The 49,667-nt window shown below is 71.2% G+C and carries 46 protein-coding genes (1 of these 46 cut by a window edge); 17 read left to right on the forward strand and 29 right to left on the reverse strand.

Annotated elements, in window-relative coordinates; all coding sequences use genetic code 11:
- From ACFUN8_RS00735 to ACFUN8_RS00760, 6 genes are all read right to left on the reverse strand, one after another.
- Positions 1-894, reverse strand: the 5' end (the start) of a protein-coding gene (locus tag ACFUN8_RS00735) for an IucA/IucC family protein (protein ID WP_383629664.1). The gene continues 912 nt to the left of window position 1, outside the view; 894 of the gene's 1,806 nt are visible here — the first part of the coding sequence; the start codon lies at positions 892-894; its stop codon lies beyond the left edge, outside the window.
- Positions 895-940: 46 nt separating this feature from the next.
- Positions 941-2,398: a lysine N(6)-hydroxylase/L-ornithine N(5)-oxygenase family protein gene (locus ACFUN8_RS00740; protein ID WP_383629666.1), complete on the reverse strand. Its 1,458-nt coding sequence runs from the start codon at positions 2,396-2,398 to the stop codon at positions 941-943.
- Complete coding sequence (locus ACFUN8_RS00745) at positions 2,395-4,182, reverse strand: IucA/IucC family protein (RefSeq protein WP_383629668.1); 1,788 nt, start codon at positions 4,180-4,182, stop codon at positions 2,395-2,397. Before ACFUN8_RS00745 ends, ACFUN8_RS00740 begins: the two co-directional genes overlap by 4 nt.
- A 212-nt stretch (positions 4,183-4,394) precedes the next feature.
- Entirely contained in the window at positions 4,395-5,999 is a 1,605-nt protein-coding gene (locus tag ACFUN8_RS00750) for a pyridoxal phosphate-dependent decarboxylase family protein (RefSeq protein WP_383629670.1), read from the reverse strand.
- Complete coding sequence (locus ACFUN8_RS00755) at positions 5,996-7,420, reverse strand: diaminobutyrate--2-oxoglutarate transaminase (protein ID WP_383629672.1); 1,425 nt, start codon at positions 7,418-7,420, stop codon at positions 5,996-5,998. Before ACFUN8_RS00755 ends, ACFUN8_RS00750 begins: the two co-directional genes overlap by 4 nt.
- Positions 7,421-7,541: 121 nt before the next feature.
- Positions 7,542-8,786: an alanine racemase gene (locus tag ACFUN8_RS00760; RefSeq protein WP_383629674.1), complete on the reverse strand. Its 1,245-nt coding sequence runs from the start codon at positions 8,784-8,786 to the stop codon at positions 7,542-7,544.
- A gap of 513 nt (positions 8,787-9,299) precedes the next feature.
- On the opposite strand from ACFUN8_RS00760, the gene ACFUN8_RS00765 reads away from it, so the two are divergent.
- Positions 9,300-11,807, forward strand: coding sequence for a hypothetical protein (locus tag ACFUN8_RS00765; protein ID WP_383629676.1), 2,508 nt, complete (start codon positions 9,300-9,302; stop codon positions 11,805-11,807).
- Between the two features lie 120 nt (positions 11,808-11,927).
- On the opposite strand, the gene ACFUN8_RS00770 is transcribed toward ACFUN8_RS00765, so the two are convergent.
- Entirely contained in the window at positions 11,928-12,317 is a 390-nt protein-coding gene (locus tag ACFUN8_RS00770) for a MerR family transcriptional regulator (protein ID WP_383629677.1), read from the reverse strand.
- 82 nt (positions 12,318-12,399) lie between these two features.
- On the opposite strand from ACFUN8_RS00770, the gene ACFUN8_RS00775 reads away from it, so the two are divergent.
- A complete protein-coding gene (locus tag ACFUN8_RS00775) occupies positions 12,400-13,314 on the forward strand; it encodes an NAD(P)-dependent oxidoreductase (RefSeq protein ID WP_383629679.1) in 915 nt (304 codons plus the stop codon).
- Positions 13,311-13,733, forward strand: coding sequence for a PPOX class F420-dependent oxidoreductase (locus ACFUN8_RS00780; protein ID WP_382572018.1), 423 nt, complete (start codon positions 13,311-13,313; stop codon positions 13,731-13,733). The genes ACFUN8_RS00775 and ACFUN8_RS00780 overlap by 4 nt, the downstream gene beginning before the upstream one ends.
- A 22-nt stretch (positions 13,734-13,755) precedes the next feature.
- On the opposite strand, the gene ACFUN8_RS00785 is transcribed toward ACFUN8_RS00780, so the two are convergent.
- Positions 13,756-14,148 (reverse strand): peptidase inhibitor family I36 protein, encoded by a 393-nt coding sequence (locus tag ACFUN8_RS00785; RefSeq protein ID WP_383629682.1) that lies wholly within the window; start codon positions 14,146-14,148, stop codon positions 13,756-13,758.
- 186 nt (positions 14,149-14,334) lie between these two features.
- A complete protein-coding gene (locus ACFUN8_RS00790; protein ID WP_383629684.1) occupies positions 14,335-14,577 on the reverse strand; it encodes a hypothetical protein in 243 nt (80 codons plus the stop codon).
- Positions 14,578-14,643: 66 nt separating this feature from the next.
- Here ACFUN8_RS00790 and ACFUN8_RS00795 point away from each other — a divergent pair, with 66 nt between their 5' ends.
- A complete protein-coding gene (locus ACFUN8_RS00795; RefSeq protein WP_383629686.1) occupies positions 14,644-14,943 on the forward strand; it encodes a hypothetical protein in 300 nt (99 codons plus the stop codon).
- A gap of 19 nt (positions 14,944-14,962) precedes the next feature.
- On the opposite strand, the gene ACFUN8_RS00800 is transcribed toward ACFUN8_RS00795, so the two are convergent.
- The gene (locus tag ACFUN8_RS00800) at positions 14,963-15,169 is read right to left on the reverse strand and encodes a hypothetical protein (RefSeq protein WP_383629688.1); all 207 of its coding nucleotides are present in this window, start codon (positions 15,167-15,169) and stop codon (positions 14,963-14,965) included.
- A gap of 305 nt (positions 15,170-15,474) precedes the next feature.
- On the opposite strand from ACFUN8_RS00800, the gene ACFUN8_RS00805 reads away from it, so the two are divergent.
- The 3 genes from ACFUN8_RS00805 to ACFUN8_RS00815 are packed head-to-tail and all read left to right on the forward strand — an operon-like array spanning position 15,475 to position 16,741.
- Positions 15,475-16,302 (forward strand): Scr1 family TA system antitoxin-like transcriptional regulator, encoded by an 828-nt coding sequence (locus ACFUN8_RS00805; RefSeq protein WP_383629690.1) that lies wholly within the window; start codon positions 15,475-15,477, stop codon positions 16,300-16,302.
- Positions 16,299-16,499: a DUF397 domain-containing protein gene (locus ACFUN8_RS00810; protein WP_383629692.1), complete on the forward strand. Its 201-nt coding sequence runs from the start codon at positions 16,299-16,301 to the stop codon at positions 16,497-16,499. Before ACFUN8_RS00805 ends, ACFUN8_RS00810 begins: the two co-directional genes overlap by 4 nt.
- A gap of 23 nt (positions 16,500-16,522) precedes the next feature.
- On the forward strand, positions 16,523-16,741 hold the full coding sequence (locus ACFUN8_RS00815) for a DUF397 domain-containing protein (protein WP_383629694.1): 219 nt from the start codon (positions 16,523-16,525) through the stop codon (positions 16,739-16,741).
- Positions 16,742-16,757: 16 nt separating this feature from the next.
- Here the strand turns inward: ACFUN8_RS00815 and ACFUN8_RS00820 are convergent, their stop codons facing one another.
- Entirely contained in the window at positions 16,758-17,432 is a 675-nt protein-coding gene (locus tag ACFUN8_RS00820; protein ID WP_383629695.1) for a class I SAM-dependent methyltransferase, read from the reverse strand.
- Between the two features lie 167 nt (positions 17,433-17,599).
- Positions 17,600-18,040, reverse strand: a complete 441-nt coding sequence (locus ACFUN8_RS00825; protein ID WP_383629696.1) for a hypothetical protein — start codon at positions 18,038-18,040, stop codon at positions 17,600-17,602.
- Between the two features lie 196 nt (positions 18,041-18,236).
- Here ACFUN8_RS00825 and ACFUN8_RS00830 point away from each other — a divergent pair, with 196 nt between their 5' ends.
- Entirely contained in the window at positions 18,237-19,523 is a 1,287-nt protein-coding gene (locus tag ACFUN8_RS00830; RefSeq protein ID WP_383629697.1) for a transcriptional regulator, read from the forward strand.
- Between the two features lie 83 nt (positions 19,524-19,606).
- On the opposite strand, the gene ACFUN8_RS00835 is transcribed toward ACFUN8_RS00830, so the two are convergent.
- Together ACFUN8_RS00835 and ACFUN8_RS00840 are read right to left on the reverse strand one after the other, a co-directional pair.
- Positions 19,607-20,293 carry a hypothetical protein gene (locus tag ACFUN8_RS00835; protein WP_383629698.1) on the reverse strand — a complete coding sequence of 229 codons (687 nt, stop codon included), beginning with the start codon at positions 20,291-20,293 and terminating at the stop codon, positions 19,607-19,609.
- A gap of 346 nt (positions 20,294-20,639) precedes the next feature.
- Positions 20,640-21,095, reverse strand: coding sequence for a hypothetical protein (locus ACFUN8_RS00840; RefSeq protein ID WP_383629700.1), 456 nt, complete (start codon positions 21,093-21,095; stop codon positions 20,640-20,642).
- Between the two features lie 232 nt (positions 21,096-21,327).
- Between ACFUN8_RS00840 and ACFUN8_RS00845 the strand changes: the two genes are divergently transcribed.
- Both ACFUN8_RS00845 and ACFUN8_RS00850 read left to right on the forward strand, forming a co-directional pair.
- On the forward strand, positions 21,328-22,212 hold the full coding sequence (locus tag ACFUN8_RS00845; protein ID WP_383629702.1) for a helix-turn-helix domain-containing protein: 885 nt from the start codon (positions 21,328-21,330) through the stop codon (positions 22,210-22,212).
- Positions 22,209-23,009 carry an SAM-dependent methyltransferase gene (locus tag ACFUN8_RS00850; RefSeq protein ID WP_383629704.1) on the forward strand — a complete coding sequence of 267 codons (801 nt, stop codon included), beginning with the start codon at positions 22,209-22,211 and terminating at the stop codon, positions 23,007-23,009. The genes ACFUN8_RS00845 and ACFUN8_RS00850 overlap by 4 nt, the downstream gene beginning before the upstream one ends.
- Before the next feature lie 113 nt (positions 23,010-23,122).
- Here the strand turns inward: ACFUN8_RS00850 and ACFUN8_RS00855 are convergent, their stop codons facing one another.
- Positions 23,123-24,670, reverse strand: a complete 1,548-nt coding sequence (locus ACFUN8_RS00855; protein ID WP_383629706.1) for an MFS transporter — start codon at positions 24,668-24,670, stop codon at positions 23,123-23,125.
- Between the two features lie 172 nt (positions 24,671-24,842).
- Here ACFUN8_RS00855 and ACFUN8_RS00860 point away from each other — a divergent pair, with 172 nt between their 5' ends.
- Both ACFUN8_RS00860 and ACFUN8_RS00865 read left to right on the forward strand, forming a co-directional pair.
- Positions 24,843-25,496 (forward strand): TetR/AcrR family transcriptional regulator, encoded by a 654-nt coding sequence (locus ACFUN8_RS00860; RefSeq protein WP_383629766.1) that lies wholly within the window; start codon positions 24,843-24,845, stop codon positions 25,494-25,496.
- A 70-nt stretch (positions 25,497-25,566) separates the two neighbouring features.
- Positions 25,567-26,013 (forward strand): protein-tyrosine phosphatase family protein, encoded by a 447-nt coding sequence (locus ACFUN8_RS00865; RefSeq protein ID WP_383629708.1) that lies wholly within the window; start codon positions 25,567-25,569, stop codon positions 26,011-26,013.
- 83 nt (positions 26,014-26,096) lie between these two features.
- Here the strand turns inward: ACFUN8_RS00865 and ACFUN8_RS00870 are convergent, their stop codons facing one another.
- From ACFUN8_RS00870 to ACFUN8_RS00900, 7 genes are all read right to left on the reverse strand, one after another.
- Positions 26,097-28,601, reverse strand: a complete 2,505-nt coding sequence (locus ACFUN8_RS00870; protein ID WP_383629710.1) for a hypothetical protein — start codon at positions 28,599-28,601, stop codon at positions 26,097-26,099.
- A 78-nt stretch (positions 28,602-28,679) separates the two neighbouring features.
- The gene (locus ACFUN8_RS00875) at positions 28,680-30,551 is read right to left on the reverse strand and encodes an AAA family ATPase (RefSeq protein ID WP_383629712.1); all 1,872 of its coding nucleotides are present in this window, start codon (positions 30,549-30,551) and stop codon (positions 28,680-28,682) included.
- A gap of 200 nt (positions 30,552-30,751) precedes the next feature.
- Positions 30,752-32,170: a hypothetical protein gene (locus ACFUN8_RS00880; RefSeq protein ID WP_383629714.1), complete on the reverse strand. Its 1,419-nt coding sequence runs from the start codon at positions 32,168-32,170 to the stop codon at positions 30,752-30,754.
- Between the two features lie 100 nt (positions 32,171-32,270).
- On the reverse strand, positions 32,271-33,188 hold the full coding sequence (locus ACFUN8_RS00885) for a multiprotein-bridging factor 1 family protein (protein WP_383629716.1): 918 nt from the start codon (positions 33,186-33,188) through the stop codon (positions 32,271-32,273).
- 237 nt (positions 33,189-33,425) lie between these two features.
- Positions 33,426-34,625 (reverse strand): S1 family peptidase, encoded by a 1,200-nt coding sequence (locus ACFUN8_RS00890; protein ID WP_383629718.1) that lies wholly within the window; start codon positions 34,623-34,625, stop codon positions 33,426-33,428.
- A 450-nt stretch (positions 34,626-35,075) separates the two neighbouring features.
- Positions 35,076-36,035 (reverse strand): GNAT family N-acetyltransferase, encoded by a 960-nt coding sequence (locus ACFUN8_RS00895; protein WP_383629720.1) that lies wholly within the window; start codon positions 36,033-36,035, stop codon positions 35,076-35,078.
- Positions 36,036-36,094: 59 nt separating this feature from the next.
- Entirely contained in the window at positions 36,095-37,216 is a 1,122-nt protein-coding gene (locus tag ACFUN8_RS00900; RefSeq protein WP_383629722.1) for a GNAT family N-acetyltransferase, read from the reverse strand.
- Positions 37,217-37,402: 186 nt separating this feature from the next.
- On the opposite strand from ACFUN8_RS00900, the gene ACFUN8_RS00905 reads away from it, so the two are divergent.
- Positions 37,403-37,828, forward strand: coding sequence for a universal stress protein (locus tag ACFUN8_RS00905; RefSeq protein ID WP_383629724.1), 426 nt, complete (start codon positions 37,403-37,405; stop codon positions 37,826-37,828).
- Between the two features lie 19 nt (positions 37,829-37,847).
- Here the strand turns inward: ACFUN8_RS00905 and ACFUN8_RS00910 are convergent, their stop codons facing one another.
- Together ACFUN8_RS00910 and ACFUN8_RS00915 are read right to left on the reverse strand one after the other, a co-directional pair.
- Positions 37,848-38,201 carry a nuclear transport factor 2 family protein gene (locus ACFUN8_RS00910; protein ID WP_383629726.1) on the reverse strand — a complete coding sequence of 118 codons (354 nt, stop codon included), beginning with the start codon at positions 38,199-38,201 and terminating at the stop codon, positions 37,848-37,850.
- A gap of 52 nt (positions 38,202-38,253) precedes the next feature.
- Positions 38,254-39,030 (reverse strand): SDR family oxidoreductase, encoded by a 777-nt coding sequence (locus ACFUN8_RS00915; protein WP_383629728.1) that lies wholly within the window; start codon positions 39,028-39,030, stop codon positions 38,254-38,256.
- Positions 39,031-39,116: 86 nt separating this feature from the next.
- On the opposite strand from ACFUN8_RS00915, the gene ACFUN8_RS00920 reads away from it, so the two are divergent.
- From ACFUN8_RS00920 to ACFUN8_RS00930, 3 genes are all read left to right on the forward strand, one after another.
- Complete coding sequence (locus ACFUN8_RS00920; protein WP_383629730.1) at positions 39,117-39,653, forward strand: winged helix-turn-helix transcriptional regulator; 537 nt, start codon at positions 39,117-39,119, stop codon at positions 39,651-39,653.
- Positions 39,654-39,801: 148 nt separating this feature from the next.
- On the forward strand, positions 39,802-40,119 hold the full coding sequence (locus ACFUN8_RS00925) for an SCP2 sterol-binding domain-containing protein (protein ID WP_383629732.1): 318 nt from the start codon (positions 39,802-39,804) through the stop codon (positions 40,117-40,119).
- 242 nt (positions 40,120-40,361) lie between these two features.
- Positions 40,362-43,688 carry an AAA family ATPase gene (locus ACFUN8_RS00930; protein WP_383629734.1) on the forward strand — a complete coding sequence of 1,109 codons (3,327 nt, stop codon included), beginning with the start codon at positions 40,362-40,364 and terminating at the stop codon, positions 43,686-43,688.
- Here the strand turns inward: ACFUN8_RS00930 and ACFUN8_RS00935 are convergent.
- Positions 43,672-44,640: a 4-hydroxy-tetrahydrodipicolinate synthase family protein gene (locus ACFUN8_RS00935; RefSeq protein WP_383629736.1), complete on the reverse strand. Its 969-nt coding sequence runs from the start codon at positions 44,638-44,640 to the stop codon at positions 43,672-43,674. The genes ACFUN8_RS00930 and ACFUN8_RS00935 overlap by 17 nt on opposite strands.
- Positions 44,641-44,712: 72 nt before the next feature.
- On the opposite strand from ACFUN8_RS00935, the gene ACFUN8_RS00940 reads away from it, so the two are divergent.
- Entirely contained in the window at positions 44,713-45,669 is a 957-nt protein-coding gene (locus ACFUN8_RS00940) for a LysR family transcriptional regulator (protein ID WP_383629738.1), read from the forward strand.
- A gap of 80 nt (positions 45,670-45,749) precedes the next feature.
- Here the strand turns inward: ACFUN8_RS00940 and ACFUN8_RS00945 are convergent, their stop codons facing one another.
- From ACFUN8_RS00945 to ACFUN8_RS00960, 4 genes are all read right to left on the reverse strand, one after another.
- Entirely contained in the window at positions 45,750-46,850 is a 1,101-nt protein-coding gene (locus tag ACFUN8_RS00945) for a MerR family transcriptional regulator (protein WP_383629740.1), read from the reverse strand.
- 114 nt (positions 46,851-46,964) lie between these two features.
- Positions 46,965-47,825, reverse strand: a complete 861-nt coding sequence (locus ACFUN8_RS00950; RefSeq protein WP_383629742.1) for an ABC transporter permease — start codon at positions 47,823-47,825, stop codon at positions 46,965-46,967.
- Positions 47,822-48,850: an ATP-binding cassette domain-containing protein gene (locus ACFUN8_RS00955; protein WP_383629744.1), complete on the reverse strand. Its 1,029-nt coding sequence runs from the start codon at positions 48,848-48,850 to the stop codon at positions 47,822-47,824. Before ACFUN8_RS00955 ends, ACFUN8_RS00950 begins: the two co-directional genes overlap by 4 nt.
- Before the next feature lie 133 nt (positions 48,851-48,983).
- Positions 48,984-49,595 carry an NADPH-dependent FMN reductase gene (locus tag ACFUN8_RS00960; protein ID WP_383629746.1) on the reverse strand — a complete coding sequence of 204 codons (612 nt, stop codon included), beginning with the start codon at positions 49,593-49,595 and terminating at the stop codon, positions 48,984-48,986.
- Positions 49,596-49,667: the final 72 nt, after the last annotated feature.

The raw sequence follows: 49,667 nt of genomic DNA on the forward strand, positions 1-49,667 counted from the left end.
GACAAGGGTGTTGCGGATGAGGAGCGGGACTTTGACGTTGCGGCGGTGCGGGTGGTCGATGTTGGCGAGGGTGCGGATGGACTGGAGCGGGCGGTAGCGGTCGTCGCTCTGTCCGAGCAGCACGATGCGGCCCTCGGCGAGATAGGGCGCGAAGAGGGTGGCGACGGCCTCGTCCCAGTGGAAGGGGTGTACGGGCAGCCAGACGAAGGCGCCGGCGGGCAAACCGGTCTCGGCGCACTCGCGCGCGAGGACGGCGGCGAAACGTTCCCTCGTGACCGTGTCCAGCTCCTCGGCGAGCAGTTGCTCGGCGTCGAGCCCTGCGATGCCGGAGTACGCCGCGAGGTCGCTGTGCACGGCGGCCCACAACAGCCGTACGGCGGAAGCCGATTCGGGGGCGTAGGCGGCGGTGTCGGACGCGGAGAAGCCGAGGCGGCCCTTGTTGAGGAGCATGCAGGGATGCCCGTCCTGGTACGCCTCCAGCTCCAGATGCCCGAGATCGGCCAGCGCGGCGGCGGGCAGCGCCGTGGCGACGGCCGCCGCGTCGGCCCGCCGGGTCGCGGTCAGCTCACGCAGGACCTCGGCGGTGGTGGCACCGTCCCAGCCGAGCACGGGGCGCGCGTCGAGCAGCAGCCGCTCGGGGCCGAGGTCCGGGGTGTGGGGGTGGCGGCGCAGACTGTCGGGCTCGACGCGCCAGGTCCCGAAGGTGCCCCGGGTGGCGCGCAGCGTCCAGTGGACGTCGTCGCCGAGGTCGAGCCGGTAGGCGCCGGGCCCGGTGCCCGACCCGTCCGATACGGGTACGGGTACGAGCAGCTCCTCGTACGCGAACTCCTCCACGGCCTTGACCAGCAGCCGCCGGCCGGCCTGCTCCCAGGCGGCCCGGTTGGGGTGATTCAACGTTGATTCTCCTCGGACACGCGACATGGCTGAATGCTCCAGACTCTCAGGGCCGGACGACCGCCGCCGGGACGGCACCGGAGTCGCCGTCGGACTGGGACCGGGACCCGGACTCCGCACGCGGGACCCCGAATGTCGTCCACGCCGCGTGGTGCGGCACCCGCAGTACCGTGCGGCCCGCCACCGCGTTCAGGATCGTCGCCGCCCGCCAGGCGCCGAGCGTCAGGTCGGGCGCGCCGACGCCGTGCGTGTGCAGCTCGGCGTTCTGGACGTACAGCCCGCCCGAGACCCGGGGGTCGAGCGCGACGCGGTAGTCGCCGTCTATGCGATAGCGGCCCTTGTCGTCCCAGTCCACCAGGGCGCTGTCCAGGAACGCGGGGCGCGACGCCGCGTAGCCGGTCGCCGACACGATCGCGGACGTACGGATCTCGAAGAGCGCGTCCTGCTGGGTGTGACGACACGTCAGCAAAAAGCCGTCCTGGGCGACTTCGGCGGCGACGATGGCAACCCCCGGATGCAGCGCGGCTCTTGGCTCCGCACCGCCGATCGTCCGCTCGTACAACTCGTCGTGCAGTTCGGCCAGCGTCTCCTCGCTGACGCCCTTGTAGAGCTGCCACTGCTCCGCCACGAGCTGTTCCCGCCGCTCCTCGGGGAGGGCGCGGAAGTAGCGGATGTAGTCGGGCGTGAAGTGTTCGAGGCCGATCTTGGAGTACTCCATCGGTGCGAACGCGTTCGTGCGGGCGAGCCAGCGGACATACGGTCCGCCCGCCCCGTCTCCGTCCTGGTGCCGCAGCAGGTCAAGCGCGACCTCCGCGCCGGACTGGCCGGCCCCGATGACGGTCACGTCGTCGCAGGCCGCGAGCCGCGCGCGGTGCGTGCGGTAGTCGGCGCTGTGCAGAACACGGCCCTTGTGCCCGCCGTCCGCGAGCAGCGGACGCAGCGGCTCCGGCACGACCGGGTTCGTCCCCACCCCGAGGACGATCTGCCGGGCGCGCACCCGTGTACGGGTCCCGTCCGCCGCGCGATGGGCGACGACGAACACGTCGTCCGTCTCGTCCCAGCCCAACTGCTCCACCTGCGCGTCGAATTGGCAGGACGGCAGCGCGTCCGAGACCCAGCGGCAGTAGGCGTCGTACTCGCGGCGCGGTATGTGGAAGCGCTCCGAGAAGAAGAAGGGGAACATCCGGTCGTGATGGCGCAGGTAGTTGAGGTACGACCACGGGCTCGTCGGGTCGACCATCGTCACCAGGTCCGCCAGGAAGGGGACTTGGAGGGTGGTGCCCTCCATCAGCAGGCCGGGGTGCCAGGAGAAGGCGGGCTTCGCGTCGAGGAACAGCGTGCGCAGCTCCGGCGCACCGTCCGCGAGCGCGGCGAGCGAGAGGTTGAACGGGCCGATCCCGACGCCGACCAGGTCGTACACGTCGTGCGTGTCGTGCACATCACGCGCGTCGTGCACATCATGCGCGTCGTGCACATCATGCGCGTGGGGGGTGGACTCGGTCACCGGCGGGCCTCCGCGAGGGGGTTGGTCAGGTCGACGTAGACGGACTGGGACTGGACGTCCCCGACAAGCTCGTCGAGCCCGTCCACGCAGGTCAGATAGTTGCCCTTGCACCGCAGCACGGGCGCGTCGAGCAGCAGGTCGAGCAGCCCCTTCGCCCCGGGCTCGGCGGCCCGCAGCCGCTCCAGCCGGGCGCGCAGCACACGCAACAGGTCGCCCTCGTCGGCCAGCCCGCGCGCGCCGAACGCGCCGACGAGGCCGAGGAGGTTGTTGATGCCGAGGTAGTACGCGACGCGCTCGTCCACGAACGCGTCCTCGAAGACGAGATCGAGCCCGTCGGCCGCGCCGGGCAACAGTCGCTCCACGGAAGCCGCGTGGGAGGCGGCGACGTAGTAGCCCTGGCTGTCGCGGTACCAGCCCGCGCGCGGCAGTCCGTGCGCGTCGAGCGCGACGAGGGTGTTCTGGTGGTGCGGTTCCAGCGCGATCCCGTACCAGGCGTGCAGCCTGATGAGCGGCACGGCGAGTACGTCGAGATACGCGGCCAGCCAGCGCGCGGACGCCTCGGCGGTCGAGACGCCGTGGGCGCGGGCGGTACGGGCGACGGCCTCGGCGAGCAGCGCGCGGTACGGGGGCGGCGACCCGTCGCCGGGCCCGGTGCGCTCGGCGACCAGCCCGGCGACGCAGAGACCCTGGGGGCCGCCGCGCCGGAAGGGGTTGTCGCGTACGGCGGTCTCCAACCCGGTCTCCGTGTCGCGGCCCGCCGACACCCACCCGAAGTCGCGCAGTATCCCGAACTCCGGGTGCTCGGCGCGCAGCCTCTCGGCGGGCCCGGCGGCCAGCAGCCGCGCGGCCCGCACACCGAGGCGCATCTCGCTACGGAGGTTGTTGCGGCGGGAGTTGGTGATGCGCATGCCGAGGGAGAGCTTCAGCATGACGTCGGCGTCGGGCCGGTGCACGGTCCGTACGGAAGACGTCGGGTGCCAGTCGGGCCCGGCGGGTCCCAGGGGCCGCAGCAACCCGGCGTCGACGAGCGCGGCGACGGCGGGCCGCGCGAGGACGTCCCTGGCCTGCCACGGATGCGCGGGCACCACGGCCATCCCGTCCGGCACCCGCAGGTCGAGCCCGGCGGTGAGGGGGCGCAGCAACTCGGCGGGAGTACGGCCGTCGGCGCTCTCGCCGACGAGGATGTCCGGGTGCACGGCGAACCAGTGCAGCGGGAGGGACCCGCGCAACTCCGGTGAGTACGAGTCGAGTTCGACGTCCGAGGCTTCCTCGCGGCTCTTGGGCGCGGGATGGAACGGGTGCCCCAGGAGCAGCGCCTGCTCGGCGTCGAGGAAGGGCGTCGGGCCGCGCGTTCCCGGCTCCTCGGCCCGGCGCCGAACGAGGTGGGCCCCGGTCCGCGCGGCGGAGTCGAGCACGCGCGCGACGGCGTCCCCACCGAGATGCGGCAGCGCGCCGCGCCCGAGGGTGGACTCCCGGACGAGCGCGGCGGCGACGAGCGAGACATCGGCGGGCAGGCTGCCGCCACCCCGGTCGGCGGAGGTGACGACGCGGACGGCCCCGAACCGGTGCCACCCGGTGTCGGACCGGTACAGCACCCGCACGCGCAGGGTCAGCGCGCTGCACGGCAGCGACAGGTACAACACCGCGCCGGTGCACGGCACTTCGACGCCGGTCTCCCGGACGTACGCGCGCAGCAGCGTCTCGGTGGCGGCGGAGTCGGCGGCGCGGAGCGGATCGGGATGATCGAGGGGATCAAGCCCCTTCGGCCCCTCCGTTCGCCCCACCGCCGGCGCGCCATCCAACTCCTCGCCCTCACTCAGCCTTCCGGGCTCAACCAGCCCTTCGCCCCTTCCGGGACCGGCGGACCATTTCAGCCCCTCGGCCTCGCTGCTGGGACCAGAGGACCATTTCAGCCCCTCCGGCGTTTGAGGAGCGGGGTCCGGGGCAGCGCCCCGGTCGGAGTCCGCCGCAGCGCCCCGCCCACCGGCCTCCCCGCTCACGCCCCCTCCTCCGCCACACCCGCCGCCACCACCGCGTCCAGCAACCGCTCCACCTCCACCGCCGTCGTGTACGGGTTCAGCAGCGTCAGCTTCAGTCGTACGCGCCCCGGCCCCTCCCCCGGCAGCTCCGTACGGCCCACCACCGCGCCGCCCTCCCTCAGCAACCGCCGCCGCAGCGAAGCGTTCAGCTGATCGACGCGGGCCTCGTCCACCGCCTCGTCCACCGCCTCGTCCTCCGCCCCCTCCGGCACGTACCGGAACAGGAACGCCGTCAGCACCGGATCCCCGCCGTCGGGCCCGCCGCCGCCGTGCAGCTCCAGCCTCGGATGCGCGGCCACCGCCCGTGCCCCCGCCACCGCCAGCTCGTGGCACGCGTCGACCAGCCGCCCCAGACCCTCCCGGCCCAGCGTCCGCAGCGTCACCGCGATCTTGAAGGCGTCCGCGCGGCGCGTCGTACGCAGGGACAGACCCAGCAGGCTCGGATAGCCCGCCTCCTCGTCGTCCGCCGGGTTCAGATAGACCGCGCGGCGGGCGAGCGAGGCGTACGTCTCCGACTTCCGCACCAGGAAGATCCCCGCGGCGGCCGGCTGCCAGCCCAGCTTGTGCCAGTCCAGGGAGACGGAGTCGGCCAGTTCGATGCCGTCCAGCAGGGGTGCCAGCCGGTCGGACAGCAGCGCGCCGCCCCCGTACGCGGCGTCCACGTGCAGCCAGGCCCCGTACTCCGCCGCCAGCTCCGCGCACTTCCGCAGCGGGTCGAACGCCCCGGTGTCGGTCGTACCGGCGGTCGCGACGATCGCGACCGGCAGTTGTCCGCGCTCGACGCAGCGCTCCAGCGCCGCCGTCAACGCGCTTGTCCTCATTCGGAGTTGGGAGTCGACCGCGACCGGGATCACCGAGTCCTCGCCGAGCCCGAGCAGGGCCGCCGCCCGCTGCACCGAGAAGTGCGCCGCGGCGGACGCCAGGATCCGGGGCCGCGCCCCGGCCGCCGACCCCAAACCCGCACCCAGCCCCCTCGGCACACCCGTCATCTCGATCTGCCGGCCCGTCGCGGCGCCCAGCACCCGGTCCCTGGCCAGCATCAGGCCCATCAGGTTGGACTCGGTACCGCCCGAGGTCAGCACACCCGCCGCCGCGGCGGGGTCGTACCCGAGCATGCCCGCCAACTCCTCAAGGAGCAGCGTTTCCAGGGCGGTTGCGGCCGGTGCCTGGTCCCACGAGTCCTGCGAGGGGTTCAGCGCGGACACCGCCAGGTCGGCGGCGACGGCGACGGCCAGCGGCGGGCAGTGCAGATGCGCCGCGCAGGCGGGGTCGGCCGGGTCCGCGCTGCCGTACGCGAGGACCTCGGTGAGCCGGCCGAGCGCCCCGGCACCGCTCGCGGCGCCGAACGCCTCGGCCACGCCCGCCGTGATCCCGCCCGGCGAGGCGGCCGCGACCGGCCCCCCGCGCCGGGCCGCGCCCTCCGCGAGCGCGTCCAACACCTCACGTACCAGGGGCTCCAGAGCCGCCGCGCCGCCCACGCCGCCCGACAACTCCGTGCCCGTCGCCGGTCGCAGTGCCCGCAGTGCTTCCTCGACGGCGGCGCCCAGCGCCTGAGTCGTCACGCCGCCCGCCCCGCGACACGGGAGGAGGACGCCTCGACGATCGCGTCCGTCAGCCTCTCCAGCACCGATTCCGCCTCCTCGTCCGTGATCACCAGCGGCGGCAGCAGCCGCACCGTCGACCCGAACCGCCCGCCCAGCTCCAGGATCAACCCCCGTCGCAGACAACCCTCCTGGACCCGCGCCGCCAGCTCCGGCGCCACCGGCCGGGACCCGCACGAGTCCAACGGCCCCTCCGGGTCGACGATTTCGACGCCGATCATCAGTCCTCGTCCGCGCACGTCGCCGATCAGCGGCAGTTCGGACCGCAGCCCCTCCAGCCGCGCCGACATCCGCGCGCCGACCGTCGCCGCCCGCTCCACGAGACCTTCGCCCGTGACGTACCGGAGCGTCGCCGCGCCCGTCGCCATCGCCAGCGTGTTGCCCCGGAACGTGCCGGTGTGCGCGCCGGGCAGCCACCCGTCGTACTCCTGGTCGTACACGATCACCGCCAACGGCAGCCCGCCGCCGATCGCCTTCGACATCACCATCACGTCGGGCACGACGCCGCTGTGCTCGACCGCCCAGTAGGCACCGGTGCGCCCGACACCGGTCTGCACCTCGTCCACGATCAGCGGGATGTCGCGCTCGCGCGTGATCCGCCGCATCTCGCGCAGCCACCCGTCGGGCGCGGGCACGGCCCCGCCCTCGCCCTGGACCGCTTCGAGGATCATCGCCGCCGGCCGTACGACGCCGCCCGACGGATCGTCCAGCAGCCGTTCGGTGTACGTCGCCGCCAGCTCCGCGCCGCGCTCGCCGCCGACGCCGAACGGGCAGCGGTACGCGTACGGGTACGGCAGCCGCGTCACCTCACCACCCGCCGCGCCCCCGCCCGGCACCGGCTCCTTGACGGCCACGCTGCCGGTCGTCGCCAGCGCGCCCGCCGTCATCCCGTGGTACGCCCCGGTGAACGCGAGCACCCCGCGCCGGCCGGTCGCCGTCTGTGTCAGCTTCAGCGCGGCCTCGACGGCGTCCGTCCCGGCGGGACCGCAGAAGTGCACACGGGCGCGGTCGGCGAACGCCTTCGGAAGCGTCCCGAACAGCGCGTCCGTGAAGTCGTCCTTCTCGGGCGTCGCGAGGTCGAGCACGTGCAGCGGGGCCCCGCTGTCGAGCGTGCGCTGGATGGCCTCGCGCACGACGGGGTGGTTGTGGCCGAGCGCGAGCGTTCCGGCGCCGGAGAGGCAGTCGAGATAGCGCCGGCCGTCGGTGCCCTCGATGGTCATGCCGTGGGCGCGGGCCGGGACGATCGGGAAGGAACGGGCGTACGTACGGGCGGACGACTCCCTGGCCCGCTGCCGCTCCAGGATGGAGTCGGCGGTGGCTTCCGCGGGTCGCCCGGCGGCGGACGGCGCGGCCGCGGGCAACGTGACAGCGGGAACGGTCATGGAACGGCTCCGGATGATGAGGGTGAGGAGGGAGAAGAGGCGTGGGCCCTGAAGACACGCCCCCGGAAAGACACGCCCTGTAGGACACGTCCCGAGGAGACACGCCCTGACGAGGCACGCCCTAGAGCAGCTGCCGCCCGGCGACCGGGTGCCCGAGGAAGGAGTGCATGGCGAACTCCCACCCGTAGGAACCGGCGTTGGGGAAGACGACGAGATCACCCGCGCGCACCCGCTCGACGAGGACGTCCCGAAGCAGGGTGTCCTCTGGTGTGCACAGCTCGCCCACGACGGTGACACGCGTATGTTCCGCGGCGGGCCTCGGACACTCCTCGCCCGCCTCCCACGCGTCGACGGGCAGGACTGCGACGTTGTGCACGATGTCCCACGAGGTGGGCAGCTGGAAGTGGTTGATTCCGCCACGCAGTACGGCGAACCACTCGCCGTACGAGGCTTTGACGTCCGTCACCTCGGCCGCGTACCAGCCGCAGTCCGCGACCAGGAACCGGCCGGGCTCCAGCACGACCTTCACCCCCACGGGTGGCTCGACGAGCGCGATGAGTTCACCGAACCGGGCCATGTCGAAGGGGGTCTCGCCCTCGAAGGCGACGCCTATGCCGCCGCCGATGTCGACGTGCCGCAGCTCGATGCCGGTAGCGGCTGCCGTGGTCACGCTCCACTCGACGCACCAACGAAGGTACGCCGCATGGGTGTCGGCGTCGAGGTTGTTCGACGCGGCGTGGATGTGGAAGCCGACGATGTCGAGGCCGGGGAGTCCGCGGGCGGCGTCGAGCACACCGGGTACGTCGGGCTCGGCGACACCGAACTGCGAGGGCGCGCCGCCCATGTGGAGCGAGCCGCTGATCGGGATGTCGGCCGGATTGACGCGCAGCGCGACGCGCGCGGTGACGCCTTCGGCGACGGCGATACGGCTGATCCGGTGGAGTTCCAGCAGGCTCTCGGCGTTGACGGCCTCGACGCGGGCGCGCACGAGAGCGGTGAGGACGGGCACGGACTTGGCGGGCCCGGCGGCGACGACGGCGGGGGTGCCCGTGAACCCGCCCGTCGCCAGGGCGAGTTCCAGCTCGGTCACGGACGCGACCTCGAAGCCGTCGACGTACGGGGCGAGGGCGCGGACGACGCCGGGGAAGGAGTTGGCCTTCACCGCGTAGTAGACGGCCGCCCAGTCGGGCAGCGCGGCCCGCAACTCCCGGGCCCGCGCGGCGGCGACCTCTCCGTCGTACACGTACGCCGACACGGGCTCGGCGCCGCGCGCCAGCTCCAGCAGTCGGCTGCGGACGGCGGCCGGCAGGACGTCCACGGGGTGGGCGACGAGCGGCGCGGCGGAGGGCGGGAACTGGACGGACACGACGGTTTCAACCTCGGTTGGGGGGTGGGGGATCGACCGGTTTCGGCTGGCGGCCCGCGGTATCAGGGTACGAGCGCCCCCTCCAGATAGACGGATCGGCCAAGAACGTCGACGGATGCCTTACAGTCCGGCCAATTGTTAGGCGAGCCTAACCTAATGCCTCGTCCGGGAGACTCCAAAGTAATCCATACGTGGGGGGAGATTTCCGGGCACCAGGACGGCACCCTTCATTTCCTCCGGAGGCTCCCCGACCACGAGCTGTCCGGACAGCCGATCTTGGGCCCGACGTGGGCCCCTGGACCCTTCGTAATGGGTCTCGCCCGTACATACCGTGGCGAGGTACGCGTCACGGCTGAACCCGGTGAGGGGCCGGACATCTAAAGCAGTTGCTGAAAGGTTTCTCCGTTGTCGGACTCACAGGGCCTGGCGTTCCAGGCCGGCACCCCAGGACACCGATGGGAGTTGCCGCGATCACTGGCCGCAACCCGGGTTCTGTTGTATTTGATGTTCGGGTTGACGCTGTTGGGTGGCGTGGGTGTGCTGGACTCGCTGCTGGGGCTGGGTTCGCGTGTGTCGGTTGCGGTGGCTGTGGCGGCGGTGTACGCGGTGGTGCCGGGTGTGGTGGCGGTGGTGCTGGCGGGGCGGTTGTGGACCGGGGGGAGGGTGGTGTGGTTCGCGTTGGTCGCTCTGCAGGTGTGGTTGCTGGTGGGTGGCGTCGTGAACTTGTACGGGGGTTCGGCACGGGGTGTCAGCCAGTTGCTGCTGCCGGGTGTGCTGCTGGGGTTGGTGGGTGTGGGGGCGAGCCGGTCGTGGTTCGCGCTGCCGGCGGAGGAGCGGGTGGTGAGGCCGCGGTGGACGTGGGAGCGGTTGCGCCGGGTGGCGGTGCCGTCGGTTCCGCATCTGATCACCTGGCGTCGTAACCGGGGGCAGTCGACGGTCGAGTACGTGGGCATGGTGGGCCTGGTCGCGCTCATCGTCGGGACCCTGTTGTTCAGTGGTGTGGCACCCGCGATTTCCGACGGGCTGCGGACGCAGGTCTGCAACATCCTGGGCGGCGACTGCGAAGCGACGACGGTCGCGGGCGACGGCAACAACGGCGGAGGAGACAACGGCGGCGGTAGCGCCAATGGTGGCGGGGGTTCGAACGGCGGAAGCGGTGCCAACGGCGGCGGTGGGAACAACGGCGGAGGCGACTCCGGCGGCGGTGACAACGGCGGCGGCGCCAACGGCGGGGGCTCCTCGTCAGGCGGCGGGTCCAACGGCGGTGGGAACAACGGCGGCGGCGGCGACTCGGGCGGCGATGACAACGTTGGCGGGGCCAGCGGCGGCGGTTCGAACGGCGGCGGTAGCGGGAACAGCGGCGGGGGCTCCTCCTCAGGCGGCGGGTCCGACGGCGGCGGCAACAACTCCGGCGGTTCGAACGGCGGAGGCTCCAACAACGGCGGTAGCTCCAACTCCGGCGGGTCGGACAGCGGCGGGTCAGACGATGACGATGACGACACCGGCGGCGCCTCCGGCGGCGGCTCCAACAGCGGTGGTTCCAACAGCGGCGGTTCCAACAGCGGCGGTTCGTCCGGTGGTGGCTCCTCCAGCGGCGGCGGGAACAACGGCGGCAACTCCTCCTCCGGCGGCTCCAACAGCGGCGGTTCGGATGACGACGATGACGACAACGGCGTCGTCGCCGGCGGCGGTTCCTCCAGTGGCGGATCCTCCAGCAACGGCGGCAGCTCCAACTCCGGCGGCTCGTCCGGCGGCAAAAGCTCCGGCGGCGGCTCCAGTGGTGGTGGTTCCAACGGCGGCGGGTCCAACGGTGGCGCCGGCTCCATCGGCGGGATGGCCAGTGGCGGGCTCATCGGTGGATTCACCAGTGGCGGACTGATCGGCGGCCTCATCGGCGGCGGCTCCTCCGGCGGTTCGTCCGGCGGTGGCTCATCCTCCGGCGGCGGTTCGAGCAGCGGCGGCTCCTCCGGCGGCAGTTCGTCCACCGGCGGGTCGGAGGACAACGACGACAACGACGATGACGAAGACGACGAGGACGAGGACGAGGAAAACGACTGCCTGGACGGCTCCAACGGCGGCGGCTCAAACGGCGGCAGCTCCGGCGGTGGTGACTCAGGCGGTGGTGACTCCGGCGGCGGTAACAGCGGAGGTGCGGTCTCCGGCGGCATCGGTGGGATCTCCGGCGGCGGTGGCGGGCGCCGCCTGATCTCCTGGGACGAGTCTCGTACGGACGTTGTCGTCCCTCCCACCCTGCGCGCAGCCGGCAGCGGGCGCTACGCACTCGCCTCGGCCGGTGGTGAGGTCGTCTACGCGGCCGGCTCCGGAGCCCCTTCCCCGCTGGGCTTGCTGGACGCGGTGTCCGGGTTCTCCCTCTCCGGCGTCGACACCTTCCAGGACGCGAAAGACAGGCTCCAGAACAAGATCGGACTCACAGACGAGCCGGTCCATCCGCCGCCGGACAAGCCGCAGGACGAACCCGAGGATGAGCCGGAGGACGAGCCCGAGGACGAGCCGGAGCCGGGCCCCGAGACGGAGGGGGACAGCTGCGGGCTCCGGAAGCCCAACCCTCACCCGGAGGTGGCGGCCGACCCCGACGTGAATACGTCGGGCATCCCGGACGAGGTGGTCTGGCGCGACAACGACAAGCCCCTGTACCGCTTCGACAACCGTCCCCCCAAAGAGATCTTCGTGAACGACTTCGAGCCGAAGGACCCGAAGTACTCGAATCTGTACGACTACGTCACGCAGAACACGGACTCGGCGTTCGTCGGGACGACGACGAACGACGAACCTGATCTGCAGTACGAAGCCAAGTACCGGTACGACATCGACGCGCCGGGCGGAATCGACGTCAACGCGACGTTCGGCGACAACAGTCGCTGGTCCAGCGAGAACGAGATCGCCTTCCCCGGCGGGATCGACTCCTCGTACATCAAGGGCGCCTGGACGCTCCAGGACGACGGCAGTTGGGGCGAGTACGTGGAGAACCCGTACTACGTGCCGCCGAACGAGCGGGACTGACAACCGCGGTCGCGCCGTACCGGCTACCGGCCGCTCACCACCGGGTCGTGGGATTCCCACGGCCCGGTGGGCCATTTTCCGGCGCGGCTCCGACGCGGCTCCGACGCGCCCACGGCGTACTCAGGCGTCGCACGCCCCGGACAGGACGTACGGCGATGCCTGCCGCTCGGTGGCTTCGATGAACTCCTGCAGCGTCCGGCGCGAACGCAGCAGCGTGTCGATGTGGTCGTCCAGTCCCCGCTGGCGTGCCCGAAGCATCTCCAAGACGTCGTCGCACGGCATGAGTTCGGGCCCCACGCCGGTCGCGCAGGGCAGCAGGAACGCGATCTGCTCCGTCGAGAGGCCCGCTTCGAGCAGCCTTCTGATCTGTGTCACGGTCACGACGGCATCGCTCCCGTACTCGCGGTAGCCGTTGGCGCCGCGCTCCGGTTCGAGCAGGCCCTGGGCCTCGTAGTACCGCAATTGATGAGCGTTGACGCGCGTCCGCCGGCTCAGCTCCCCGATCAGCATGTCGGCTCCCCCTTGACCTTCATATCGGTATGAACGTTGAGGATTCTGTCACGCGCACCCCAGCCATACCGAGGAGCGAAGAATGAACGCTGCCGCACCCGTGACGGTCGTCGGCCTGGGCCTGATGGGCCGGGCGCTGGCCGAGACGTTTCTCCACGAGGGCCACCCCACAACCGTGTGGAACCGTACGGCGGCCAAGGCCGAACCGCTGGTCGCCAAGGGCGCGAAGCTCGCCGATTCGGTCACCGACGCCGTCGCGGCGAGCCCGCTCGTGGTCGTCTGCGTGTCCGACTACGACGCCGTCCACGCGCTGCTCGACCCGCTGGGCGACGTACTCGACGGCCGCGTCCTGGTGAACCTGACGTCGGGCACGTCCGAGGGAGCCCGCGCGACGGCCAAGTGGGCGGCGGGGCACGGCAGTACGTACCTCGACGGCGCGATACTGGCGGACCCGGACGGCGTCGGCACGGCGGACGCCGTCATCCTCCACAGCGGGCCGCGCGCGGCCTTCGAGGCGCACGAGCCGACCCTCAGGCTTCTCGGCGGGGGCACGACGCACCTCGGCGAGGACCACGGTCTGTCGTCGCTGCACGACGTGGCGGTGCTGGGCCTGATGTGGGGCATCCTGAACAGCTTCCTGCAGGGCGCCGCCGTGCTCGGCGCGGCGGGGGTGGACGCCTCGACGTTCGCGCCGCTCGCGACCCGGAGCATCAAAACGGTGGCGGACTGGGTCGGCGGCTACGCGGAACAGATCGACACGGGCGCGTACCCGGCCGTCGATGCCACGCTGGACACCCATGTGGCGTCGATGGGCCACCTCGTCCACGAGAGTGAAGCCCTCGGCGTGAGCGCAGAGTTCCCGAAGTTCATGAAGTCCTTCGCGGACCGGGCCGTGGCGGCCGGTCATGGCGGCGAGGGTTACGCGACGCTGATCGAGCAGTTCCGCAAGCAGTCCAAGCCCGCCAAGCCCTCGGAAGAACGGGATCAACAGACATGACCTTCAACCCGCGCACGCTGCTCGCGGCGAGCCGCCTCGGCGTCCTCGCCACGATCAAGTCGGACGGCCTGCCGCAGCTGTCCCCCGTGATGCCTTTCTACGACGAGGAGGCCGGCGTCCTCCACGTATCGATGACGGAGGGCCGCGCGAAGACGACGAACCTGCGCCGGGACCCCCGGGCCGCCCTGGAGGTCACCAGCCCGGACGGCTGGTCCTGGGCGACGGCCGAGGGCCCGGTCACCCTCACGGGCCCCGGCACCGACCCCCACGGCCCGGAGGTCGAGGCCCTGGTCGACTACTACCGCCGCGCCTCCGGGGAACACCCGGACTGGGACGAGTACCGCGCGGTGATGGTGTCGGACCGCCGCGTCCTGATGACGATGACGGTGGACCACGTGTACGGCGCGAAGATCGCCTGACGGCGGGGCACCGGCGGGGTGATCAGCAGCCCCCCACCCACAGCGAGCTGATGTTGTCCTCCCGGTTGTACTGGACCGTGTCACCCCGCCAGTTCCCCACCGCCCACGTGGCGCCGTCGCGGTTGATGTTCAGCCACGTGCAGAAGGTATTGCCGGTCCTGTTCCACACGGAGGAGATCTTGTCGTTCAGCCGAAAGTCACGAAGGTCGTCGGACCCCAGCTGGAAGCGCGCCATGTCCCCCCACCCGCCTCTGTCCTCCCAGGCACAGAACCAGCCGACGGGACAGTCCTGATACGCGGTGATCGTCGCGGCCGTTTCGGGACTCGCGGGGGACGCCTGCGCACTGGGCGTGGATGCCATGGCCACGACCGCGGCGAGTGAGAGCGCGGCAGAGAGTCCGGTGAACCGTCGCATGATGGATGCCTTTCCTTCGATTCCCGCAATGCCGGGATGTCCGGACATTGCTTCGATCTACGTTGTCTCCTCGAATTCGCAGTTGCCAATGCGGTGGCGTCGGCGCGATGGTGTGCTCACGGGGGCGCACGGAGGTGCGCCGCCGAGGGTACGACGCGAAGATCGCCCGACTGCGGGGCCGGCGCTTCAGCTAGGCCCGGCCGGGGCCCCGAAGATCCGACGACGGGCGTCGTCGTGCGGGATACCGGGGCCGGTCTCCCCGCGTTCCTTGCTCGCCAGATACTCCGCGGTGACCCGCTGATATTCGAGCTCTTCCAGCTCGGCCGGAGCCTGGCGGGCGAGTGATCCGAGCTTGTTGCGCGCCTCGGTGAGGGGATGGGCCGGCGGCCAACAGTCCGGGCACAGCGAGTGCCCGCGCCTCTCAGCCACAACCGCCTCCGAGCCCGTGTCCTCTTGGGCTGCCGCTCGTTGCGGATGGCCGGAGGTGATTACCGTATGAAGGGTGATCGGCAGCCGAAGTCGGATGTCGAAGCGGCGACGCGTGAGTGGTCGTTCGTCATGTACCCCGAACACGAGCCGACGCAGGAGCAGTCCGACCGTTTCGACCGTGCGGACGCCCTCGCCGGCGGTCAGGTCGGCTGGGAGCAGGATCAACAAGGCACGCGTTTCCCCTGCGTAGTGCGGGCTCCCCAGCTGGAAGCGGCCGTGGCCTGGGCCGTTGAGCGGCTGGGTGAACTGGGGTTGCCGATCGCGCGGGTCGAGACGACCGAAGGCGGGGAGACCCCTCTCCGGTAGCGGTCGGCGCGACCCGGCACTACGCACCACCCGAACGCTCCTCCGGCGGACGGTAGTCCGGGCACAGCGAGTGCCCGCACTCGCACGGCGGCCAGCGGTGGACGGCGTCCCCGGGGAGCAGCGGCTCCTCGGAACGGCGCCCGTCCGTACGGACCACCAGGACGCCGTCCGTGCCGAACCGCTCCGTCAGCCGCGCCAGTTGCCTGCGGGCGTTGCTCTGCGTCATTCCGTACCTCGCCTCAATCGGTGGAGCACGCGCTCCAACAGCTCCCGGGTGACGGGGTCATAGACGCGCGGCACACCCTCGGGCACGAGCCGCCAGAAGCCTCCGGCATGGATGGCGGCTTCAAGTTCCGCCGTGCCGGGGTGTGTTGGGGCGGGCCGCTCGGGTCCCTGTTCGCACATGGAGGGGTGCGCCTTCCGTCATCGCGTCATTACCGTCTGTGCATCAAGAATCGGCCGTCGCGCGTACGCTGAACAGGGAGGCCGGTTGGACAGCCGTGGCTGTCCCAAGACCGTTCGGGGATACGTATGACCGTCGAAAACGAGACCGTCGAGCACGCCGATCCGACGCTGTCGCCTCTCGCCCACTTCGGCTGTGAGGTACGGCTGGAACGCGAACGTCTCGGCATGTCGCGCAGCGAGTTGGGCAAGGAGGCGCACTGCGGCTACTCGCTCGTCGCGAAGATCGAAGCGGGCGATCGCGTTCCGGCGCTGTCGTTCGCGGAGACGTGCGACCGGGTGTTCCCGTACTCCAACGGCCGTTTCGAACGGCTGTGGCCGCTGGCGTTGCGCTGGGCGTTCCCGCCGTGGTTTCGGCGGTACGTCGAGCTCGAATGGACCGCGACCAAGCTGCAGATGTTCCACCCGCTGCTACTCCCCGGGATCGTCCAGACCGAGGAGTACGCACGGGCCGTACTCCAGGCCGGGCGTCCGACCAACCTCGACGACCTCGTCACGGCACGGATGGAGCGCCAGCGCATCCTTGAGCGGGAGAGGCCAACACGGCTTTGGCTTGTGCTGAACGAGGGGGTCCTGCGGAACACGGTGGGCGACGCAGCCGTCATGTCGAAGCAGCTCAGGCGCCTTCATGAGCTGGCTCAGTGCCCCCCGCACGTCGTGCAGATCGTGCCGACCCAAGGGAACAACCACCTGGCGGCCAGCCCCTTCGGCCTGCTGTCCTTCAAAGAGGGCTCGGACATCGTTCACGTCGACGGGTTTCCACGCGGCTACCTTCTGGCCGACATCGACGACGTGACCCTGGCGAACGATGCCTATGATCTGCTCAAGTCAATGGCCGCACCGCCGGATGAGTCGGCAGACATGATCGACTCCATCTCAAAGGACTGCTACTCATGATCGAGCCCACGCACATCCCGGAAGAGAACTGGCGGAGTTCGAGTTACAGCCAGAGCAACGGCGGCGAGTGCGTCCAGATGGCCGTCGGGATACCCGGTGTCGTCCCTGTCCGCGACAGCAAGCAGCCGTTGGGACCCGTCCTCGCCATCTCCCCCACCGCCTGGGCCGGCTTCGTCGCGTACGCCGCCGAGCACTAGCCACTGACGGAGGGACCGCTCCCATGAACGCGCCAGAACGCATCCCCAACCGTGCATGGCGCAAGTCCAGCTACAGCGGCACCGGTGGCAACAACTGCCTTGAATGGGCCCCCGCCCACATCCCCACCACCGGCACCGTCCCGGTCCGCGACTCCAAGGACCCCGCCGGCCCCGTCCTCACCCTCACCCCCACCGCCTGGACGGACTTCGTCGCGTACGCCGCCGGCGAAGGCACCCAGTAGGACCGGACCCCGCCCGTCATACAGGGCCCCGCGCGGTCACGAGCAGTGTGCCGAGCCTGTCGGGCACGGGGGCGGGTAGCACGTCGGCGGTGACGCCGGTGAAACCGTGCCTCTTCAGGAGGTCCGCCCACATCTGGGGCGCGTACTGCCAGCGGAGTACGGTCAGTTCACCGCCGCGGCCCTCCAGCCACGGGCCGCCCATGGGTTGCGGCCCGTACGCGCCGGGGGCCGGCTCCGCCTGGCTGAAGGCGAAAACACCACCAGGCGCGAGCCTCTTGGCGACCAGGGGAAACAGACGTTCCGGATCGGTGAACCACACCGCGCCCCAGACGGAGTAGACGGCGTCGTACGTGGCGGTGTTCGTCGCGAGGTGTTCGGTCGCGTCGGCGTGGACGAAGGTCAGGCGGGGCTCGTCCCTCCACCAGGTACTCGCGCGGGCCACCTGCACGGGTGAGAGGTCCACACCGGTGACCTCGACGCCTTGACGAGCGAGGCAGACCGCCTCTTTGCCCTCCGCCGGTCCCAGATCCAGTGCGGTCGCCGGTCGGCCGAGCCGTTCATGGTCCGGGCCGTGGCCGGGATACTGCGTCCACTCGAAACGTCCGACCACGGGCCGCGGCTGTTCCCCGGCCTCCCGGTGTGGCATGTACGTGTCCCAGTACTCGGCGGGAGTCTGTGGCGCACGGGGCATGGAGCACCTCGGAGTGGTCGGTGAGGCTCATCGAGCTGGTCACCGTACCTGCGCCGTCCTGCCGTCCGCGGGGGAATGAGCCACCGCTGTCCGCGATCGAACTCGTGAGAACCCGTGAGAACCCGAAGGCGCTCACGGCACCTTCGGGCACGATCTCCTGTGGCCGCTCAGTGGCAGTTCGCCCCCGGACGGCACGGGCCGCACTTGCCGTAGTCGGCTTCCCACAGCTTCCAGTCGACGCCGAAGCCGTTGTCGGCCAGGATCTGCGCGGTCCGCTCGACGGATCCGTCGTACTTGAAGTCGATCTCAGGAATGTGTTCCAGGAACCGTCCGCCGAAGTTCCGGTGGCAGAACTCCCGGTAGTTGCGGGTGTCGAGGATGAAGACATGGACGGCGATGTCGACGGTGCGCCCGCAGCACATCTCCAGACCCTGGCCCCACTTCTCCATGGCCGTGATCAGGTAGGAGACGGCGGCGTGGAAGAGCCGTGTCGCCATTACCTCGTCGAACGGGTAGTCCCTCATGAGGAGCTGGATCTCGCGGTCCCAGACCTCCGGTTTCACATAGTCGCGGGGATCACGGAGCGTGGTCCTGACGGCAGTTGCCATGCTGGCCTCCGATGCGCCCGAACTCCGCCCGGTGGCCGAGTTCGCCCTCTCACAACACCGCCAACCGGCCCGCCGCGGTGATCAGTTGGCGTCTCGCGGAAGCCGTTTGCAGAACGTGCACGCGCCGTGTACGACTCGCACCGGACCGGTTACGTTGAGCAGGCAGCCCTGCCGGAAAATGGCGAGTGGAGGCCCGGTGCGTGCCGATCAGTTGTGGAACTCGGGCGCGGTTCGCACGCTTGTGGCCGCTCAAGATCCGGGAGGTCTGATACGGCTGGGTCGCCTGGGTCACGGGTGGCATCAGGCCGAACTGGGCAACCGCATTGGGTGTTCCGCGTCGACCGTTTCACGGCTGGAGCAGCAGGGGCGACGCGCCGATCTGGATCTCGTCCGGCACGCCGCCCGGGAGGTGGGCATGCCGATGTATGTCCTAGCCGCGTCTCTCGGTCTTGTGGTGTCTCCGGCCACTAGAGTTGCGCCGGATTGGCCACGTTGTCCCGAGGAGGACCCGATGCGCCGCCGCTCACTGCTCGCCGCCGGCCTTGCCGGTCCCGCCGCGCTTCTCGGCGGCCTGGACGACGCTTTCGCCAGCATGCCCGATCCCACCGGTTCGTCGGCACCGTTGGACGGCCGTCTGGAAGTGGCCAGGGCGCACTTCGATGCCGGTCGCCACGACAAGCTTCTGGCGGCCCTCCCCGGGCTTCTCGCTGACGCCCATCACGTTGCGCGGACCCGCGAACCTCTGCCCCTCGCCCGCCTGTCGGCGACCTACAGCCTGGCCAGTCAAGTACTCACGAAGATCGGTCGGTACGAGCAGTCCCGGCTGAGCGCGGACCGGGCGACCGTGTACGCCGACTGGTCCGGGTCGCCACTTGTCGCCGCAGCGGCGGCCCGCGAATTGAGCATCGTGCTCCGCCACCAGGACCAGCCCGTGTCGGCTCAGCGGCATATCCTCGATGCCGTCTCGAAGGTCGAAGAGACGGGCCTACGGACCGACGCCCAGGCCGCCGCGTACGCACAGATGCTGTGCACGACCTCGTACACCGCCGCTCGTGCCGGCGACAGGGACCAGGCAACGGCCATGATCCATGCCGCCACCCTGGCGGCACGCGCCCTGCCCCGGGAGGCCCCTACCGGCCGTCTCTTCCCCATCACCCCGGCCGCCGTCGACCTCTACGCCGTCGGAGTCCATTGGGCTCTGGGCGACGCGGGAGCGGCACTCGAAGCAGGTCGCCGGCTGCGGACCGAGCAGTTCCCCACAGCCGAGCGCAAGGGCCGCATGCACACGGACCTCGCCCGTGCGTGGTGGCAGTGGGCGAAGCCCGAGCAGACAGCAGTTGAGTTGCTGGCCGCCGTTCGCGTCTCTCCGGCGGAGGTCCGTGACCGCCCGGCGATCCGGAACATCGTCACCGATCTCCGTACGCGCCACGCTCAGGTTCCCGGAGTACGAGCACTGGTCGCGGCCGTCGGCGTCACTACCTGACAGGGCCGTACATCCGCACCTGACGGCGCCCCCAAAGAGTGTGCCGCGCCTCCGGGGCTGAGGGGTCCCCCGAGGCGCGGCGGTCAGCGGCCCTGGTACGACGGTCCGTCCGTGCGTATCGGGCCGAGTACGGGGATCGCGCCCAGGACCTCGATCGGGATCACCGCTCCGGTGTCCGTGGCCTCCGGGCGGGTCAGGTGGATCGCCAGGTTCGCGATCTGCTGGGCGCGGTGGGCGCGGCCCTGGCGGGGGAGGTCCTGGGGGGTTCCGTAGGTGATGACGTTGACCGTGACGTCCGAGCCGCGGCACTCGTGGACCAGGTGCCACGCCAGGCTCATCAGGTCGGCGTGCGGGGCGCCGCCCGCCAGGGCGGAGCCGCGGCCCAGGCCCTTCGTGGAGGCGATCAGGACGATCCGGCCGTGGCCGGCCTCGCGCATGCCGGGGAGTGTGCGGCCGATGATCGCGTTCGCGCGGGCCCGGGTGCCGGCCGCCGCCGCGAGGGAGGACTCCTCGCCGTGGCGGTCGTGCCGGTCGGCGTCCACGACCAGGACGTCCACGACTCCGTGGCCGGTTTCGAACTCCGAGACGGCGGCGTCCAGTTGAAGGCCGTCGCTCACGTCGCACCGTACGTTGTACAGCTCGTCGGGAGGCGTCCCGCGCTCGTAGAGGAACCCGACCCAGTCGTCCTGACGGGCGTACGCGGCGGCCACGCTCTCGGCGCTCCCGCTCGCCCCGCTGACAACCAGCACCGAACGGCTCACGTCTGCCACTCCCCCACTGTGCGTGACCTCGCGGTCGCGCAAAGAAACCTGCGGCTCGGCGCTCGTCGGCCGGTACCAGGCGGTCCATCTGCGGGCGCGCGCGGGCCGCGGCAGGCGATGACCGGCGGCGGCACTCGCCGTATGAGCGCCCGCCGCGTGGGCTCCCCCGTGACGCGCGCCGGCGTGGGCCGGAGTGGTGGTGTCGTGCGCGGGCTCATCGGATGCGGCACCCCTCAATGCGTCCACTGCAGCCTCTCCAAGACGTCCAGGACGGGCTGGTCGGAGCCCATCGGGCCGTACCCACCGGACAGCGATACGAGCGTCGGTACGCGTTTCAACCGGATCAATCGGACGCTCACGGCTGCGCGCTGAGGCAGGGCGCCTCGGCCGGGAGGGTGGCCGAGGCCGCCCAACTGCCTTGCTGCGCGACGATGTTGACCGGGGCTCCGCACCGCTTCGTCAGGACCTCGGCCAGCCTCACGCAGTCGTCGCCGACGACATCAGCACCGGCCTGGTCCACCGGACCGCCCTGCGACGGCACCGTCGCCACTTCGCCGGGCTCGGGCATCGTGTCCAGGATCGTGACGCTGACTCTTATGGCGACGCCGTCCTCCGGTCCGGACCGCTTCGTCACTCCGAGGTAGTAGCCGCTGACTCCGACGACACTCATGGCGTGCCCGGCCAGCTGAGCCGCGACCTCTTCGCAGGCCACGATCTTCGCCTCGGGCCAGCCGAGGCCGACCAGTTCCTTGCGGACGATGCGGCGCGCGACCTGGATCTGCTCCGGAACGGCCGGTAGTGAAACGTGCATGGCATCGGTTCTCCGTAGCCCCCCGCCTCTCACGCTCGATCAGCGTGCCGGCGGGGTCGGTTCCCGACCCTGGCGCGGCGGTCTGGGGGGTGCCGCGTAGGGGAACTCCGTGTTCCATCGTAGCCACGACCCGGACACTCTGCAACGTGACAGAGTTCCGATCGGCGGTATCGTGGTGCGCGCTGAAGGAGAGGAAAAGACCCTCCCCACCCGCGGACGCGAGGAGGGCCCGGTGAGTCAGCCACGATCCGGCCCTACGGTCGCTTTGCGGTGTTTCGGAGCAGATCTGCGCCGTCGGCGCGAAGGCGCCGGCATGACGCTCCAAGGCGTCGCGGAGGCGATCAAGAAGGACCGGGCGACCCCGGCTCGCTGGGAGAACGCGGAGACGGTGCCGAATCCGCGCATGGTCGCCGTGCTGCTCGACCTCTACGGCACGCCCATCGCCGAGCGCGCCGAGGTCCTTCACGCGCTGGACGAGGCGAAGAAGCCGGGGTGGTGGCACCCCTGGCGCGAGGTCGCAGAGGTCGGCGTCATCGATCTGGAATCCGCGGCGACCGGCATCCGCTCGTACGCGCCGGGAGTGCTGCCCGATCTGCTCCAGACCACGGAGTACGCGGAAGCCCTGATGAGTCTTCGGAACCCGTACGAGGACCCCGCCGTACGGCGCCTTCGGCTGGAACTGCTGGAGGCCCGCAAGGAGCACACCATCCGAGGCGGACCCGGCGGCGCGAACAACGAGGACCGGGCCGGTCTGTGGGTGCTGCTGGAGCAGGCCACCCTGCGGCGCAGAGTGGGCGGATCCGGGGTGATGGCCCGTCAACTGGACTATCTTGAAGCCCATATCGCCGATGTCGGTTCGTCGGTGGCCATCCAGGTCATTCCGCCCGGCGTACCGCACCCGCTGGCCATCAGCCTCTGCGGCCATCTCGAAATTCTCCGCTTCAAGGAGTTCGGGATGGGTGAGAGGCTGATTCAGATCGGTCTCCACCCGGCCATGACGCTCATCACCGACGACTCCGACGCAGTGGAGAACTACCGAATGGCGGTGGATGTGACCAGTGGATACGCGCCACCTCGTTTCACCCCTCTGCCCCTGACGAGTAAGGACTTCGGATGAGCGACTCCGTACGCCCCGGAACCAATGTCATGCCCACCCTCCCCAACTCCGCGCGGATCTGGAACTACGCCCAGGGCGGCCAGGACAACTACCAGGTGGACCGGGATCTCTGCGATGTCATGCTGAACGCCTTCCCGGAGATCAAGACCGCGGCCATGGAGTCGCGCGCCTTCCAGGAGCGGGTGGCGGACTACGTCGTCCGCGAGGGCGGGGTCCGCCAACTCCTCGATCTCGGCACGGGCATTCCCACCGCGAGCGCCACCCACGGCATGGCGCAGAAGGCGGCCGCGGAGTCGCGCGTCGTCTACGTCGACAACGACCCCGTCGTCCTCAACCACGCCAGTTCACTGCGGAGTTCACCCGAAGGCAAGATCCACTATCTCCAGCAGGACTTCCGACTGGTGGACAAGGTCCTCGAAGGCGCGTCGAAGACGCTGAACCTGGACGAGCCCGTCGCCCTCCTGGTGCTCTCCACCCTCGGACACTTCCCGCCCGCCGAGGCGGCCGACCTCGTCGAGCAGTACACGAGCCGCCTCGCCTCCGGCTCGTACCTGGCGGTGTGCGACACGATCGAGACGCCCGGCGTGCTCAAGATGCAGGAGCACTACCTGGCGGCCGACCCCGAAGGGGCCTATCTCGCCCGTACGCCCGACCAGATCGCCGCCTGCGCCCGCGGACTCGACCTGCTCCCGCCGGGCCTGCGCCCGCTGCCGGAACTTCTCGTACCGGCCGGGAAGCCGGTCCCGGACGGGGCGGCCGACTGCGTCCAGTGGGGGTTCGTGGCGGTCAAGCCGTAGGGCGATCAAGCTGTAGGGCAGGCGATCAGGCCGTGGGGCGTACCGGTCGCACGGAGCGGGCGGACAGACTGTCCGCCCGCCCGCCCCCTCCGTACCGCCGTACGACCCGACGGTCAGCCGGCCGCCGCCACCTCCGTCGTGCGGCGCGGGCGCAGCAGGACCGTCGCCACCACGGCGGCCAGGAGCATGATGCCCATCGCCACCAGCAGGCCGACGCCGAAGCCGTCGACGGTGCCCGCCGTCACGGCGTCCGGACCGGAGCCGTGGGTACGCAGATACGCCGCCGTGGCCGTCGTCGCGACCGTGTTGAACAGCGCCGTGCCCACCGCACCGCCCACCTGCTGCCCGGCGTTGAACGCGGCGGACGCCGTCCCCATGTCCGCGTAGCTCACCTCCGCCGTCGCCAGACTCGTCGCGGCCGTGAGGACGACGCCGAGGCCCAGGCCGATCAAGAGCTGCGCCGGGGTCAGATACAGGGCCAGTACGTGCTCACTGTCCGCCTCCAGGAAGGAGAGGATCAGCAGCCCGGCGGCCATGGCGAGCAGGCCGGGGACCATCAGGGCCCGGATGCTCACACGGGACAGCAGGCGGCCCGCGATCAGCATCGAGCCGATCAGGGACCCGACGACCAGCACCATGATGGTGAGACCGGCCTCGACGGGCGAGTAGCCGAGGACGGTCTGCGCGTAGTAGCTCAGGAACAGGAAGCAGCCGAAGAGCGCGGCCAGCATCAACGCGGAGACGAGGAACGCCGCGCCGCGCGCCCGGTGCCTCAACACCCGCACCGGCAGCAGGGGTTGGCGTACGCGCGCCTCGACCGAGCCGAACATGACGAGCAGCGCCACGCTCGCGAAGAGCAGCACGAGCACCAACGGGTCGTCCCAGCCGCGTGATTCGGCCTGGCTCAGGCCGTAGACGAGCGCGGTGAGGCCGCTGACGCTGAGCAGTACCCCGGGGATGTCGAGCCCACGGATGTCGAACCCGGCACCGGACCCTCTACGGTTGCCCGTTCCTTCGTCACGGCGTACGTACGGCAGGCCGAGCAGCGCGACCGCCGCGATGGGCACGTTGACCCACAGGCACCACCGCCAGTCCAGGAACTCCGTGAGCACCCCGCCGGCCAGCAGCCCGACCCCCGAACCGGCCGCCCCCATCGCGCCGTACACCCCGAACGCCTTCCCCCGCTCCTTCGGATCGGTGAACGTCAGCGTCAGCAGCGACAGTGCCGCCGGGGCCATGGCCGCCGCGAAGACGCCTTGCAGCGCGCGGGCGCCGAACAGCACGCCGGTGCCGTTCGCGGCGCCGCCCAGCGCGGACGCGGCGGCGAAGCCGATGAGACTGATCAGGAACGTACGGCGGTGGCCGACGAGCCCGCTGATCCGGCCGCCGAGCAGGAGCAGGCCGCCGAACGGCAGGACGTAGGCGATGATCGCCCACTGCCGGTCACCGTCCGACATGCCCAACTCGCTCTGCATCGAGGGCAGCGCGATGTTCACGATCGTGCCGTCCAGAACGATCATGAGCTGGGCGAGGGCGATCACCATGAGCGGCCACCAGCGCCTCGGATCCGGCGCCCCACCCGCCGTCTCCGCCCCGGTCTCTGCCGCCGTCTCTTCCGCCCTCTCTCCCTCGGGCCCCTGTTTCTGATCTTGCTGGCGCATGCGTCTGCCACCCCTCTAGTACGACGTACCAGTACCAGTACGTTGTTCCGGTCGAGCGCCATACTAGGCTCTCGGCGACACCGGTGAAGCGGAGGTACGGGCCATCAAGGGCAAGCAGAGCGGCCAGAAACGCCAGGTCACAGGCCGTGCGGGCGGCGCGAAAAGTGTCTGGCTGCGGGAGTCGCGGGCCGCGCGCGAGCAGCCCCCGCTGACCCGCACGCGCATCGTGGAAGAGGCGGTGGCCCTGCTGGACGAGGAGGGCATCGACGGTCTGACCATGCGCCGGCTGGCCGAGCGGATCGGCTCCGGTGTCACCACGCTGTACTGGCACGTCGACACCAAGGACGACGTCGTCGACCTCGCGCTCGACGCGATCCTCGGCGAACTGCCGCCCGCGCGCCCGGCCGATACCGGTGACACCGAGTGGCGCGCCGCCATCGTCGCGCTGCTGGTCGACTGGCGTACGACGATGCTCCGCCACCCCTGGTCGGCGGCGCTGCTCCAGCGCCCGACCCTGGGCCCGAATCTGCTCGCCCGGATGGAGTTCCTGCAGGCCACCCTCGTACGGCCCGGCTTCAGCGGCACGCATCTGCACGCCGCCACGTGGACGCTCTACGACTACCTGATGGGCGCGACGGTCGCGCGGGCCAGCTTCCAGATGTCCGCCGAGGACCGCGAGACGGCTCAGCAGCGGCTACGGGACCGGAGCGACGAGTACCCGACGCTCAGCGCGAACGAGTACATGCTGGAGGACGACTGGGACGGCACGTTCCTGACGGGCCTGGGGTATGTGCTGGACGGGATCGCGGCGGCCGAGAAGCGCTGAGGCGGCGAGCCACGGCCGGGCGGCGTTGGTCGTTCGCGATCCGCGAAACAGGCACGGCCACCTCGTGCCCATGCCTAGTCTCGGCTCTGTGATCACTACTTGGGAACCCACCGCGGCGGGCGTGCTGCGACTGCCCTCCGGCCGGCTCATACGTGGCCGGGGACTCCGGCACCCCCTCCCGGCCGGTCCGACGCCGGCTTTCGCGCTCTATCTGCTGCGCAAGGAGCCGCCGTCGGTCGAGTGGGAGTCCCGCTGGGTCCGCTGGCCCGACTTCCGGCTGCCGGCCGACCGGGCCGGGGCCACGGAATCGCTTCGTGAGGCGCTGGCCCGGGCCGGGGACGAACGCGTCGAGGTCGCCTGCGGCGGCGGACGCGGACGTACGGGTACGGCGCTGGCCTGTCTCGCCGTCCTCGACGGAGTGCCGAACACCGAGGCCGTCGCCTATGTGCGCGAGCACTATTCGCGGCACGCGGTCGAGACTCCGTGGCAGAAGCGCTACGTGTCGCGCTTCGCGTAAGCACGCGCACTTCACTTCGGGTCGGGCCGGCCTCGGGTCGGTTTCGGCTCGGGTCGGCCCAAGTCAGCTCGGCTCGGGTCGGGTCAGCTCACCACCGCGCCCGACGCCAGCAGCAGATCCGGCAGCGTGCCCTCGAAGTCCGGGATCAGGCGCAGTGCCAGTGCCCAGCCCTCCGGGTTGTCCGCCAGGTGTTCGGCGGCGAGCGCGGCGACCGCGCGGCGGGTTTCCCGTATCTCCTCGGTGGCGGGCGAGTCCCCCGGCGCCAGCGCCCTGGTCAGGAAAGCGACCGTCGCCTGCGCCGGGAAGCCGGTCCGCACCACCTCGGGCAACGTGACCTGGCCGAGGTGGTGCGCCCTCTCCAGCCAGCGGCAGCCGCCGTTGTCCACCCGCAGCGGAAGCTTCTTGAGCATCTCCGACGCGGTGGGCGGCTTCGCCCCACGGCGGGGCCGGTACTCCGGGTGCGACAGACGCAGACCGGCGTCGGCCGACTCCGCCGTGAGCGCGGGCGGGCAGCCGTCCAGTTCGGCCAGGCGGACGAGGAGCCGGTCGTGCAGGGGCTTCACACCGTGGCCCGCTTCCAGTTCCGCCCAGGGGACGGGTCCCGGGCCGATCTCCTCCTCGAAGAGGTCGAGGGCCTTCTGCAAGTCGTCCCTCTCGATGCCCGCCCCCTTGTCGCACAGGAAGTCCGCCCGCCCCGCCGGTCCCGCGGCGGCCTCGAACGCGGCCCGCAACAGGGCCGGTCCGTCCGGCTCGACCTCGGCCTCGGTGTCGGTGTCGGTGTCGGTGTCCGCGTCCGCGTCCAGCGCCGTACGCCCCGCCGCCAAGGTCTTCGGTGACAGCGGGTGCTTGGACTGCTTGCGGCCCGGGAAGTCGGTCTCGTCCAGCAACTCCCTCACCGCCTCCGGGCCGTGGCGCTCCCAGAGCCGTACCAGCATGAGGATTTCCAGCGCGGGCGTGTGGATCTTCGCCCGGGGCGTGCCCAGCAGGATCCGGCACAGCAGCGGGTCGCCCGAGTCGGCGCAGGCCAGCAGCCAGGGTCGCCGCGCGCTCTCCCGCACGCCGTCCGTCAGGGACTCCGTCAGCGGAAGCCGGTCGGCGGCCGGGGTGTCGGCGGAGGCGCCGTCCTGCCAGCGGCGGCCGGAGAGGATATGGCGGCGCTGGGCGGTGGTGAGGTCGGTGTTGAGGAAGAGCGCGGCGTTGACCTCGGGGTCGTTGTACGGGATCAGCTCCTCGATCACCTCCGGCGCGGTCTGCCAGTCCGACGCGATACCGGCGAGGACGGACGGGCCGCGCGACTGGACGATGTGTGCCCGCAGTTCGGGGCTCGGCCGGTGCCACAGCAGCAACTGCTGGATGGCACGCCCGTCCATGTGCTCACCGAGCCCGCATCGCGTCGGGTGATCGGCCGCGTCGTAGAGGCGCAGCCACGCCGCCCGGCCGCCCGACTGCGGACGGCTCGGGAATTCCGGCCCCACCGGCTTCGGCCAGGTCTTGCCACGGTGCTTCGGTGTCTCGGCGAGCGCGGCGTCGACGAGTTCGGAGACGGTGCCGGCGAAGCGCGGTAGCAGCGCGTACACCGCACGCCAGGGCGCGAAGTCCGAGCCCAGCCGCGCCACTTGGGCGGCGAGGGCGGCTCGTACTCCCGCGTGGTTGTCCGGCAGCGCGCACAGGACCTTGCGGGCCGGGCCGACCTCCCGCAGGACCCGGTCGACCGGGAACGCGCCGGAGGAGACACCGGGACGCAGGAGGCGGGCGAATGCCTCCCCGTCGGCGGACTCGTGCGCGGCGGTGGTCAGCATCGACGGGCCCGCGCCGTCTCCGGTTTTCTCGAACGCGCTCAGGGTCAGTTCCTCCGGGCAGCCCGGGTGCGCCCACAGAATGCGGAGCCGTCCCACGTAGAACGGGTCGGCACGGTGTTCCGCGGCCAGTTCGTCCCAGTCCAGTGCGTCTGGATCCGCCGGCAGGTCTATGTCGCCGAAGAAGGACGTGTCCCGGAGGTCCCCGATCAGTGCCTTCGTCGTCCCGGGCTTGCGTCGCCACGTCGGGTGGGTCTTCGGCGGGGTGTTGTTCACCGGGCGGGCGTTGACCGGCAGACGGGTGGAGACGCGCTTCGCCCGGTCGTCGAGGACGCCGCGCGCGTGCGCGGCCAGTTCGGGGAAGGGGGCCCGCAGTGCAGGTTCGAGAAGTTCCGGCTTGATGGACGACATCAGCTTCGCCGTGAGGCCGTCCGCCGCCCGCCAGCCGGGGTCGTCGGCCGTGGCCGCCGCGCCCTCCCAGACCGCCGCCCGCTGGGCGGGCGTGCGCTCCCACTCACGGGCGCCGTACAGACTCGTCGCCAGCCCGGGATCCCCCAACGCGGCCAGCCGGTCGAACACATGACCACGATGCACGGCCGACGAGACGAGCGCGGCGCGCAACTCGGGATCCCGCGAGGCGAGCACCTCTTCCAAAAGGAGCCGGGGCAGCGGGGCGGAGCTGCGGAGCAGTCCGACGGTCTCCTCCCGGATCCGGGGGATCAACGCGCGGGTGAGCGCCAGGTCGGCCAGGGCGTAGGCGGCGGATACGACGTGGTGATCGGCGAGACGCATCGTGGTGACTCGGACTTCCTCGAAGTGGCTTTCGGAGAGCGGAGGTTGGGGCCAAGGACGGGGCGGCCGGAGTACGGCTCAGGACGACACGGCAAGCTCCTTCATCCGGGCCAGCGCACCGACCCAGTAGGTCTGCCGGGCCGCCGTCTGCCCGACGAGATACGTGGCCCGCAGCTTCGGCGGCAGGTGCCGCAGCACACGCGCCACCACCTCACCGTGCTTCTTGAGCTGCGACAGTTCGGCGTTGGCCAGCACCCGGTGCACCACGTCCGTGTCGTTCGTCCCCTCGGACGAGGTCTCCGACGCGACGGCGAGGCGCTTCTCCCAGAGGTCGATGTCCCGCACCAACTCCTTGAAGCCGAAGGTGACTTCCTGCCCGATGCCGTCCAGCCTGGCTTCGAGCGCGGTCAGCGGCACCGGTGCGAACTCGCCCTCGCCGAGATAGATCAGGCCGGACATCAGCGGCTGACCGGCCCGATGCAGCTTGATCAGCCGCTCCAGCGTGCGCTTGGTGATCCAGTCGCGGGCCTCGTCGTCGATGTCGTTCTTCCACCATTCGAGGACGGTCTCGGCCACCTCGCCGTACGCGGCGATGAGCCATTCGTTCGCCGGGATGTCCTCGGGCCGCACCTCGTAACTGACCGTGAAGCGGCTCGCCTGCGCCACGTTGTTCCGGCTGACCTGGAGCTTCCTGCCCAGGTGGTACGGCGGGTTCTGCAGCGCGATCTGGGCGCGCAGCCCCTCCACCGGCCGCCCGGCCAGCGACCACTCCTGGGTGATCTCCATCAGCTTGGCGAACGCGGCCTTGTCCTTGGGCCGGTTGTACTCGTCCCAGACGATCACCTTCTCCCCCGGCCCCGAGAGCGCCCGGGTCAGCAGTGTGTCCAGCCGCCCGTCGGGGGTGGGCACCGGCACGCACAGGTCCTCGACGTTGGTCACCGGGAGCGAGAAGTACACCGGCTCCGCGCCGAGTTCCTCCCGTACGACGCTCTTGGTGATCTCCGTCTTTCCGCAGCCGGGCGGCCCTTGCAGCAGCACCGCCCAGTTCTCCCGCAGGGCGGTGCGCAGGATGCGGCGTACGGGGTCGGCCACGGTCCGCGGGTTGGCCGCGCCCACGGCGGCCGCGAGCGCGTCCAGGATCTCCGCCGTACGGTCGGTGCCCTCCGTGCCGTCCTTCCGCAGGTCCCGCAGCCGCATCCGCACCCCGCCGACCAGCGGCAGTCCCCAGCTCAGCGGCAGGCCGGCGCGGGCGCAGTCCAGAACGTGTTCCACGGTGCGCGGGGAGAGCAGGGCACGCAGCCGGGGTGTCAGGGCGGCCCAGATCCGGAAGACCTCACCGAGGTCCAGCTCGGCGTACCGCCCGGCGAGGGTGTGCCGCCAGGCCGTGTCGTTCGCGGTGAGGCGCAGGGTGACCATGCGGTCGAGCACGGCGAGGTCGCCGCGGGCGGAGCCGGTCTCGGTCAGCGACTCGTTGTCGGAGAGGAAGACCCCGACGCAGCCCAGGGCGCGCAGGTCGTGTTCGCCGAGGGTCCAGTTGCAGGCGATCTGCATGAGCTGGGACTGGATCATCGCGCCGGCCTGCAACGAGTCGTCGATGAGCAGCACGAAGGGCTCACCGGGGGCGAGTTGGCTCATGATCAGCTGAGTGAGAACCAGCTCGCCCGTCCTGTCGTCCCGCACGGGCGCGTTCATCAGGAGGTCGTCGGGCGTGAGGTTGGCGGCCGGGACGAGGACGACGCGTGTGCCGGGGTGGGCCGACGGTATATGGCTGAGGAAGGTGGACGTCTTGCCGATGCCGTGCTCGCCGAAGACCTGGCCGGTCTGCCCCATGGCGATCATGGCGTCGATGAACTCGGCCAGTCGCCCGCCCGGTTGACGGCCGGCCGGCCGCTTCGGGTAGGTGGCCGTGACGGGCCAGGGGATGTCGTGGGCGGGGTCGGTCTTGGTCACGGTGATGGGATCCAGTCCTCGTGCGTGCGAGCGTCGGGATGCGCGATGCGTGCGGGGTGGCCGGGCGCGCGCAGGCGCGCGCCGACGTACAAAGTCGTCCAGGAGCCAAGGAGCCCAGGAGCCCAGGTCCAGAGGCGAGGGGGCCGGGGGCCGGGGGCCGGGGACGTGCGGAGACGTCCCGAGGTGACGGACCCGTGCGGTCAGCCGTCGCCGGTCGTGACGCGGTGGCAGGCCATCGGCGGGCTGTGGCGGTCCGGCCACTCGTCCCCGCCGTCGGTGATCAGCCATATCCAGTTCTCGGGGCGGGCCGGGGTCACCTGCGGCGCGTAACCGTCGGTGACCATGATCACCGCGTCCGGCTCCACCTCGCACCGCTTCCCGCCGACTTCCCGGCGCCCCTCCACGTACTCGACGACCTTGCCGAAGTCCGTCCCGCCGCCACCCGTCACGCGCTCCCCCGGGACGAACGGCATGACCTCGCCGTCGAAGCTCAGCCAGTGCGTCTCGACACCGTCGGTGCGGCCGATGAGGGTGAGCAGCCAGTCGATCACCCGCTGGGACATGGAGCCCGAGGTGTCGATGGCGACGACCACGACTTTCGCACGCTCCTTGCCGCGGCGGGACAGCATCGGATCGTGCCCGAGCGCGAGGAGCACCGCGCCGTGCTTCCTGGGGTAGATGAGCCGTTCGCCGTCGCGGAGTTTGGAGGCGAGCGTGTCGGTCAGCCAGCGCTTCCACCACTCCACCCGGCGGGTGGGCTCGGTCCGGCCGCGCAGCGCGCCGAGCCCGAGGCGGCCCCACATCCTGGCGATCCGGTCGCTGCCGCCCTCGGAACGGTCCGCGAGATGCAGGATCTCCTCGCGCGCCGGCCCCTCGCCGCGCAGGGCGGCCCGCAGCACGTCCGCGAGGACGCCCTCCACGACCTGGCTCACGGTCTCGTCGTCCAGGGGGACACCGCCTAGGCGCAGATGCGGACAGGCGGCGGCGCCGAAGCCCGCGGGCACGGGCGGGTCGCTCATGCGCTTCAGCTCGCCGTAGACGGTCATGTCGGTCTCGACGAAGTGCCCGTACGACAGCGGCTCCAGGTCCTGGGCGCGCAGATCCTCCTCGTACCGGGCGTGGATCAGATGCGGATCGATCCCGACCGGCTCCCGTACGTCCCCCTTCAGAAGGGTGGGCAGCTCGGCGCGCAGCCGCCGCATCACGACATGGTTGATGGAGACCTCGGCGGCCAGCGTGAACACGTTGTCCTCACGCAGCTCCGCGTCCACATACAGATGCCGGTGGACGAGATGGCGAGCCTCGTGGAAGAGCACGAACCGCACGCCGTCCGCACCGATCGCCACAAAGAACTCCGGGTTGTACAGAAGGACACAGCTGCCGTCGCCGGTGGCGACCACCGCCGCCGTCTCCACGGCCAGGGTGGGGATCTGCCGGTGGCACTTCGTGTACAGCCAGGAGGCGATCGCGCTCTCCCGCACCCCGAAGTCGAGCATCGCGGCTTCCTTCAGAAGCCGGCCCTTCTCGGTGACGACGGGGTCGGGCGGATCGTCCAACAGCCGTCGCCAGTCACGCAGTTCGACGGCCTGCGTGAGCCTGGTCGCGGACGTTTCGGTCATGGAAAAACCCTAGCGGCGAGGTCTGACATCCCGCCGGGCGCCGCGTGAGCCTGTGGATAACCTCGCTGCCGGGACCGGGAGCGGGACCGGGCCCAGACCGTCAGGCGGGCCACTCCCACGACATGCCGTGTATCCCCGCCGGGCACTTCGGCGGCAGCATGTGCGCCGAGTTCGAGACGTCCAGCGCGATCTGCCGGCTGCTGGTCTTCTCCGCGCCGATGCGTTCACGGTAGTAGCGATGACAGCTCACCGGCTGCGCGCCCGGGTCGAAGTAGACGTGCAGCAGGTACTCCCGCAGGCTCACCCGCGTACGGCGCTCGTGGTACGTCGAGACCTCGCGGCACGGCGAGAGCGAGATGGTGTAGTCGATCACCACGGTCTCGTTCTTGGCCAGTTCACCGCCGAACAGGATCTCCGTCACGATGCTCCGCCGCTCCGGCAGGAACTGCACGCTGCCGAGCTTCCCGCACCGTACGGCGACATCGACCGACGCGGTCGCCGGGTCGTCGATGACATGCACGGCGGTCATCCGGCTCGCGCCGTCGCGGGTGGCGCGCAGCACCTGGTTCACGGACAGCTGCCGTATGCAGCGCTCCGCGTCGAGGTGGACGGTCTCGTGGATGACCAGGGAGGTGACGTCCTCGTTGAAGCGCGCGAAGTCCGCGCCGAGTGCCTGTTCCACGTCCGAGTTCTCGCCGAAGACGCGGTGCGAGGCGGACAGGTCGAGCAGTTCCGACGTCGTACGACCGCGCGGCCGGCCCGGGCGCAGGAGTGAGCGGAGGGCGCCTTCGGGCAGGGCGAGGATCTCCTCCAGCGCGTCCACGGCCCGCAGGGACTGCGCGCGTTCCGGCTGGCTGCGCCCGCGCTGCCAGTAACTGAGGGTGGCGAGGCTGACGCCGATGCCCTGCGCCTCAAGCCGGTCGCGTACGCGCTCCAGGGACAGCCCGCGGCGGCGGAGGGCGTCACGGAAGACCTCGGCGAACGTCACTTCCACGTCTCCGGCGATGCTCGCGTCCATTGGCCCCGCTCCCGCCGTGTTTCCGCGCCCGTACTTCTACGCCCGTGCTTCTGCCCGTGCTTCTGCGCTCACGTCTCTGCGCCTGTGTCTCTCCGCCCGATGGTATGCGGACGACGAAAGCCGCCCACCGGGAAGGGTGGGCGGCTCCGCCGCGTCTCCGGGGGCATCGGAGAGCGGGAAATTGGCTCAGCTGGTCCGGGGAATCAGTTGATCCTGGGGATCAGTCCGTGTTGAGGCTCAGTTGGTGTTGAGGGTCAGCTTGTAGTGCGAGAGCGCGTCGCTGAGCGGCTGGAAGTACGAGGAGCCGGCGGTGTTCACGCCGGTGCAGTTCTGGCCTATCGGACCGCCGGAGGTCATGCCCTGGGCCTGGTTGCCGGAGATGTACGCGCCACCGCTGTCGCCGCCCTCGGTGCAGACGGTGGAGCTGCCGAGACCCGTGACGACCGTGTCGGGGCCGCCGTTGGCGTCCGTGTACGTGACGGTGACGTTGTACGAGCGCACGGTCCCGCAGGTCCAGCCGGTGGTCTGACCGGACTTGCACATCGCCGCGCCTGTCGCCGCCCGCGTACCGCCGCGGACCGCGACGTTCCCGGCCTGGCCGTACGTGGTGACCTGGGTGCCTATGGAGTCCTCGGCGTCGACCGCCGCTATGCCCATGTCCACGCTGCGCGTGCCGACGGCGAAGCGCGAGTTCGTGCCCTTGGCGAACTTGACGTTGTTGTACGCGAGGTCCGGCAGGTCCTCGATGCAGTGCCCGGCCGTCACCAGGTACTGCTTGCCGGCGGCGTCACGCGCGCCGAAACCGACCGAGCAGATATAGCCGTTGAACGTCATCCGGCTGCCCGGAGGCACCACGGCCTGGGTCTCCAGCCGCTCCTGGCCACGCACGACCCGGACGGCGTCGCCGTGCTTGCCCGCGGCCTTGATGAACGAACGGGCGGCGGTGCCGCTGTCGCTGCTCACCTCCACCGTGACGGTGTCGGACGCGAGGTCGACCGACCACGACGAGACGCCCACGGGCACCTGCTTGGCGGCCTTCGCGTCCAGCTCGCTCTTGATCCGGTCCAGCGCGGACTTGCCGTGTTCGGGGACGCGGGCGGTGAGGCCGGCGTCCTCCACCTGGGCGGCGGATCTCGCGTCCGTCGCGTTCACCGTGAGCGTGCCGGCCTTGGTGAAGAAGGCGCCGTCCGTCTTGATGCCCTGCTTGGCCACGGCGGCCAACTCGCGCTGCTGCGCGGCTTCGTGGTCGAGTCGTTCGACGGCCGCCTGCTCGCTGCCACCGAGCGTCTTGGCGAGTGCCGCGACCATCTCGGGCTGGTACCGGGGCGCCTGGCCCGTGGCGCCGGACGGGTCGGCGGCCTGCGCGCCGGTCACGGCGGAGGCCGAGAGCAGGACGCCGGTGACGGCGGCGACGAGGTACTTCCGGGAAACCTGCACGGTGCTTCCTCTCGTTATCGGAGCAGCGCCGAACACCGCGCGTCGAGCCCTTGGGGAGACCGGGGAATCCGAGGAAGCCGCGGGATAGGGCCGGCCGACGCGTGCGTTCGTGGGTGGGCGCTCTGTCCGGCGACGTGGATGGGGGGTGTGTGGGGCGTCGCGGGATGAACTCTCGCTGAACGCTCCCTTTCCGGACAAGGCCCGGCCGGGAGGGTATTTTCAACAGAGTTGCGGATAACTGTTGAGAGGAAGTCGGCCGGGCGGCTCGGACGGGTCCTAGAGCGCGGCCCTTCTCGACTCAACACAGCCCGGCGAGTTGAAGGCGACCTCGAACCGTCCGTCCCGTTGCACCAAGGCGTCCGCGCCGGGAGTCGGCTGCCCGATCGCCGCCACCAGCGCGGCGACGCGCTCGGCGCGGCCGATCTTCTAGGTTCAGGACGCCTGTTCAGATCATGACTCGGCCTGAGCACTGGTCTTGATGAGCGGTACGTCCCGCGACAACTGCCGGAATCCGACGCCGTAGTACAGCCCGCGCGCCTGGGGGTGCCCCGGCGCGCCCAGGCACGCCACCGTCATGTGTGTGGCCCCGGCCGCCCGCGCCAGACGCATCCCGTGCAGCAGCATCGCCCTGGCCAGCCCCAGGCGCCGGTAGTCCGGATGCGTCCCGACCGGCTCGAACTCGGCGGTCCTGTTCGCCTCGTCGAGCCACATGATCGTCGAGGAGGCCATCGTCCCGTCGGGCGCCTCCACCAGGACGTGCAGGTCGCCGCGGTACCCCGCGGTCCGCCGTACGCCCTCGTAACTCTCGGCCGTGTACGACGAGGGAGGCCAGGCGTCCAGATGGGCCTGGACCGCGGCCTCCGGTCCGGCCTCGTCGGCGGTGCGGAAGCGGAATCCGTCCGGCAGGAGGGGCTGTTCCAGGTCGGTGAGGTCCCGCTCGTTCAGCTGGGTCCAGGACCCGTCGTCGCCGAGCGAGTCCGGGTCGGTCTCGTAGCCGTGCGCCGCCCACCGCTTCAGGGCGAACTCGTCGGCGGCGCTCGCCGTCACCGTGCGCTCGATGCCCGGCGCCGTGGCGTCGTACCAGTCGATCACCTCGTCGAGCAGCCCCGCGTGGTCGGGGTGGACCTGATACGCGAGACAGGCGCCGGTGACGTCCTTCACCGACCCGTCGCTCCGCCGCACCTGGTGCGGGAGATGGGCCCAGCCCCACGCCACCAGATCCCCGCCGGCGAACCAGAGCCGGCGCGTCCAGCTCGCGCCGTCGCCGGCGTGCCCCTTGCCCCAGTTCCAGGCCAGCTCGCCGAACGCCGCGTCGCTGTTCACCAGGTCGGGTCGGGTGGCGGTGACACGCTGCGCCAGACCCTGCATGAGCTGCACGTCGGCGGCGGTCAATGGCTCGAAGTTCGTCATGCCGCGTCACGGTGCCAGGACCGCGCGAAGCCGTCGAACCGATTTCGTGAAGACAGGTCCTAGCGAGCCGGGCGGGCCCGCTCCAGGATCCGCTCGACCACCTCGGTCTTCGCGTCGGCGTAGTTCTGCAGGTACTTCCACTCCTGTCGCGCCAGCCCCCGCTTCGTCTCCGCGTACAGCTCACGGTCGCCGGGATGCGTACGCAGCCGGTCCCGGAAGCGCAGCATGCGGTCGACCTCGGGGCAGCCGGCGGGCAGTACGTGCAAGTTGGCCGAGGACGCCGAGGGGTCGAGGTCCTGCTTCCTGAGCACGCGGTGCTCGTACCAGTCGGGCTCCCGGACGGCGACGGTGTAGCCGACGGATTCCAGGGCGGGGACGTAACTCGCCTCGTCGCCGGGGTCGGCGACGATCAGCAGCATGTCGACGACGGGCTTCGCGGGCAGGCCGGGCACCGAGGTGGAACCGACGTGTTCGAGGCGGGGCCGCGTGGACGCGCCGAGCCCCGCCGCGCCCGCGGTGCCGATCCGCGCGCAGAAGTCCGTGTCGAACTGGGCGTCGATCAGCCGGGCCTCGCGCTCGTAGACCGCCGGCCAGCGCGGGTCGTACTCGCCCAACGTGACCTGCCCGTTGACCTGTTGGGCCGCGCCGAGACTGGCCGCCTCGATCTCCTCGTCGGTCATGGGTGTCTGCCCGTTGTCGTCCGCCATGTCTCCCCTCCTCCGTTGGAACCGTGCCGTCCCGCCGTCGTCACCCACCCGGCTGAGCCCGGCCTTCTCCAGCACGCGGGCCGAGGCCGGATTCGACAGTTCCACGTTCGCGCGCACCGTGTGGATGCCCGGCGCGGTCAGGGCGAACGCGGCTATGGCGCGGGCGGCCTCGGAGGCGTAACCCCTGCCCCGGCGGGAGGGGACGATCCCGTAGCCGAACTCGATCGTGCCCTCCGTAGGAGGGAAGAGGCCGACGGCCCCGACGACCAGGCCGGTCGCGCGCTCGACGATCTGACGCTGGCCGTACGGGCCGAGGGCGTCCGACCGGCCGGCGATGAAGCCCGCGATGACGCTGTCGCCCTCGGCGGGGAAGTCCTCCGCCCAGTGCGGCAGCCGGCTGCCACCGACGACGGCGGAGACCTCGGCGGGGGGCCAGGAGCGCAGGACGAGACGGTCGGTGATCAGGTCGGACACGCACGTCTCCTGAAGAAGGGGGCCGGGGCGCGTGGACCGTACGCCGGAATAGCCGCGTGCCGCCAGCGGTTATCGCCGCAGGCAGGGGCTGGTAGAAGCTTCAACAATCGGTGGTCGAGCGAGCACGGGCGGATCCCTGTGACGCACCGCGGCTGAAAGAACGACCGAGCACAACGGAGGTATGTCATGGGCAGGATCGTGGTGGGAGTCGACGGATCGGCTTCCTCGGTGAAGGCGCTGCACTGGGCCGTACGGCAGGCGGCGCTCACCGGAGACACGGTGGAGGCCGCGATCGGCTGGGAGTACCCGGCGAGCGCGTGGGCGACGATGGCTCCCGGCATTCCGCCGGAGCTCGACCCGGAGGAGTTGGCGGGTCAGATCCTGGACGAGACGCTGGAGTCCGCCCTCGGTAAGGAGGGCGCGGCGGCCGTCGACCGGCAGGTCGTCGGCGGGCATGCCGCCCAGGCGCTGCTCGACCGCGCCGAAGGCGCCGTACTGCTGGTGGTCGGCGACCGCGGCTACAGCGGGTTCAAGGCGGCGCTGCTCGGCTCCGTCAGCCTCCATGTCACCCAGCACGCCACCGTGCCGGTGGTCGTCGTCCGCGGCGAGTGAGCCGCACACCGTGCCGGGGTTACGGCGCGATGGTCAGGTCCTCGATCAGACCGTCGCGCAGCGTGAACCGGAACCGGAGGTCGACGCGGCCGCCGGGGAAGTTCCCCTCCAGGCGGTTGGTGACGGCGTAGTGCGCGTCGTCCTCGCGCTCGGCGGCGAGGAGTTGGGTCGTGTACGTGTACTCGCTCGCCGCCGTACCGAGCCACCGCCCGATCGCCGCGGCACCCGCGTAGGTCGATCCGTCGTCCGTGACGGTGGCGTCCTCGTGCATGGTCACGAGGGCGGCACCGGCGTCACGGGCGTCGTGCGCGGCCAGATAGCGGGTGACGACGTCGGGAAGGACGGGGAGGGCGGGGACGGGAGTGGCGGCCATGGTGTTCGCTCCTTGCGATGGGTGGTGAGGCGGGTGGGGCGGGTGGGGCGGTTCAGCTCGCCGTCGGCAGCGTCCCGCCGTCGATGACGTGCTCGGCGCCGACGATGGACGCCGCGCGGTCCGAGACGAGGAAGGCGACCAGCTCGGCGACCTCCTCGGGCTCCGCCGGCCGGCCCAGCGGGATCCCGCCGAGTGAGTCCATGAGCCGTTGGAGCGCGGCGTCGGTCGCGATGCCCGCGCCCGCCGCGATGCGGTCGACGAGCGCCTGCGCCGCCGTGGTCCTGATGAAGCCGGGCGAGACGGTGTTGACGCGGACGCCGTGCGGGGCGACCTCGTTGGCGAGGCCCTTGCTGTACGTCGCGAGCGCCGCCTTGGCCGCCGCGTAGCCCAGCGTCGCGTCGTACAGCGGCATCCGGTGCTGGATCGAGGTGACGTGCACGATCGCACCCTTGCCGGCTTCGATCATGCCCGGCAGCAGGCCGCGGTCCAGCCGTACGGCCGCCAGCAGGTTGGTGTTGAGTTCGGCGTCCCACGCGGCGTCGTCCATCGCGGCGTAGCCGCCGGGCGACCCGTTGGAGCCGCCGAGGTTGCTGACCAGGATGTCGATCCCGCCGACCCGGTCGAGCACTTCGGAGACGACCGTACGGGCGCCCTCGGGAGTGGTGAGGTCGGCGCCGACGAACGTCTGCGGCTCGACCTCTTCAGGACGGCTGCGCGCGGTCACCAGCACGGTGGCACCGGCCCGCGCGAGCCGCGCGGCGATGGCGGCCCCCGCCCCCTTCGTACCGCCGGTGACCAGCGCACGCCTGCCTTCCAGCGACTCGTCCATGCCTGTCCCGCCCTCCCTCGGTGCTAAAATAGAAGTGAGTAACTTCGACTTTAGCAGTAACTGGACGAGCGGATGGGGCGGGACACATGGCGGCGCGAGCGAACCGGATGCGGCTGGAGGACCGGACGTGTCCGCTGTCCACGACCGTGCGGCAGGTGGGCGAGTGGTGGACGCTGCTGATCCTTCATGACGCGTTCGACGGCTACACGCGCTTCGACCAGTTCCAGGAGAGCCTCGGCATCTCCTCCAGCATGCTCACCACCCGTCTGAAGACCCTCGTCGCCGATGGGCTGTTGGAGCGGCGCCCGTACCAGCAGGGGCCGACGCGCTACGAGTACGTCCTCACGGACCTCGGCCGCTCGCTGCGCCCGGTGCTCGTCGCCCTCGCGGCATGGGGCAACTCACGGCTGGCGGCCGAGGACCGGACCATGGTCCTGGTCGACGCGGCGACGGGCGAGGAGGTCGAGCCGGTGGTGGTCGACGCGGCGACCGGGGACCGGCTGGACGACAGCGAGGCGTACGTCTTCACGGCCGGTCCGGCGGCGAGCGGCGGGATGCTGGCGCGGTACGGCGGGGCCGGGCCGGGCGTGCGGCGCGACCCCCGCCAGGGGGCCGTCAAGTAGGGCCGAGATAAAAGGAGTTGGCGCAGCTACCGCGATTAATGGCCAGTCTTGACGGATTCTGTATAAATTCATCGCGAAGCCGCTTCAGGTGGTCCGCCCCGGGGGTTCAATGGACCCGACCACGCAACACTGAAAGATGGAGAAACCCTTGAGCACCTCCGACACCACCCTGAAGGCTCTGGCCGCGCGGTTCGACCCGGCGGCAGCCGCCGGCCTGGACCTCGTCTTCGGCTTCGACGTCACCGACGAGGGCAAGCAGTTCGCGCTGACCGTGAAGGACGGGACCTGCGCCCTGCAAGAGGGGGCGAACCCGGACGCCAACAGCACCCTCGTGCTGGACGCGGAGACCCTCAAGGCCATCCAGTCCGGAACCACCGACGGGGCGAAGGAGTTCGCGAGCGGCAAGCTCCGCATAGACGGCGACCCGGTGCTCGCCCAGAAGCTGAGCGTGCTGTTCCCGGCCTGAACCGGCTGAACCGGCCGATCTGCCTGATCTGCCTGAACCGAGTGGGCCCGCGGCCGCTTCTGCGACCGCGGCCCCACCCGCGTCCACCGCCCGCTCCGCTGCCCCGTCCGCCGCCCCGTCGGTCGGGCGCTTCGAGCCGCGACCAGGTTCGGAAATTGCCCCGTAGCGGAGAGTGACCTGGTCAGGCCGTCGGCAAAGATTTGGTATGCCGATTGTCAGTGGTGCCTTCTATGGTTTTGGTCATGACCCCTGCACTGATCGGGCGTGACCACCCCGCAGGCGTCCTCCGCGCGGAGATCGGCCGGGCGACGGACAGCCACGGGGGTCTCGTGCTGATCGCGGGCGAGGCGGGCATCGGCAAGACCACGCTCGTCACCGCCGCCGCCCAGGAGGCCCGGCAGCGCGGGGCGTTGGTGCTCGGCGGCTCCTGCTGGGAGGGCAGCGCGCCGGGTTACTGGCCGTGGGTGCAGGTCGTGCGCGGGATGCGGCGCGGGCTCGACGAGGAGGAGTGGGCGAAGGCCGAGCAGGCGGCGGGCGGGCGGCTGGGGGTGCTGCTCGGCGAGGCCGCGGGGGACGACGAGGCCAAGGACGCCAAGGACGCCTTCTCCGTGTACGACGCGGTGACGACCGCGCTCGTCACCATCTCCCAGCGACGGCCGGTCGTCGTCGTCGTGGACGATCTGCACTGGGCGGACACCGCGTCGCTCAAACTCCTCGAATTCGCCGCCCAGCACGCCTGGTTCGAGCGACTGCTGCTCATCGGGACGTACCGCGACGTGGAGGTGGAAGCGCCCGGCCACCCGCTCCAACAGCTCATGCTTCCGCTCGTCGCCCGCGCCACCACGGCCGTCACGCTGACCGGGCTGGACAGGGACGACGTGGGCGCGCTCCTCACACTGACCACCGGGCTGGAGCCGGAGCCCGCCCTGGTGGACGAGGTGCACCGTCGTACGGGCGGCAATCCGTTCTTCGTCGAGCAGACCGCCCGGCTCTGGCACGGCGGCAGCCCGGTCAGCGCGATCGCCCCCGGCGTGCGCGAGGCCGTGCGGCGGCGGCTGTCGATGCTGCCGAAGCCGGTCGGCGACCTGCTGATCATCGCGAGTGTGCTGGGCAGGGAGTTCCACCGGCAGGTCCTCGCCGCCGCGACATCGGCGCCCGTGCCGCACGTGGACCGGCTGCTGGACCGAGCAGTTTCGGCCAGACTCGTGGTGACGCGCGGCGGCGGCAGATTCGCGTTCGCCCACGATCTCGTCCGCGAGACCCTCTACGACTCGCTGGAGGAGGCGGATGCGGGCCGGTTGCACGGCGCGGTCGTACGGGCCCTGGACACCGCCCCGGCACTGGGCGAGAGGATCTTCCCCGCCGAGCTGGCCCGGCACGCCCATCTCGCCGGTGACACCGTGGACCGCGCCCACCGCATCGATCTGCTGCTCGCGGCGGCGCGGGACGCGTCGAGCAGGCTCGCCGCCGAAGAGGCCGTCGGCCACTACCGGCGCGCCCTGGAGGTCGCCGAGACCGCCGGCGAGGGCGATCCGCGCCGCGCCGTCGTCATCGCGCTCGACCTCGCGGGCGAGCTGCGGCATCAGGGCATGGAGGAGGAGGCCCAACGGTATTTCGACCGCGCGGTGACACCCGCGCGGGAGTTGGGCGATCCCGCGCTGCTGGCCCGTGTCGCGCTCACGCTCCACCAGCAGCAGGACATCCCCGGCCAGGGCCCGCAGGCGGGTGACCTGCTGCATGAGGCGTACCGGGCACTGATCGGCGACGGCGGAGAGGACGGGGCCGAGAGGGACGGGACCGAGGGGGACGGGACCGGCGGCAGGGCGAGGGAGCGCATGGCGCAGGACCTCGCCGTCCGCGTCACCGACCTCGCCCGCCAGGAGGACGACGACGAGGCGCTCGCCTTCTCCCTCTGGGCACGGCACGACACCATCTGGGGCCTCGGGACGTCCGACGAACGGCTCGCTCTCACCGCCGAGATGTCGGCCGTCGCCCGCCGCACCCAGAATCTGGACATGGAGGTGCACGCGGCGGCGATGCGCTGGGTGACGCTGCTGGAGCTGGGCGATCCGCGCTACCTGAGCCAGTTGCGTACGTACACGGGAGTGGCCGAGCGGACGGGCAAGCGCCGGTACGAGCTGGGCAAGACCGTCGACCTGGGCATCGTCGCCGGGCTCACCGGCGACTTCGAGCAGGCCGAGAAGTGGTACGCCGACACCATCGAAGCAGCGCGCGAACAGACGCCGTACGACTATCTGGCCTCCCATCTGCGCTGGTCCCTGCATATGATCCGGGGTCGCTTCGAGCAGGCCGACGCCGTCACGCGCACCCTCGAAGGCGTGGACTACCCGCTCCCGGTGCTGCTCGACGGGATCACCGCGATCGAGCGCGGCGACACGGCGCGGGCGCTGCGGCTGCTGCGGGAGGTGGCGGGCCGGCCGGAGCCGGTCTCACGGATCTTCGCGCCGCTGTGGTTCCGCTTCCTGGCGCACACCGCCGCCGTCACCGGCGACCCCGCGCTGATCGCCGAGGCCCGGGACGCGCTCGGCGCGCACAGCGGCCGATGGCTCGTCGCGCTGTACGGCTGCGACGTCAGCGGACCTGTCGACCTCTGGCTCGGCATGCTGGCCGCGGCGGAAGGACGTTGGGACGCGGCGGTGGCGGCGTTCACGTCGGCGCGCGACTCCGCCGACCGTCTCCAGGCGAGACCGTGGTCGCTGCGCGCGGGCCTGGGGTTGGCGGACGCGCTGCGGGCGCGCGGCGGGGACGGGGACGCCGCCGCGGAGGCGGCCCTGCGCGCGGAGGCTTCGCGGGCGGCGAAGGCGATGGGGCTGACGCTGGGGCTGGGGCATCTGGAGAAGCAGGGGCCGGGGGTGACCGACGAGCCCGGCGCGCCCGCCCTGCCGGACGCCCTGCCGGACGCCGGGGTGGAACCGGCGCCGCCCGGGCCGGAGTTCAGACGGGACGGGGCCGTGTGGGCACTGGCCTTCGACGGGCGGGCCGTCCATGTGCCCGACGCCAAGGGGCTGCGCGATCTGCACACGCTGCTCTCGCACCCGGGCACCGACGTCCCCGCCGTCCGGCTGCTCGCCCCCGACGGCGGCGAGACGGCCGTCGCCGCACACGCCATGGGCGGCGACCCGGTGCTGGACGAGCGGGCCAAGGCGGAGTACCGACGACGGCTCGACCAACTGGACCTGGAGATAGACCGTGCGGGGGAGCGGGGCGACGACACGCGCGCCGCCGCGTACGACAGGGAGCGGCAGGCCCTCCTGGACGAGCTGCGCACCGCCGCCGGTCTCGGCGGGCGCACCCGGCGGCTGGGCGACGAGGCGGAGCGGGCGCGTAAGACGGTCACGGCCCGGATCCGCGACACCCTGCGCAAGCTGGACGCGCGCCACCCCGAACTGGCCGCGTATCTGCGGAAGTCGGTGACCACGGGCTCGACCTGCGCGTACCGTCCGGAACTCGCGCACGACGACCACGAGTCCGGCGGACCCGATGGCTCCGGCCGATCGGGTGGACCCGGCCGACCCGGCCGATCCGGCCGGCTCAACTGGCGGCTGTGACCCCCGGCCCGGCCAGCAGCCGCAGCGTCGCGTCCACCGACGCCGACGCGGCGGGCAGCAGCGGCAGCCGTACGGACGCCGTGGGGATACGTCCCTGAGCGTGCAGCACCCCCTTGGTCACCACGGGATTCGGTTCGGCGAAGGCGGCGGCCGACAGAGCGCCGAGCCGGTTCCCGAGGTCCCGGGCGCGGGCGACGTCACCGGCCGACCAGGCTTCGGCCAGCTCCACGAACCGGCCGGTCGCCAGGTGCGCGGACGCCAGGATGCCGCCGTGCGCGCCCATCGCCAGCAGCGGCGAGAAGAAGGTGTCGTCCCCGGCGAACACGGCGAAGCCCGGCGGCAGTTCGGCGAACAGCTCCACCGTGGCCGCGCTGATTCCACCGGTCGCGTACTTCACGCCCACGACGCCCGGCAGCGCGCCGAGCCGTCGCAGCGTGTCCGCGCCCAGCTCCTGACCGGTGCGGTAGGGAATGTGGTAAATCACCAGCGGCACGGGGCTGTTGGCGGCCAGTTCGGTGAAGTGGGCCACGACGCCCGCCTCGGACGGCCGGGTGAAGTACGGCACGAGCGTCAGCACCGCCGTGACCTCCGGCACCTTCCCGAGGGCGGCGAGGGCGTCCCGGCTGGCGGCGGTGTCGTTGTTCCCGGCACCGACCACCAGGGGCGCGCCGCGCTCCCGGCAGACGCGGGCGAGCACGGTGACGACGGCGTCCTTCTCCGCCGCGCTCAGGGTCGCCACCTCGGCGGTGGTCCCGAGCGCGACGAGACCGGTGACGCCCGCGTCGAGCAGTTCATGGGCCAGCGCCTCCAGCGCGTCGACGGCGACCTCGCCGGCGCCGTCGAAGGGCGTGATCAACGGGACGTACACCCCGCTCGCGGGAACACCGCCGGTCGTCGAAATCCCGGCCGCCGCCCGCGCCGCCGCTCCGGCCGTCGCTCTGTCGCTCGTCATGGTCCGGATCCTCTTCCCGCCCGACCACTCCGGTCCAGCGGGAAAACCCGACGCCGCTCGTAAGCTGAGCCGATGCTCAACCTGCACCAGTTGCGCCTCCTGCGGGAGCTGGCCCACCGGGGCACCATCGCCGCGGTGGCCGAGGCCCTGTCGTACAGCCCGTCCGCCGTCTCCCAGCAGCTGTCGCTCCTGGAACGCAACGCGGGCGTACCCCTCCTGGCACGCAGTGGCCGCCGTGTGGCGCTGACCCCGGCGGGCGCGAATCTGGTGCGCCACGCCGAGGTCATCCTGGAGCGCCTGGAGACGGCCCGGACGGAGCTGGCGGAGGGCAGGGAAGTGGCCGGTCCGCTCCGCCTGGGCATCTACCCGTCCGCCGCCCGCGCCCTGGCGTCCGGCCTGCTCGTCTCCCTGCGCCGGGCGTATCCGAGGCTGGAGCCCTGGGTCTGGGAGGTCGACCCCGCCGACGCGCCGGACGCCCTGCGCGCCGGCCAACTGGACCTGGCCCTCACGCACTACTACGACTCCGGCGACGGCCACCCGAGGCCCGTCGAGCCCGGAATCCAGAGCCGACCGGTGTTCACCGAACGCATGCACCTGGCCACCCCCACGGACCCGGCCACGGACCCGGCCACGGCTCCACGCCCGGCACCGGCACCGGCACCGGCACCGGACGACGATCCCGTACGCAGGTGGCGCCACGCCCCCTGGATCCTGCCCACGCCCGGCACCCTCTGCCATACCAGCGTGACGCGGCTGTGCGAGGCGAGCGGCTTCCACGTCGATTCGTGGCACCGCGTGGACGACTACGACACCGCGCTCGGTCTGGTCGCGGCGGGCGCGGGCGTCGCCGTGGTCCCCGACCTCAGCGCGCAGAACCCACCCGACGGGGTGGTGCTGACCCCGCTCCCCCTGCGACGGCGGAGCGAGGTCGCGTTCCGCGGCGGCTCGGCGGCCCACCCGGCCGTCGAGGCGTGCATCGCCGCACTGCGCGAAGCGCTGCCCACGGAACTCGCCACCGAGCCGACCTGACCCGGCTGCGGCCCGGAGCCGGAGTCGAGCTGGAGCTGGAGTCGGAGCCCTCAGACCGTGACGGGTCAGACCGTGGCGGGTCAGACCGTGACGGCGTCGGCCACCGCGCAGGCCACGTTGTCCGGTCCGCCCGCCGCGAGGGCCAGTGCGATCAGCTCGCGCACGGCGTCCTCCGGCTCCCCCGCCGTACTGAGGACATGTCGGATGCCCTCCGGGCGTACGACCGTGAACAGGCCGTCGGAGCAGAGCAGATAGCGGTCGCCCGGCTCCACGTCGTGCAGCCGCAGATCAGGCCGGGCATGGTCCTCGCTGCCGTCCAGGGCGCGGAGCAGCAGCGCCCGTTGGGGGTGCGACGCCGCCTCGTCGGCGGTGAGGCCGCCCGCGTCGATCAGCGACTGGACCAGGGTGTGATCGTGCGTGATCCGGGAGACCTCACCACCGCGCAGCAGATACGCGCGGGTGTCACCGACGTGCACCAGCGCCAGCCGGGATCCGGTCCACAGCATCGCCGTGAGCGTGGTCCCGGAGCCACCGGAGCCACCGGAGCCACCGGACCCGGCTGCCCCGACCCCCGACCGGTTCACCCGATCCACCGCGTCCGCAAGACCGTTGAGCACATCCGCACCCCGGACCGACTCCTCCAGAGCCGCCAGTGCGTCGACCGCCGCCCCGCTCGCCCGTGCCCCGTCGTCCCCGAACCCGTCCGCCACCGCCAACAGCCGTGAACCGGCGTACGCCGTGTCCTGGTTGACCGGCCGGACCAGCCCTCGGTCCGACCCCGCCGCGTAGAGCATCCTCATGTCAGACATCGCTTCGACGTCCTTCCCTGCCGGATTTCCCGACAACTGGTCGACGAGGAATGTCACCAGGTCCCGGCGCGCGGCGGTCTCCGTCTCCACCCGCGCCCAGTACGCCCTGATGTCCAGGCCGGCGGCCGGCGGATCCGTCTCGTACAGAGCGCAGACCTCACCGATCCGGGCCAGCGGCATCCCGACGCGCCGTAGCCACGCCACCAGCCGGGCCCGCTCCAACTGCGCCTCGGCGTAGTACCGGTAGCCGGTCGACCCGTCCACGCGAGCCGGTGTCAGCAGCCCCAGCTCGGCGTAGAGGCGCAGCGCCTTCGGCGACAGCCGGGAGGCGCGGGCGAACGCGCCGATGGTGAACTCACCCTCGCCCGCCATGCCGTCACCGCCGTCCCTCTTCTCGTACCGGGCGCGTCGCCCGGCACGGCCGATGCTGGGGCTTGCCCTTCGGGAAGAGTCAACACCCGAGCAGCGGCGGTCGGACGCACCCGTTCACTTGCGGTTGTAGAGCCGCATCGTCCACGTACCGAAGACGACCATCAGGCCGACCGACCAGCCGAGCGTCACCGCGATGTCGTGGGCCGGCCAGTTGCCCGCCATCAACTCACGTACCGCGCTGGACAGTTCGGAGACGGGGCTGTTGTTGACGAACGCCTGGAGCCAGCCCGGCATCGTCTTCGGGTCGACGAAGACGTTGCTCAGGAAGGTCAGCGGCATGATCACCATCATGCTGACGCCCATCACCGACTTCTCGGTGCGCAGCATCAGCCCGAACATCGTCCAGATCCACGAGAACGCGAACGAGAAGATGAGCAGCAGCAGCACTCCCGCCCCGATGCCCAGCACACCGCCGTCGGGGCGGTATCCGATGGCCAGACCCACGCCGAGGATCACGATCGCGGCGATCACATAGCGGATCATGTCACCGAGGAGATAGCCGACCATCGGGGCCGGGCGCCAGATCGGGAGCGTACGGAAACGGTCGAAGACGCCCTTGGCGATATCGGTGTTGACCGCGACGCCCGTGTACATCGTGATCATCACGACGCTCATCACCATGACACCGGGCAGCAGGAACTGGATGTACTCGGAGACCGACCCCGCCAGCGCACCGCCGAAGAGATACGCGTACATCAGCACCATCATGATCGGGAAGACGGTCACGTCGAAAAGCTGCTCGGGCACATGCTTGATCTTCAGCATCGCCCGCCAGCCGAACGTCAGCGACGCGGAGAGCGCGCTGGGCCTCGGTGGCCGTTCCTTGTTCACCAGGAGGCGGGCGAGATCGTCCGCCGTGGGCGTGGCGAGTTCGAGGTCGTCGAGGTCCTGGGTCTTCGTGGCTACGGTGGTCATGCCGCCGCCCCTTCCGTCACATCGGTGGTGGTCTCGGACGGCTGTCCGGACGGCGGCGACTGCGGCTTCTTCTTGTCGGTGAGGGCGAGGAAGACCTCGTCCAGGCTGGGCTGGCCGAGGGAGAAGTTGTCCACGACGATCCCCTCACGCGCCAGCTCGGCGAGCGCCCGCCCCGCCTGCTCGGCCGCGCCCTGGTCGCTGCCGCCCCCGCCGATGGTGGCGGTCAGCGCGAGCGGGTCCGCGTCCAGCACGATCTCCGCGCTCAGCGCGACGGCCAGCACCCGCTCGGCGTGCGGCCGTTGGGCCGCGTCGCGCAGCCGCAGATGCACGGCACCGGAGCCGACGGACGCCTTCAGGTCGCCCTTCGTGCCCTCGGCGATCACCTTGCCGTGGTCGATCACGGCGATACGGGAGGCCAGTTGGTCGGCCTCGTCCAGATACTGGGTCGTCAGCAGCACCGTCGTCCCCTGCGAGACCACGGCCCGCACGATGTCCCACACCTGGTTGCGGCTGCGCGGGTCGAGGCCGGTCGTCGGCTCGTCGAGGAAGAGCAGGTCCGGGGTGTTGAGGATGGAGGCGGCGATGTCGATACGGCGCCGCATACCGCCCGAGTAGTTCTTGACCTGCCGGCCCGCCGCCTCGGTGAGACCGAACGCGTCCAGCAACTGCCCCGCACGGTCGCGGGCGTCGGGCTTGGTGTGCCCGAGCAGCCTGCCGAGCAGCACCAGATTCTCCGAACCGGTCAGGTCCTCGTCCACCGACGCGTACTGCCCGGTCAGCGCGACCCGGCTGCGGACCGACTCGGCGTCCTTCACCACGTCCTTGCCGAAGATCCGGGCCTCGCCGCCGTCCGGGCGGAGCAGCGTCGCGAGCATCCGTACGACGGTGGTCTTGCCCGCGCCGTTCGGACCCAGCACTCCGTAGACCGTGCCCGTCGGCACGGCGAGATCGACTCCGTCCACGGCGCGGTTGGAGCCGAAGACTTTCACCAGCCCTGTGGTCTCGATCGCGAGATCTTTACTCATCATCAGTCCTTGTCGTTACTGCGCTGTCGTTCTGCATCGTTCTGCGTCGTTCTTCGTTGTTCGTCGTTCTTCGTGGTGTGCGGGGTTTTTCCTTATGACTCCGTGGGCGCCGAGAACTCATCAGCCGGGCCGCTCAGCAGATGTACGGGCGCGCCGCCCGCGCCTCGCGGAGGGCCAGGCCCCACCAGCCGAGCTGATCGAGCAGCACGCCCGCCTCGCGGTCCCGCTGCTCCTTCGTCACCGCGTCGGCGTCGAGCACGTCGTCGCCGCCGCAGTCGTAGAGGTTGATCGACACCCCGTTGCGGAGGGTGACCGTGTGCAGCTCCGTGAAGACCGGGCGCAGCGCCTCCACCGCGTACAGCCCGCCCGATCCGTGGCCGTAGCTGACGAACGCGACCGGTTTGGTCCGCCACTCGTCGTACGCGAAGTCGACGGCCTGCTTGAGGGAGGCGGGGAACGAGCGGTTGTACTCAGGGGTCACCACCACGAACGCCTCCGCGCGGTCGACCTCGGCCGTGAAGTCCGCCATCGGCTCCGTGACCTGGTCGGGGTAGCGCGCGGGGAAGTCGAAGTCGGCCAGATCGACGACCGACACCGCCAGGTCGTCCCGCTTGGCCGCCCGCTCGACGAACCACCGCCCGATCGCGTCACCGAGGCGGCCCTCGCGGGTGCTGCCGATGATGACCGCGACGCGCAGCGGCAGCGCGTCGCCGCCGTCCCGCTCCCCTTCGCCGTACTGCCGCATGTGGGCCGCCTCCTTCCCCCTCACCCCTCAGGCGCCAGACAGGACCGCGCGCCCGCCAGATCAGATCTGGCG

It is taken from the genome of Streptomyces sp. NPDC057307, from assembly GCF_042667665.1.
Taxonomy (GTDB): Bacteria; Actinomycetota; Actinomycetes; order Streptomycetales; family Streptomycetaceae; genus Streptomyces.

Bases quoted from the DNA above. Each gene is read 5' to 3' on its own strand.
- ACFUN8_RS00795 (WP_383629686.1), top strand. From the start codon at position 14,644: ATGAAGGGTGATCGGCAGCCGAAGTCGGATGTCGAAGCGGCGACGCGT.
- ACFUN8_RS00775 (WP_383629679.1), top strand. From the start codon at position 12,400: ATGAACGCTGCCGCACCCGTGACGGTCGTCGGCCTGGGCCTGATGGGC.
- ACFUN8_RS00850 (WP_383629704.1), top strand. From the start codon at position 22,209: ATGAGCGACTCCGTACGCCCCGGAACCAATGTCATGCCCACCCTCCCC.
- ACFUN8_RS00865 (WP_383629708.1), top strand. From the start codon at position 25,567: ATGCCTAGTCTCGGCTCTGTGATCACTACTTGGGAACCCACCGCGGCG.
- ACFUN8_RS00920 (WP_383629730.1), top strand. From the start codon at position 39,117: ATGGCGGCGCGAGCGAACCGGATGCGGCTGGAGGACCGGACGTGTCCG.
- ACFUN8_RS00755 (WP_383629672.1), bottom strand. From the start codon at position 7,420: ATGACCGTTCCCGCTGTCACGTTGCCCGCGGCCGCGCCGTCCGCCGCC.
- ACFUN8_RS00815 (WP_383629694.1), top strand. From the start codon at position 16,523: ATGAACGCGCCAGAACGCATCCCCAACCGTGCATGGCGCAAGTCCAGC.
- ACFUN8_RS00770 (WP_383629677.1), bottom strand. From the start codon at position 12,317: ATGCTGATCGGGGAGCTGAGCCGGCGGACGCGCGTCAACGCTCATCAA.
- ACFUN8_RS00855 (WP_383629706.1), bottom strand. From the start codon at position 24,670: ATGCGCCAGCAAGATCAGAAACAGGGGCCCGAGGGAGAGAGGGCGGAA.
- ACFUN8_RS00810 (WP_383629692.1), top strand. From the start codon at position 16,299: ATGATCGAGCCCACGCACATCCCGGAAGAGAACTGGCGGAGTTCGAGT.
- ACFUN8_RS00910 (WP_383629726.1), bottom strand. From the start codon at position 38,201: ATGGCCGCCACTCCCGTCCCCGCCCTCCCCGTCCTTCCCGACGTCGTC.
- ACFUN8_RS00885 (WP_383629716.1), bottom strand. From the start codon at position 33,188: ATGGACGCGAGCATCGCCGGAGACGTGGAAGTGACGTTCGCCGAGGTC.
- ACFUN8_RS00800 (WP_383629688.1), bottom strand. From the start codon at position 15,169: ATGACGCAGAGCAACGCCCGCAGGCAACTGGCGCGGCTGACGGAGCGG.
- ACFUN8_RS00840 (WP_383629700.1), bottom strand. From the start codon at position 21,095: ATGCACGTTTCACTACCGGCCGTTCCGGAGCAGATCCAGGTCGCGCGC.
- ACFUN8_RS00785 (WP_383629682.1), bottom strand. From the start codon at position 14,148: ATGCGACGGTTCACCGGACTCTCTGCCGCGCTCTCACTCGCCGCGGTC.
- ACFUN8_RS00955 (WP_383629744.1), bottom strand. From the start codon at position 48,850: ATGAGTAAAGATCTCGCGATCGAGACCACAGGGCTGGTGAAAGTCTTC.
- ACFUN8_RS00960 (WP_383629746.1), bottom strand. From the start codon at position 49,595: ATGCGGCAGTACGGCGAAGGGGAGCGGGACGGCGGCGACGCGCTGCCG.
- ACFUN8_RS00805 (WP_383629690.1), top strand. From the start codon at position 15,475: ATGACCGTCGAAAACGAGACCGTCGAGCACGCCGATCCGACGCTGTCG.
- ACFUN8_RS00905 (WP_383629724.1), top strand. From the start codon at position 37,403: ATGGGCAGGATCGTGGTGGGAGTCGACGGATCGGCTTCCTCGGTGAAG.
- ACFUN8_RS00935 (WP_383629736.1), bottom strand. From the start codon at position 44,640: ATGACGAGCGACAGAGCGACGGCCGGAGCGGCGGCGCGGGCGGCGGCC.
- ACFUN8_RS00950 (WP_383629742.1), bottom strand. From the start codon at position 47,825: ATGACCACCGTAGCCACGAAGACCCAGGACCTCGACGACCTCGAACTC.
- ACFUN8_RS00945 (WP_383629740.1), bottom strand. From the start codon at position 46,850: ATGGCGGGCGAGGGTGAGTTCACCATCGGCGCGTTCGCCCGCGCCTCC.
- ACFUN8_RS00780 (WP_382572018.1), top strand. From the start codon at position 13,311: ATGACCTTCAACCCGCGCACGCTGCTCGCGGCGAGCCGCCTCGGCGTC.
- ACFUN8_RS00895 (WP_383629720.1), bottom strand. From the start codon at position 36,035: ATGACGAACTTCGAGCCATTGACCGCCGCCGACGTGCAGCTCATGCAG.
- ACFUN8_RS00820 (WP_383629695.1), bottom strand. From the start codon at position 17,432: ATGCCCCGTGCGCCACAGACTCCCGCCGAGTACTGGGACACGTACATG.
- ACFUN8_RS00930 (WP_383629734.1), top strand. From the start codon at position 40,362: ATGACCCCTGCACTGATCGGGCGTGACCACCCCGCAGGCGTCCTCCGC.
- ACFUN8_RS00825 (WP_383629696.1), bottom strand. From the start codon at position 18,040: ATGGCAACTGCCGTCAGGACCACGCTCCGTGATCCCCGCGACTATGTG.
- ACFUN8_RS00915 (WP_383629728.1), bottom strand. From the start codon at position 39,030: ATGGACGAGTCGCTGGAAGGCAGGCGTGCGCTGGTCACCGGCGGTACG.
- ACFUN8_RS00870 (WP_383629710.1), bottom strand. From the start codon at position 28,601: ATGCGTCTCGCCGATCACCACGTCGTATCCGCCGCCTACGCCCTGGCC.
- ACFUN8_RS00880 (WP_383629714.1), bottom strand. From the start codon at position 32,170: ATGACCGAAACGTCCGCGACCAGGCTCACGCAGGCCGTCGAACTGCGT.
- ACFUN8_RS00940 (WP_383629738.1), top strand. From the start codon at position 44,713: ATGCTCAACCTGCACCAGTTGCGCCTCCTGCGGGAGCTGGCCCACCGG.